The organism is Draconibacterium sp. IB214405, assembly GCF_033963885.1.
GTDB lineage: Bacteria > Bacteroidota > Bacteroidia > Bacteroidales > Prolixibacteraceae > Draconibacterium.
Genome location: NZ_JAXBMA010000001.1, coordinates 115,343 through 173,013, shown reverse-complemented (window position 1 = coordinate 173,013; position 57,671 = coordinate 115,343). Strand labels below are relative to the sequence as shown.

Below are 57,671 nucleotides of genomic sequence, written 5' to 3'. Positions count from 1 at the left end.
CAGGTTGTCGTTAAACGGATATTTTTTGTTTAGCGAATTGAGCATTGTAAGTTCTTTCTTGATTAAAAAACTGCCAGTAAAAGGTCGATATCTTTTGATGGAATGTTGAACATGCGGCCAACATCTGAGTTGGTAAGAATGCCATGGTAGATGTACACACCTTTTCTAAAACCTTTTGATGCCTTGATATAATTGTCAACACCACCGTTATCGCCAATAGCAAGTAAAATCGGAATTAATATGTTACTGAGCGAAATGGATGCTGTGCGCGCTACCATGGCCGGAGTGTTTGGCACACAATAGTGAACAACACCGTGTTTTGTGTAAGTTGGATTATTAAAATCTGTACATTTTGAAGTTTCGAAACAGCCTCCCTGGCTAACGTTCAAATCGATAATTACCGATCCTTCCTTCATCTGTTTTACCAGATTTTCGGAAACTTTAAACTTCGGCGGTGTATTAAACGAAGTTGCGCCAATAACGGCATCGGCCGAAATAAGTGCTTTGCGTAAAACTTTCGGATAAAAAACCGAGGTGAAAATACGACGGCCAAGTTTTTCTTCCAATTTGCTGAGTTCGTAAACCGAAGTGTCGAAAACCTTAACAAAAATGCCAAGACCAAGCGCTGCCCGGGCGGCATATTCTGCTGCAGTACTTGTGCCAATAATCACAAGTTCGGCGGGTGTTACACCCGTAACTTCGCCAAAAAGCACACCTTTCCCGTTGCGCGAGTTACTCAGGTATTCGCTGGCAATGGTAATGGAAGTTACTCCGGCAATCTGGCTCATCTGATGCACAAACGGAAGAAAACCATCTTCGTTTTCGAGGTATTCAAACGCAATGGTGGTTACCTTTTTTTGCATCATTTTCTGAATCGATTCGTTACAATGTGCCTGAATCTGCATGTTAGAAATGATCACCTGGTTGCCACGTAATGCATCAATTTCATCACAATCGAAAGGTGCAATACGCAAAATAATGTCGCACTGAAAAGTTTCATTCTTTGTTTCAACAATGGTGGCACCGGCCTTTTGGTAATCTTCGTTCGAGTAGCTCGCCGACTTTCCTGCGTCGCGCTCAATCAGAATTTCGTGGCCATACGAAACCAGTAAATCAACAGCTTGTGGAGATAATGGAACACGGTATTCCACTTTCGATAAATCAGAAGGAATTCCAATTTTTATCTTTTTTCCCTTCTTCTTTACCTCCAACATCTCTTCTTTGGGCAGAAGCATGGTTTTTGGTATCGATACCTTTTCTTTTGCTTTTTCCATTGCTGCAAATTATGAATTTTACCGGCCAATTCAACAGCACCAATTTACAAGCAAAAGGGGAGTTTTCAAAGAAAATTAATTCGGAAGTGGGAAGTTGTGGCGAAGCAAGGGCAGTGTTATAAGATTTCCTGCGCCGAAATAACCCGTGAATCGTCGTCCTGAACTTCGATTTTTACCTCTACCATTTTTGAGGGTAAAAGCGATTCAATCATCTCCGGCCACTCAATAAGGCAGTAATTTCCACTGTAAATGTAGTCTTCGTAGCCCAGATCGTAAGCTTCTTCAATATCTTTTATCCGATAAAAATCGAAATGAAATATGGAGTCAAGATCATCGGTATTGTATTCATTTATCAGCGCAAAAGTTGGGCTGGTAACATTATCCTCCGATCCCAGTTCCCTGCAAATTGCCTGAATAAAAGTGGTTTTGCCTGCTCCCATTTTGCCGTAAAAAGCAAAAACCCGGTCGTTTTTAAATTCAGCAATAAGCTCTTTTGCTGCAAACTCCAGATCGTCAAGTGAAATGATCTTTTTTGAATACATATGCTCCCAACAATTTTTACAATATTACAAAAAGCACTACATATTTTGGGCTATCCGTGGTAAAATGAGATAAAAATCAGGGAAATGCGTGGTCGTAACAGTTATGTAATTCAGCAAAATGTTTTAATTTTGGCAAAAATCAAAATAACGTTAAAGGACGAAACAGACTTTTAGGATGTATGGAACAAACAAATTTTAAAGTCGCGTTTTAGGATTGATCTTATAAAACATTAAAAACGAATAATATGAATATTCCAGCTGATTTGAAATATACGCAAGACCACGAGTGGGTTCGCGTTGACGGAGATGTTGCTATTGTAGGTGTTACCGATTTTGCACAAGGCGAATTGGGCGACGTTGTATTTGTTGAAATTGAAACTGAAGGTGAAACACTTGATAAAGGTGAAACTTTTGGTACAGTTGAAGCAGTAAAAACCGTTTCTGACCTGTTTATGCCTGTTGGTGGCGAAGTTGCTGAGTTTAACGAAGACCTGGCTGACGATCCGGAACTGGTAAACAAAGATCCTTATGGGAAAGGCTGGATGATTAAAATTAATATGAGCGATGCAGCAGAGTTGGAAGATCTGATGGATGCTGATGCTTATAAAGCTATGATTGAAGCTTAAGATTTTTACAGCAGATATAAAATGCCTCATCGTTTTTCGGTGGGGCATTTTTTATCGCACAAAAAAACCGGAATCTAAAAGATCCCGGTTTTTGTATGTTGATACTTATTGTTATCCACATTTTGAGCAGCCGCAAGAAAGGCAAGTCAAACATCCTTCCTGGTATACTACCTCGTCTGATCCACATTCGCCGCATTTTGCATCGTCAGCAATTGTTCCGTCCGGAATGTACTTTTTCAATGCACGTGCAACACCTGCTTTCCACGAGTTAATTGTTTCGTTATCCAACTGCAAGCTGGTTACCAGTTCAACAATTTTATGAATTGGCATACCGTGGCGCAATGTTCCCGAAATCAGTTTTGCGTAGTTCCAGTATACAGGATTGAATTTGTGCGAAAGACCTTCGATAGTGGTTTTGTAGCCACGTTTGTTCATGTATTGGAAATCGTAACGAGAATCTTCGTCTTCCCAGCTTTTAATAATGTAACCTTTGGTTACTGAGCGTGGCAACAGAATTCCGTCTTCATCGTCGTGTAAACCGGTGAAGATTTCGTAAGGTTTTCCATCCATTAAACCGATAAAGGCAATCCATTTTTCCTTGTTATTTTGGAAACGTACAACGTCGGCCTCCAATTTCTCAGGACGTTTTGTTGGGAAAGCTCCTTTGTTTTCTTTCTTTTTGTTATCGTCGTTAGAGATCAATACGCCTGAACGTGATCCGTCGCGATATACAGTAACACCTTTACAACCGCTTTTCCAAGCTTCGAAATACAGGTCGCCTACCAATTCTTCTTTTACATCGGCAGGAAGGTTAATGGTTACAGAGATTGAGTGGTCTACCCATTTCTGAATACGTCCCTGCATGCGCACTTTGTTCAGCCAGTCAACATCGTTTGATGTAGCTTTGTAGTATGGCGACTCAACTACCATTTTTTCCAGTTCTTCAGAGCTGTACTCACGGGTAGTGTCGTAACCATTGGCTTTCATCCATGTTTTAAAATGGTGGTGGAAAACGGTGTACTCTTCCCAGTGATCGCCCACCTCGTCGATAAAGTCAACACGAACGTTTTTATCGTTTGGATTTACTTTTCTACGACGTTTGTAAACCGGCATAAACACAGGCTCAATACCTGAAGTAGTTTGCGTCATCAAACTGGTAGTTCCGGTTGGAGCAATGGTTAACAAGGCAATATTTCTACGGCCATATTTTTCCATTTTTTCGTACAAAGCCGAATCGGTATCTTTTATACGGTTGATCAGCGGGTTGTTCTTTTCACGCGCAGCATCATAAATGGTAAATGCTCCACGATCTTTTGCCAGGTGTACTGATGAGCGGTAAGCTTCAACGGCAATTGTTTTGTGTATTTCTTCCGAAAAATCTGTAGCATTATCGCTTCCGTAGCGCAAGCCCAGTGCTGCAAGCATATCGCCTTCGGCAGTTATACCAATTCCGGTACGGCGGCCTTCTTTTGCTTTACGACGAATACTTTGCCATAGATTTTTCTCTGTGAATTTTATTTCTTCTCCTTCAGGGTCGGCATCAACTTTTTCTAAAATGGCATCAATTTTTTCCAGTTCAAGATCGATAATATCGTCCATGATTCGCTGTGCATAGTGGATGTGTTCTTTGAACAGCTCGAAGTTGAACTTGGCTTCTTTGGTGAATGGATTTTGTACGTACGAATAAAGATTAATGGCTAAAAGGCGGCAGCTATCGTACGGACACAATGGAATTTCACCACAAGGATTAGTTGACACAGTGCGGTAACCCAAATCTGCATAACAATCAGGCACCGATTCGTTAATGATGGTATCCCAGAAAAGGATTCCAGGTTCAGCCGATTGCCAGGCATTTTTTACAATCTTTTTCCAAAGGTTGGTTGCGTTGGTTTCTTTAGTGTACTGAGCTTCGCCGGTAACAGGATACTGTTGCTCGTAGCTGGTTCCGGCTTCAACAGCTTTCATAAAATCGTCCTGTATTTTTACTGATACGTTAGCACCGGTAACTTTTCCCTGCTCCATTTTTGCATCGATAAAACTTTCCGAATCCGGGTGTTTAATCGATACTGAAAGCATAAGTGCGCCACGGCGTCCATCCTGGGCAACTTCGCGTGTTGAGTTAGAATAACGTTCCATAAACGGAACAATACCTGTTGATGTTAGTGCCGAGTTTTTCACCGGAGAACCTTTTGGGCGAATATGCGAAAGGTCGTGTCCAACTCCGCCGCGGCGTTTCATCAATTGTACCTGTTCCTGGTCAATTTTCATAATTCCACCGTACGAATCAGAATCGCCGTCGTTTCCAACAACAAAACAATTCGATAACGATGCGATTTGGTAGTCGTTTCCAATACCGGTCATTGGTCCTCCCTGAGGAACAATGTATTTGAAATCTTTTAAAACGCTGTAGATTTCATCTTCGGTTAAAGGGTTTGCATAGCGTTCTTCAATACGTGCGATTTCTTTTGCAAGTCGTCGGTGCATGTCGTCCGGTGTCAATTCGAAAATATTTCCGAACGAATCTTTAAGGGCATACTTATTCACCCAAACTCTTGCTGCCAAATCGTCTCCTTTGAAGTACTCGAGCGAGGCGTTTACTGCTTCATCCTGAGAGTAAATCTTCTTGCCCGCAGGGGCTTTTACAGATACTTCGTTTACTGCCATTTTTTTCCTGTAAGTGTATTAAAAGTTATATGAATGTATATTTGATTTTCTTAGGTAACAAGCACAACCAAATTGTGTAACGCAAGATAAAACAGAAAACAAATATTTGGAATTATTTGATTGACAAATTAAATAAAAGTTATCAACTTTAATTTGTTATGTGATTGAGGTATAGTGAGATATATATTTAATAGTTAAGAAAAGTTTACCAAAACTGAAATTTTTTGTTACACGAGAAAGATTTTTGTTAACGGAATATTACGTGCAAAAATTCAATTTTTCGACAGATTTTTTGCTAACAAAAAGCGTGCAAATTATGCATGATTGTTAAAAACTTTATTTATGATAAGTTTTGTTGACCCCACGTTTTTTTCTATATATTTTTTACAAATTTCGGAGGCATTTTGAAGGCTCATTTCATCGTTCAGGAGCTTATTTAATGCAGCTTCCAGCTCATTGAAATTTTGGATGGGGAAGGCGCCTTTTTCGGCAACCAGGTCAACAGCTTCTTTAAATTTTAAATAATTGGGTCCGAACAAAACCGGCAGTTTAAAAGTGGCCGCTTCCAAAATATTATGAATGCCCACACCGAAGCCACCGCCTATGTACGCTATGTTTCCGTACTGATAGAGCGATGATAAGATACCGATGGAGTCAATTATTAACACATCGTAACTGTCGATGTTAGAAATTTCTGCTTTGCTGAAACAAATGGCCGGTTTTTTCAACAATTCCTGAATTCTGTTGATATTCGCCGGTGCAACCTCGTGCGGAGCGATTATGAACTTCACATTGTTAGAGTTGTTAATAAACGCTGCAAGCAGCTCCTCATCGGGCTTCCAGGTGCTACCTGCAATCAGGGTTACATTATTGCCTCTGAACTTTTCCACAATGTTGAACTTTTTTGCACCGCGTGCAATTTCAGCCACCCGATCGAAGCGCGTATCGCCCGAAACAGTGAAATGTGTGATGCCAGCCTTTTCGAGTAGTTGGGCCGAATTTTCGTTCTGAATAAAAATGTGCTCGAAACTGTGAAGCATTTTTCGGTACCACTTTCCCCAGGGAGTTGATTTAAAAAACTGCTGGTTTTCACGGAAAATTGCCGAGATGATATACAGCGGAATTTGTTGCCTTTTGAGTTCTGTAATGTAATTGTACCAGAATTCGTATTTCACAAAGAATACTTTTTCGGGCTGAACGAGCTTAATAAAGTCTTTCGCATTCTTTTTCGTGTCCATCGGTAAGTAGGCAACAATATCGGCTCCTTCGTAATTTTTCCGGATCTCGTAACCTGACGGCGAAAAGAATGTAAGGATGAGCTTGTATTTCGGGTGTCGCTTTTTTATTTCTTCCAGCACCGGACGTCCTTGCTCAAACTCGCCCAGCGATGCACAGTGAAGCCAAATGTACGAAGCATTTTTGTCAACAGCCGATTCCAGCTTTTGCTTCCAGTTTTTGCGCCCGGCAACAAACAGTTTTGCCTTCTCGTTAAACAAAGCCGCAACACGGATAAAAAGTCCGTAAAACAAAATGCCAAGGTTGTATAGTAAGCTCATCGTTTTCAGAATTAATAATGCCGGCGATTGTTTAAATACTCGTAAATCGTAATGTTTATGAGTAGCAATAAAAACAGGTAGCCAATTTTTTCAACAGGAACACCGGTGAGGGTAATTCCAATTACGTGTGTTGAATCGTAAATAATCGCAGGCAGCGAATTTAAAATTGCCGAGACAACCAAAAACGGTATCAGTGAAATTAATAGCGCTAGGTAAAACTTGGTGTAATATTTTTTGAAACGGTTACGAAAAACGGTGTAACCCAGGTAGATTGCCGACAGAAAGAAAGTAAAAAAGCTAAACATTCGTGCGCGGAAAACATAGGCTAAAACTCCTGTGGTAACCAGAAGTACCAAGCTGACAATTAGAAAAATGTTGGGCTTTTCGAAGTCTTCAAAACGCACTTTTAGCCATTCGTAAATGTAAATTGATGACAGTGGAATAATTAAAAATGACAGCCACTCTTCAACGGGTAAGCGAAGCAGCTCAATTCCGGAAAGATAATCGGGATTAAAACTCCAGATGCCCATTTGTAAGAACCGGATGTCCCACATCACAAAAATGGCCCCGGCAAAAATTACAGCCGGCAAAATGTACTTCAGCCTGAAAACAAACCGCACCTTTTTTTGAAAGCTGAGTACTACCGGAATTACCAGGTAGATCAGTAATAACAACAGGTACGACAGGTTTTGAATCTCCATTTTTTCGAATTTTGAGCAAAGGTATTGGATTTGTTGTAAAAATAAAGGCGCAACGACCATTTTGTCGCTGCGCCTTTTATCAGAACTTTTAGGTTCCTGTTTAGTATTTTGCTCTGGCCTTTTTAGCCGGATCTTCTTCAGGTGAAATAAAACTCATTTTAAATGCATAGCTGTATTCCTTTTTGGTAAGGCGATACTGGTCGTGTGTCCATGCGCCCCAGCTGTCGTCGCCACCAACACCCATTTGTTTGTAATCGATGTTAACCGAAGTCAGGTCGCGTGGTTTAACATCGTTAATGTGTCGGTTGATCACTTCAACACCCGGAACCTGTCGCCCATCGGTACGCTCAACACTTTCGAAGTCTTCCATAATGTTGTGGTGTGCGCTAACTTCCAACAATGGCATTCCCGAGAACAACAGACCGTTTCCGGCATTGTCGGTGATGGTTACCCAGCGAACATCGGTTTTGTTTCCGTTTTCCTGCGGACGAAGATATGCCCAGTACTGATCGGCAACACTACCATTGTATAAGCCTACAAATGCTCCGGTTTTTCTGTCCCAGTACGATTCCTGTGGACCGCGGCCGAACCAGCTCATTTGGTCGAAATTGCGTGGCATTACAAGGTTCATACCCATGCGCACAATTTCCGGCAGTTCGTCGGCAGTCATTTTAAAGTTGTTTTCAACCACAATATCTCCCGATCCGTAAACCGTGTAAATTGATTTGTAGGTTGCAATCTGCGCTTCTTCATCGTTTACAAGGTTAAAATCGAAAACTACTTCAACCGTATTTTTGCTTAAGGCTTTTACTGCAACATCTGCTACTTTGCGGTTTTCACCGGCTTTACGCCAAACACGGCTTCGGTTGTACAGGTCGTTGCCAAAGTCGTTGTCGATTGGTGCACGCCAGAAATTCGGAACCGGACCGCTGATCAACATTTCTGTATCTCCTTTTTTAAGGCTTGAAATGATACCGGCTTTCTTATCGAAAGTTACGGTGAATCCTTCTCCCGATACATTTGCTGTTTCTGCTGTTTCCTCCACTGTTACGTCAGGCATTTGAGGCATTTTGTATTCCAGAGTCATTGGAACTACAAATGGAATTTCAAATTGCTCTTCGGCTAAGATCCACCCGGCTTCAACAAGGCTCCAGTTTTCTTTTAGTTTCGCATGAACGTTCAGGAAATATTCAACACCGGCTTCCGGTTTTACATCAAAATCAATAGTAACTTTTTTGCTTTCGCCCGGAGCTAAATCGATGCTTCCGAGGTCGCCGCTGTCAACTACTTTTCCGTCGGCAGTAACTTTCCAAACAAAGTCGAAAGCCGACAGATTCATAAATACATATTTGTTCTCGATCGAGATAATTCCTTTTTTCAAATCAACCGCATCGAAACCAATGTGCTGGTAAACTTTCTTAACCTCAAGTAGGTGTGGTTTTACAGCACGGTCGGGATCAACCAAACCGTTGTTGCAGAAGTTTCCATCCGAAGGAACGGTATCGGGACCAAAGTCGCCGCCGTAAGCCCAGAATCCTTCTCCTGCATCGTTCGTGGTCCACAAGCCCTGGTCAACCCAGTCCCAGATAAATCCACCTTGCAGTACGTCGTATTTCTCAATCAAATCCCAGTAATCCTGCAGGTTTCCAACGCTGTTACCCATGGCATGCGCATATTCGCACTGGATAAGTGGTTTGTCGGCTTTTTCTTTCGCAAAACGTTCCATACCATCCATGCGCATGTACATCGGGCAGTTGATATCGGTGTTCTCGCCACCGTGTGCCTGCTCGTATTGTACCGGGCGTGTGTTGTCTACTCCCTTCAGGTATTCGTATGTTGCCATGAAGTTTACACCGTTTCCGGCTTCGTTACCCAAACTCCAGATTACCACACATGGTTGGTTTTTGTCGCGTTCGAACATATTTTTCGTGCGGTATAAATGAGCCGCTTTCCAATCTTCGTTTTTGGCCAACGATTCTGGTCCGTAACCCATTCCGTGCGATTCGATATTTGCTTCGTCAACAATGTACAATCCGTATTTATTACACAGCTCGTACCACAATTCAGGTTGTGGGTAGTGCGATGTACGAACAGCATTCAGGTTGTTTTCCTTCATGGTTTTTATATCGAGCAACATTGTTTCGCGGTCCTGAACGTGACCGTTTTTATCGTGGTGTTCGTGCAGGTTGGCACCTTTAATGTAAACGTATTTTCCGTTCACACGAAGCGTTGCATCTTTAATTTCAATACGGCGGAAACCAACATCCTGACGAATTACTTCAACAACATCATCCCCATTTTTTAGGGTGATTACCAACTCGTAAAGGTTTGGAATTTCAGCCGACCATTGTTTCACGTTTGGAATTTCAGCTTCAAAGTTTACTGAGGTTCCGTCGGTAGTTGCAGATAATTCTTTTACAACTTTTCCATTATTCGAAAGTACAGCATCAACAGTTAATTCGCCATTGTTGGTCAACTCAAGAGCCAATGTAAACAGACCATTTGTATATGAATCGTCAAGAGTAGAACCAACACGGAAATCTTTTAAAGATTGCTGGCCGCGAGAAATAAGGTAAACGTCGCGGGTGATACCACTTAAACGCCAGAAATCCTGGTCTTCCAAATAAGAAGCATCGCTCCAGCGGAAAATCTCAACGGCCATGGTATTTTCTCCGGGAACCAAATATTTGGTGATGTTGAACTCGGCAGGTGTTTTGCTGTCTTCGCTGTACCCCACGTATTGTTCGTTCACCCAAAGATTCATATTCGACGAAACCGCACCAAAGTGAGCGATGATTTCGCTACCGTCCCATTCTGCAGGAACTTCGAAAGTACGTTTGTACGATCCAACAGGATTGTAATCTTTTTGGATAAGTGGCGGCGTTTGAGCATGTGGATATTTTACGTTGGTGTAAATCGGGTAATCAAAACCAACTACTTCCCAGTTGGCAGGCACCTGAATTTCGTCCCATTGGCGGGTATCGAAATCATTTTTGAAAAACCAGAATGGGCGTTCCGACGGATTTTGCGCCAGGTGAAATTGCCATGTTCCGTTTAGTGATTTCAGAAGTGGCGATTGCCATTTATCTTCGGTACTTGTCTGTTCGGCCGATGCGAAAGGAATAAAATGAGCATGTGGCTCAGCTTTGTTTACCTGGTAAATTTCAGGGTCTTCCCATGGTTTTGGATTAGGCTCCTCGAATGGTACATTGGAGTAGTCGGTGTAATTGTTACACGAAACCAATGCAACCAGTACGATTGAAAAAAGTTTTAGTGTCAAATAAGATTTTTTTATCATGATATTGGAATTATATGTTTTCTATTTAAACAGACAGCAAATTTAAATTTTGTACCTACATTTTGCTGTAACAAAACGGGCAAAAATGTATAACAAAACAAGCAAAATAGGTGGTGAGTGTGGTTAAAGCGAAAATGTTCTAACATTTTAAGTGGTTGGAGGAGAGGAATAAAAAAAGCTGTCCGTTATTTTCGGACAGCTTTCTAACTTTACTTGATTATATATTTTATTCAACCGCTTCGATTACCATCAGTACATCTCCTTTGGCAACCGAATCACCCTGATCGAACTTCACTTCTTTTACAACACCGTTAACTGTTGAGTCGAGATTATTCATCATTTTCATCGCCTCAAGTACAACAACGGTTTCTCCCACGGTTACTTTGTCGCCGGGTTTCTTTTTGTATTCTACAATCATTCCCGGAATTGGAGCAGATAGACTTCCTTCCGCTTCCACTTCTTTAGAACCATTGTTTTTTACACGGCGCAATCGAGGTGCGGCAGCGGCAGCATTCGGATCATTGATTTCAACGGTAAATACCTCGCCATCAACTTTTACTTCCAATTCGCGTGTTGCACCATTTTTGCCTTTCGAAGTAAGTTCTCCTGCAAGAGCTTTGCGAACCAACTCCTGTTCTTTCTCCACCTGTTCCATCGTTTTAGCCTTGAACTCAGCAGGTACTTCTTCCTGACCGTATTTCCATTTCAGGAAACGTTTTCCGGTAACAGGATAAAGTGCACACAATACTTCGTCGTCAATATCTTTTGCCAGATCTGAGAATTGCGATTTTACTTCTTCCATCTCCGGTTGAAGGATCGAGCCCGGACGTTCTGTGATTGGCTCCTCACCTCGCGGATAATCTTTTAAGGCTTTTTTCTGAACTTCAGGATTGATTGGCTCGGTGGTTTTACCATATAAACCGAAGCATAGATCTTTTACCTCTTTGGTAATTTGGGCGTATTCGCCTTCGTATGAATCGAACAATACATTGTTCACGGTTTGTACACCAACGATTTGCGAAGTTGGTGTTACCAACGGAATATTTCCAAGGTCTTTACGAACTTTAGGCAACAAGCGGAAAACTTCAGGAAGTTTATCCAAAGCATCCATCGCTTTTAACTGGTTTACCAGGTTCGACAACATTCCGCCCGGAGTTTGGTGAAGTAATACATTTATATCGGTAGTAGCATATTTCGGATTATTATCCAGGTGCTTGTACTTCGGAATGTATTTTTCCATCTCTTCAGCAATAGCTGTAATCTGGTTGATATCCATTCCTGAGTCGCGGTTAGTGCCTAACAACGACATGATAATTGGCTCAACTGCAGCGTGAGAAGTACGGTATGCGTAAGGTCCGATACAGGTATCTACAATGTCAACACCTGCTTCAATTGCTTTGAATATGGACAAATCGCCCATGCCCGAAGTAAAGTGGGTGTGAAGATTGATTGGCGTATCGGTAATTTTTTTGATTTCGCGAACCAGGTTGTAAATATCGTAAGGCGCAATTAATCCGGCCATGTCTTTAATACAAATCGAATCAACACCAAATTGCTCCAATTCTTTTACCTTGTTCAGGTAGTAATCCATGTTGTATACATCGCCACCCAAACGAGGCTGGTTCAATGTGTAACATACCACACCCTGAAAGTGCTTGCCATTGTCTTTAATAACCTGTGCAGCAGTTTCGAAGTTGCGGTAGTCGTTCAATGCATCGAAACAACGGAAAATATCCATACCGTTGTCGATGGCACGCTGAACGAATGCTTTTACCACATCATCAGCATAGTTTCTGTAACCTACCACATTCTGGCCGCGAAGCAGCATTGAAAATGGCGTTTTTGGCATGTGTTTTTTTAGTGTTCGTAAACGCTCCCATGGGTCCTCGGCAAGGAAACGGTGCATAGTATCGAAAGTTGCACCACCCCAGGTTTCAACGGCATTGTAACCGGCATTGTCAATCATTTCTGCCACCGGCAACATATCTTCGGTACGACCGCGAGTTGCAAAAAGCGACTGGTGACCGTCGCGCAAACTTACGTCGTTAATTTTTATCGGATTGGATGCTTTTGTTCTGTCCGGCCCAAACTCGAGCTGCGACATTTCCAACACACCATGTTTATCGTAATTCATCTCTATGTTTCTTTTTTCTGTTATAAGTAGTAATCAAAAACTTAAGCACGTTTTCTGAGTCGGCCGCGTCGTTGAACCATTTCACGGTTGTCCATGATTAGCTCTTTTCCGGCTGATGCCCATGTTGTGTACTCTTTTTCTTCCTGGTTGTTTTTAGCTGCTTCCTGCTCAAGGTAATAGGCAACTGCAATCATAGCAGCTCTTCTCTTTTTTTCTCTGGCTGTCATAATCAATTGTTTTATAATGGTATGTTTCCGTGTTTTTTCGGTGGTAGAACTTCTGTTTTTGTCGACATAATTTCCATGGCATCAATTAAACGAAGCCTTGTTTCGCTTGGTAAAATTACATCGTCGATATATCCGCGTTTTGCGGCCAGGTAAGGCACGTTAAAGGCCTCTTCATATTCCTGAATCTTAGCTTCAGTCATTGCCTTTCTGTCTTCGGCTTCAGAAATCTGTTTGCGGTAGGTAGAAATTACCTCAACCGCGCCTTTGGCACCCATAACTGCAATTTCGGCCGATGGCCATGCAAATACCATGTCAGCGCCCAGTGGTTTCGAACACATGGCAAGGTAAGCACCGCCATAATCTTTACGTGTTACAACTGTAAATTTCGGAACAGTGGCTTCGGCATACGCCCAAAGTAATTTTGCACCGTGGCGAATAATTCCGTCCCATTCTTGCTGAACACCAGGCAAATAACCCGGAACATCAACAAAAGTGATCATTGGAATATTGAAAGCATCGCAGGTACGAACAAAGCGGCTGATTTTATCCGAAGCATCAATGTCGAGACATCCGGCCTGGATCATCGGCTGGTTGGCAATAATACCTACCGAACGGTTATTCAGGTGACCGAAACCAACAATGGCATTCTCGGCATAATGTTCGTGCACCTGCATAAACTCGCCGTTATCAAGAACCGATTCAATAATGTCGACCATGTTGTATGGTACTTTCGAATCGTCAGGAATAATCGTGTCCAGTTCTTCGCATAAACGTGCCGGATCGTCGCCCATCGGAATTTTAGGAGCTTCTTCCAGGTTATTGTTTGGTAAGAATTCCAATAATTCTTTGATGGCTTCAATGGTGTCTTCATCGCTTTCGCATGCAAAATGTGCATTACCACTTTTTGAGTTGTGAACCATTGCTCCGCCAAGCTCTTCGAACGTGGTTTCTTCTCCGGTAACGGTTTTAATTACATACGGACTGGTAATAAACATGTGACTTTGTTTTTTTACCATAAAAACGAAGTCGGTCATTGCAGGTGAATAAACAGCACCACCGGCACAAGGTCCCATAATTGCAGAGATCTGCGGCACAACACCCGACGCACGAGAGTTACGCATAAAAATCTCGCCATAGCCTTTTAATGCATCAACACCTTCTTCAACGCGGGCACCGCCTGAGTCGTTTAATCCAACAACCGGAGCTCCTGCTTTTACAGCCAGATCCATGATTTTACAGATTTTTGCCGCATGCATTTCGCCCAACGATCCTCCTCGCGAAGTAAAGTCTTGCGAATAGGCAAATACCGGTCGTCCGTTTACCAGACCATGTCCAACAACAACACCGTCTGATGGTACTTCAACCTTATCAAGTCCGAAGTTTACTGAACGGTGTTCAACAAACATATCTACTTCTCTGAAGCTGTTTTCATCAAAAAGTAGATCCAATCGCTCACGAGCGCTAAGTTTCCCTTTTTCGTGTTGTTTAGCAACGCGACTTTCTCCGCCCATTTTTTGGACTTCTTCGCGTTTTTTCTTTAACAACTCAATCTTTTCCGACACTTTCATGACACTGTTTTATGTATAAATTGCTTCTCAAATATTGTTTACATCGGCAAAATTAAATCCTTTCGGATGATATTTATATGACTTTCGTTAGAAGAGGCTTTAAATAGCGAAAAAATTCTTTATTCAAACATTTAACCCAAATATACTAATAGGTAAAAGGAATGTAAGTCTCATGAAAAGAGGGCTTAAGGTGATTTATTAAATATTCATTAAATGTATTAATAAAGAATTAAATCTTTAATATGATTTCGACGATACCCTTGCGAAGGTGGTATGGTGTTGATTATTAGTGTGTTATAATGGATTAAAGAAGGAGTATAAGGTCTTTAATTCGTATTGTTGCTTTTGGCTACAGGTGTAATCAGCTTATAAACAAAAGTTTATGCCGGTTTTTATTGCCTTGTCGTACCTTTCTTTGTCGAATCGATAAAGGAATGGTCTTTTATGTGAAACACCTTCTTTTCGTTCTCCCAATCTTTCGTAAATTCCCCAGTTCAGCATTTTCCGCTGAAAGTTGCTTCTGGTTAATGGTTTGTCGAGAATAATTTCGTAGATACGTTGCAGTTCGGGCATCGTAAATTTTTCGGGTAGAAGATTGTAGCCTATTGGTTCAAAAAAAAGCTCTTTTCGAAGAGAGCTCAAAGCTTCATCAATAATTAGGTTATGGTCGTACATTAATTCGGGAATAGTATCAATATCTACCCATTCACTCATGACGTTAATAATTCCGCCTGTTGGATGAACGGTGTCGAAGTTGACTAACGCAAAATAGCCGATCGTAAAAACTCTGTCAGGAATGTCGATATCTTCAGGTGGTTTGTAAGATTCTTCGTGGAGTTCGTTATATACAGTAGCATATGAAAACCGATCGGGTTCACTAAATACATGAAACTGTTTAAGAAAGATACTTTCAAGTCCGGTAGTTTCTTGTAGTACTCTGTTGGCTGCATCATCTGCATTTTCATTTTTGAGTATGGCTCCGCCAGGAAGCGATTTTTTCAGACGGGGATCGAAGGTGGCGAGAAGAACCTTAAGTTTATCTTCTGATACGGAGAAGATTACAGGATTAACGCCAACCGTTAAACTTGTGTTTTTTACGTAATTCCTAAAATTAAACTTCTGGTTAGTAGTCATATTTAATGTTAAATCTTTATTGTATCACATCGATACAATGAAGATTGTTTTTTACTTTGTAATACACAAATGAAAGCAATCTTTATTTAAAATTCGAAAGATTGACGTGTGATTTAAAGTATTCTATTGAGATATATTTTAATATATCCCATTTCCATACAAGAATAGAAAAACCCGTATACTGATCATATACGGGTTCGTTTTTATATGGTATTTATGTTTTTTGGATTATTACGAAAAAAGCTTTGCCACTTTTTCTTTTACCTCTTCTTCGTTCGGATTAATATCGAAAACGATTTCAGGTTTTAAATAGAAGAGTTCATTTTCGGCTTTGAATTTTTCCTCGCCACCCCCTGTAATATTCAGCATGATCAGGTCGTCTTTTTTAACCGTGCCATTTTTAACTGCATCGATAAGTGTTGCAGTTGCAATAGCTGAAGCCGGGTGAATATCGTTTCCTTCGGTTTTCAGGAATAACTCGCCTGCTTCTGCAGCATGATCATTAGTGGCAAGTAACACTTCGCCGCCTGCATCTTTCATGGCATCAAACAAACCGCCTGCAATTGGATACGGAGGTTTACGGTTCGACAGAACTTTAGCCACAATTTCTTCAACCTGCTCGCGGGCAAGATTATCATCTAAAGGCAACATCGCACGCGAATCAGCTTTCCACGCATCGTGAATGGGTGTAAACGGCATATTCTGTGAAACCATCAGTTTCATTTTTTTGTTGCCGAATCGTCCGTCTTCGATTAAACGCAGGTTGGCTTCCCAGGCTGCAATTGCCCCGGTTCCGCTACCAATGGCCTGAAAATAGTAATCAGGAATTTCGCCAATTGTTGTAGTTGCCGAAAGCATTGTAGTTGCCATTCCGTCGCGGCGGGCAACGTTTTTCGCACCTCCTTCAGCAACAAAACCTTCCATTCCTGCAACGATATTCGAAAGGTGAATGGCATCGAAATAGTCGCTACCCGATTTGCTGCAAATCAGTTTTACGCAATCGTTAATCGGAGCGTCGAACCAAAGTGCTCCGATGTTATCCTCCGGAACACAAATCAGCAAAGGGATATTATTTTCAGAGCAAACTCTTGCAAAAGCACGCGAAGTATTTCCGGCAGAAGCCACCACCAAAACCTGGTGCATATCTTCTGTCATTCGGCCGCAAACCGAGTAAGCTTCAGTTTCTTTAAACGAGGCGGTTTTCATGTTGGTGCCTTTTTCAGGCCAGTAACCGCTGAATGTGATCCAAAGATTTTCGAGTCCCAATTCTTTAGCCAGGCCCTCGCTTTTGTAAGTCACAGGTGCCGACGATCCTTCCAGCATTCTGCCAATTGGTAACCAGTCGGCAAACTTGTACAAGCCCCATGACTCGTCTTTAACATCAATTTGTTTTTTATCGTAAATAGCACGAATTAACGTTGGTTCGGCCTCGCCCGGAGCATCCAGCATCCAACCTTCATCTTTAAACTCCTTACCGGTTTTAAACGATTTCAGGATGTATTTTGTAGGCGAAAAATCTTTGCTCATTCTACGTCTGTTTTATTTTAAGAATGACAAATGTAGAAAATGCAGACATAAAACAAGCGAAAAATGTTAATTCTTAAAGTCTGAATAATAAACTTATTGGTAACTTTAAGCAATTCAACAAAACCTAAAACTGTGAAAAAACTATTCCTGTTTCTTTGCTTTTTAGCAATTGGCAGTCTTTTATCGAATGCTAAAATCAAACCGACACAACTTACTTGCGAATACCTCAAAAATCCTTCGGTTGTTGATGTGCTGCAGCCTCGGTTGGCCTGGATAAATGTGGCAGAAGAAGGAGAAAGAGGGCAGATTCAAACGGCTTTCCAAATCCGGGTAGCTACCACAAAAGATAAGCTTTTAACTCCCGATTTATGGGACAGTAAAAAGGTTGAAAGTAACGCTTCAACCCGTGTAGAGTACGATGGCAACGAACTTGTATCGCGTCAGGATTGCTGGTGGCAGGTTCGTGTTTGGGATAAAAACGGTGGGGTTTCGGAGTGGAGCGAGCCTGCATTCTGGCACATGGGGTTATTGAATGAAAACGACTGGCAGGCAAAATGGATTGGCGCTCCCTGGCAGGGCGAGGAATGTTTACCAAAACCTAATTCCCCGGCAGCAGCTTTGCCGGAACAGTTGCCACCTCCGGCACCTCTTTTTCGGAAAGAGTTTAACACCACAAAAAAGGTTGAAAAAGCTGTGGCTTATGTAACCGGATTGGGTTATTTCGAAATGTATCTGAACGGAACGAAAGTTGGCGATGATGTGTTGGTTCCCAATCAAACCAACTACGGGAAGCGTCCGGCGCTCACTCAACAATACATTCCGCTTGATGATAATTTCAGGGAATACAAAGTGATGTACCTGGCTTATGATATCACCGAGAAGATGGTTGAGGGAGCGAATACTTTCGGTGCCATTTTGGGGAATGGATTTTATAATCCCGCCAAACATTGGGCATTGGGATATGGTTCGCCTCGTTTGTTAATGCAGGTTCATGTAAGCTACACTGACGGTACCGAGGATGTAATAGTGAGCGATGAGAGCTGGAAGGTTTCAAAAAGTCCGATTGTGATGGATATGGTATATTATGGTGAACATTACGATGCGCGTTTGGAACAAGACGGCTGGTGTACCGCGGGTTTTGACGACTCAGCATGGGAAAATGCCGTTTTAAGAAAAGCACCTGAAGGAAAGTTGATGGCGCACACTGCTCATCCCGACAAGGTTTACGAAACGCTTGAGCCGGTGCGGATAGAGAAAATGTACAATGGCAATTATAAAGTTGATTTTGGAGTTGAAATTTCGGGTTGGGTGCGGCTGAAAAACGTGGAAGGCCTCGAAGGACACAAAGTGGAAATCAATTATATGTCGAATACCTTCTCGGGCGATAATTCGTACATTTTTAAAGGAGACGGAAAGGAAAATTATGCGGCTCGTTTTAACTGGTTTGTTTTCCGCGAAGTGGAAATCGTGAACTGGCCGGGCGTGCTGGAACCCGAAAATATTTGTGCCGAGGCGATAAATACTTACATCGAAGAATCGGCCAATTTCGAAACTTCAAATCCACTTTTTAACGAGGTGAACAAGATTTGGAAACGTAGCCAAACCGATAACATGCATGGCGGAATTGCCAGCGATTGCCCGCACCGCGAACGTTCGCCATACACCGGAGATGGTCAGGTGGCGTGTGTTACTGTAATGCACAATTTTGATGCACAAAACTTTTACTACAAGTGGATTCAGGATATTATCGGTGCACAAAATGTTGAAACCGGCTATGTGCCGAATGGTGCACCTTGGCAACCCGGTTGTGGCGGCGGTGTTGCCTGGGGAGCGGCGGTAAATATTATGCCATGGGAGTTTTATGTGCATAACGGTGCTGTGGATATGCTGGAAGAGGCTTACGAGCCGATGAAAGAATATATGCGTTACATGCAAACCTGGGTGGATGATGAGGGGATAATGTACTCGCAACGTGTTGGCCTAAACGGCGATGTTTTGCGATGGTTTAACCTTGGTGATTGGGTTACACCTGGCGATCTTCCACCTGATGAAATGGTGCATACTTTCTATTTCTGGCGCTGTGCCGATATTACAGCAAAAACTGCGGAGGTATTGGGAAAAGGCAAGGAAGCGAAAAAGTATGCCGAGCTGGCCGAGGCTACAAAAGAAGCATTCCACAAGCGCTTTTTCGATGTGGAAAAAGGAACTTACGGAAACTCGGGAGCCAATATTTTTGCTTTGAAAATGGGTGTTCCTGAAGTTGAATATCAACGTGTGATAAAAGCGTTGAAGGAAAATATTAAGAACAACAAAGGGCATTTGGATACCGGAATCTTTGGTACTCAGTTTTTCTTTGAAGTGCTAACGGAAAATGGAATGCACGATCAGGCATACGAAGCCATGAACAAAAAGGAGGAGCCCGGTTACGGCCGCTGGTTGACACTTGGTGCAACAACCAGCTGGGAACATTGGGATACCGGAGGTTCGCACAATCACCCGATGTTTGGTGGTGGTTTAGTGTGGTTGTATCGTCAGTTGGCAGGTATGCAGGCTGATGAGAAAGTACCGGGATACCGTCACATAATTTTTCATCCGCAACCGGTTGAAGAAATGGAATTTGCCAACTATTACAACAAAACACCGTATGGAAAAGCAGGAATAAAATGGGAGCAAAATGAGGGGAAATTGAATGTAGATATTACTGTTCCTGTTGGATGCACGGCAACAGTGGTTTTGCCCGGAGAGAATTTTAATGCCGACGGAAAAGCGTTAAGTGTCAACGACGAGGTAAAGGTTGTTTCGCAAGCCCAGAATGAAATGGTACTGGAAGTTGGTTCGGGAACTTATAACTTTAGCAATCAGTAAAACTAAATCGCTCTATGAATTGGAAAAAACTCATTATCACCATTTTTAGAACCGCCATTGGCTGGCACTTTTTATACGAAGGAGTTGCAAAACTGCTTGACCGTAACTGGAGTGCTGCCGGATATTTATCAAGTTCAACGGGACCGTTATCCGGATTGTATCAGTGGATGAGCGGTTCTGAAAGTATTATGAATGTGGTCGATCCGCTAAATATGGCTGCTTTAATTCTTGTCGGACTGGGGCTAACGCTTGGTCTGGCCATTCGTGTTTCTGCAGCTTCAGGAGTGGTTTTGCTATTGCTGTACTATTTTGCACATCCGCCATTTGGTGGTTCCTTGCTGGCCAATACCGAAGGTAGTCTGTATATCGTAAACAAAAATGTGATTGAAGCGCTGGCCTTGCTCGTTTTGTTGGTTCTAAAAGAAAAAGGCTGGGGATTGTATGCGCTTCCTATTTTCTCGAAGAGGAAAGAAGCGGCAGAGACTTCGACTTCTGTGGAATCTCGAAGAGAGGCTTTGAAAAACCTGGCAACGATTCCTGCATTGGGAGTGCTGGGATTGGGAGCTTTTAACGAAACACAAAAATTTGGTATCGATACACTTTCGGGAGCAACGATAAAAGTTGGCGGAGCTGATATAAAAGATTTGAAAGGTGAACTTCCTAAAGGAAAGATCGGGCCGCACGAAATCAGTCGTTTGGTGGCCGGAGGAAACCTCATTGGCGGCTGGGCGCACTCGCGCGATCTGCATTATGTGCCGTCGTTGTTTCGAGCTTACAACACTGAAAAGAAGATTTTTGAAACGCTGATGCTGGCCGAGGAAGCCGGAATTAATACGATCAATATCGGGTTTCCGACAAATGCCACCATGCAGAAGTATAAAAAGTTGACCGGAAGTAAAATTAAGGTGATCACGCAGGTGCACCCCGATGCTGAGAACAACGACTGGGTGGTAAATATTAATAAAGCCATCGATTTTGGTGTGGACATTATTCAGATTCAGGGAAACTGGTGCGACTGGCTGGTACGCGACAACAAACTGGATAAAATCGATTTAATGCTGAATCATATCCGTGAGCAGGGCTACACTGCGGGGCTGGCTTCGCATACGGTTGATTCGTTGATTGCGTGTGAGGAGCAGGGGATTATTCCGGATTATTACATGAAAACCATGCATCACGATAATTACTGGTCGGCACACCCGCGCGAAAATCGTTTCCCGTTTGAGGTGGATGGTAAAAAATATGCCGATCATAACCGCTTTCACGACAACTTGTTTTGTTTGTATCCTGATAAAACGGTTGAATTTGTTAATCGTGCCACCGTTCCGGTAATGGGATTTAAAGTGCTGGCTGCCGGTGCCATTCAGCCCGAAGATGGTTTTAACTGGGCCTTTAAAAATGGTGCCGATTTTATTTGTGTGGGTATGTTCGATTTTCAGGTGGTGAACGATGTAAACATCACCATCGATACGCTGAACAACCTGCAAGGGCGCACACGAAAATGGTATGGATAAACCTTAATAAGCGATATAAAATAAAAAGAGTGATTGTTTTCATTAACAATCACTCTTTTTTTATAATTCAAATTCAGATTTAATTTCTGAATCCGCTTTGCGGAACTTTATTAAAACGTCGGTTCATTTGGTGTTCGCCATCCACATAAATCTCCATTACATAACGTCCTTCTTCCAAATGGCGCAGATCCACACCGGTTTGTGCATCTTTAATGTTGGTGAACTCATGTGTTTCGATGTACTCGCCATCTTTTGTAATGCGCACTTTTAGCGTCGATGGTTTATTAGTCGTGGTATAAATCGTAGCGTAATCTTTCACCATACGTGGATAGATATTTACCGACAGATGCGAAATTGTAGTATCCACCTTAAAATCGTCGTCGGTTCTGAAAGCAAAAAACTGTCCGTTTCCGCAGTCGCTTTCAAACAGATGAATAAGGTTGCCTTCGGTGTCTTTTAAACGTAAACGTCCGTAGCCCGCATTGGCCATAAACCAAAACTCCAATCCTTCACCGGCGGTATCAACCAAATTTAGAAAATAGGCACCTTCTTCCAACTCAAGAGTGTCAATGTAGGTTGTTGCCGAGTCAAGCATTTCAGGTGTTTTTGAATAAACAGTGTCGTAGCTGCTGCTAACAACATGCACCCAGTTGTCTTTGGGTTTGTAGTTGGTCATAAATTCCACCACAAATTTCGACGGGATTGTCGGAATACTTTCAAATTCAACATCCATATTGTTGTCGCCGTCCCATTCGTCTTCTTTTCCATTGGGTTCTTCCAAAATCACAGAAAAAGTATTTATTCCGTCCTTCATTTCAATTTCTCCCGGAAGCGAAATAATAGCGGCTTCATAAAAACCAAGGTTGCCTTTCCATTGAAATGTTTTCTCTTCAAAACCTTTCGTTGAATAAACGATTTTCAGCTTTTTTAAATCGCTGCTTCCCAAGTTTCTGATTTTGATTAGCGGATTAAAACCGCGAGGATTAAACCGGTTGTAATTATCTTTTAGATTAGGTGCAATAACTTCTTCAATGGCCACATCGTATTTAGCATTTGGCGCTTTATACTGAAACAAATACGAAGTGATTTGCTCGCGCGGCTGATCTTTGTTGACAGCTGTAAACGGCTCCATGTCGAGGTCGAGTTCATGACTATCTTTTGTTAGCGGAATATCAACCACATCGGGTACCTGCAAATCGCCGGGGCACCAGTAGGCACGGTCGAAAATCCACGTTCCGCCCTGCGGATAAAGCGGATTGTTACCACAGTCTTTCCACATGTCGCGGTGATCAACAACTTCGCCGTCAAACTTTAACTCGCGCCAACGGCTGCAAAATTCGCTGCACCCGCTTGGTTCGTCCATTCCGTGTCCGGTATGCTGAATTCTGAAACGTGCAAAATCAGCATTTTCTGCCGTGGTAACCGTTTTTGGAGCAAGCTGTTCTTCGATAGGATCTTCCGGATCGCCGTAACGATAATTGCCGTCCCACATTTTTTCAACAGAAATAAAATCGGCCACTTGCGGGCCAAAAGTAATGTCGAAATCAAGGGTTAAATCCCAACCCAAATCAGGCGATTCGTACCCCGAGTGAATGTATTCAATTTCCACACTGTCGCGCAAGAATGTCTGAAAATCGGTAACATCGATGCTCCATGTGTAGCTCCAGCCTTCTTTAAAATTACTTCCGTAAGGCGTAAGCATACGACCAATTTCGTAGTTGATCATTTCGCCGTTTACTCCACCTTTTCGCAGAATTTTCACGCGATCCATATAATCCCAGTGGGCAATGGCCCGGTCTTGCGGATAGGCAAGTGTAAGGTTTAATACAATTCGTCTGATCACCTTATCACTTGAAGGGAAAACGCCCCACTTTACAAAGCTTTTAACACCCTGCGACGGATCAGTGTTGATCAGTAATTTGTCGTGTGTAACCACGTTTGTTGATTGAGCCAGCAGATGCTGAGCAGCAATTAGCAGTGCAAAAAATACAAGTAATTTCTTCATGGATTGTTCGCTGAACTAGTTAGTTAAAATAAGTTGAATATCTTGTGTAAGAGTGCTTTCAGTAGAAAGCTCAAACTCTTGATTAATCTGTTTTTCAGGATTCGAGACCACAAAGCGGTAGTTTGATTCCTTCTTCAGCTTTAACTGAAGAAACTGGTTCATGTCGTCGGTTTTACGTGGTGAATAACCAAAGTTGATCGTTTTATCGCCTTCAAAAACATCAACCCGGCAACTTAAACGAGACTCACTTACGGAAGTGTCTTCATTGGCAAAAACAACGATGTTGGCCATCAATTCATCTTCGTTCAGTTTACTGTTTTTAATTGATTCCTGATAAATATCGATGTAGCGCTCGGTTACATTATGTCCCCAGATGTATGGTTCAAGTTTTTCCTCATCTTTCATCCGTTCAACTCGTGAACGCATTTGCTCGGGAAGTTTATTGGGGTCAACCGCCTGCATGATGTATGGCGCGTCAACTGCAGCATAGTACGGCATTCCGGTTGGTTTGTACGAAGCAGCGTAAATCCAGTGCAGCATGTTATCGGGATCGGCTTTTCCGGCGTCGGCCACAAACCACGATTGATTTAAAGTATCGGGATAATATTCAATAAACTGCCACTCGCCATCAATCCAAACTTCGCTCCAGGTGTGATTGCCTTTGTAGTTGGTCCACATTGCAGTACCGGCAAGGCGCGAAGGAATTCCAACGGCGCGGTATGCATCGGTCAATAAAATCGACAAACCTGTGCATGTGGCCATGTGTTCTTTCATCGCCTGTAACGGACTGATGTCAACCCGCGAACGTTTGGTGTTGTATTCTACATCCACCTCGTCTTTAATATTGTGGGCAATCGACATAATGGCTTCAACCATGTTGTCCGAGTTTTCGGCGTACGAGGCAAAACGTTCGTAAAAATCTTTCCGCCATTCGTCGCGGTTTTCTGAAACGTTTGCATATGGAAGCACTTCATTTAAGAAGATTGAATCCGGCAGGGCGGCGCACCAGCTGTATTTCGCACGCGCCTGGTAGGCATAATCAACATTCTCAAGCAGAAAGTCGGCTGATAGTGTGGTGAGGTCACGTTTAGGCATATAACTGATCAGAAATGCCATGCCTTCTTTTTGTTCTTTTGTCGACTCAGCCAATGCTCTTTCAAGTTCCGGAGCATTGTCTCCGGCTTTAACCAGCGCAGAGTTTAGAAGGGTATGATACTGGTGTGGAATGTCCGGGTAATTTGTTTTACATGCCCAGGCAAAAAGCAGTAAAAATACGAAAAGGTAAGATTTGTTCATTTTACAGTTATTAAAAAAATTTAATAATGTGGCAAATCTAATAAAAAAATTTATTTATCGATTACGAATGAGACTGTCTACTCATACTTTTCAGCTAAAAAAGAACAACCTAAAATCAGGGATTTTTCTGGATTTTATTTCTCAGCCAGTTGAATAATGTCCTTTGGTTTAATAATTACTGAATTGTAGCCAAACAAAACCGCTTTGATCATCGCTTTTCCAACCTGCGTGGTGTTTACCACAGCGTTTGGCGCCAGCGCTTTAACCAGACGTACCAGCCACATAAAATAATCGTAGATAAACTGGTAAGCTTTGGTTCTTGATTTTATGCCGCGCAATGGAATGATCAACCCCGGCCGAAACATAAAAGCCTGTTTAAAACCAAGCTTGATCAGGTCGTTTTCGGTTTTTCCTTTTACACGCGCCCACATCACTTTACCTTTCTCTGACGAATCTGTTCCTTCGCCCGAAACGTAAGTGATTGTCATTTCGGGATTTAAAGGAAATAGCTCGCGGGCAAGCGAAAGCGTAAAATCATAGGTTATCTTTTTAAAATCGTCTTCCTTCATTCCAACCGAACTGATTCCCATGCACAAAAAACAAGCGTCGTAACCTGCGAGTTGCCCTTTAACTGTTGAGAAATCGGAAAAATCGTTGTGAATGAGTTCTTCCAGTTTCGGGTGGGTAATATCAACCGGATTTCTTCCGATCACTAAAACCTTTTCAACCGATTCGTGATCGAGACATTCCAGTAAAACACCTTTTCCCACCATTCCGGTGGCGCCTGTAACTATAACCTTCATATTACAATGGTTTCAGTTTTAGAATCACAATTTCGCTTTTTGTGCCAACCCGCATTGGTGGCCCATAAGTGCCTGATCCCTGCGAAGTGTAGATACGTGTTCCTTTGTAATCGCCCAATCCTTTGTTGTATTTGTAAACCATGCTCACCACAAAATTGAAAGGAAATAACTGGCCGTTGTGTGTGTGTCCGGCCAGGTAAAGATCAACTCCATGCTGGTTAGCAAATTCAATACCATCAGGACTGTGATGCAATAAAACCGTGGGTTTTCCGGGGAAAAGGTTCAGCTCATCCAAAACGGAACGGATGCTTGGTCGGTTCCTTCTTTCATGATTTTCCTGAGTACTGTTATCGGCCCGCATATGATCAAGACCAATAATTTGGATCTGGTTAAAATGAGTCACCTCATTTTCAAGAACCGTTACACCAATTTCGCGCAGGTTTTCTTTCACTTCTTTGGCACCAGAATAGCCATCGTGGTTTCCTTCCACAAAATAAATGGGGGCATTCATGTGTTTCAGTGGCTCCAGACTTTCGCTGTTTAAGCGGATTTTGCCATCAAAAAGATCACCGGTAATAAATACCACATCCGGGTTTTGAGCATTGGTTTTGTCCACTATTTTCTGGAGCGTTTTTGGTCCCCAGAAATGTCCGATGTGAATATCAGAAAGGTGGGCCGCCGTAATTTCGCTGGTCAGCCCTTTCATCGGAATTTCAACTTCGCTAATTCTTCGAAACTGTGCATTTATTATTCCGGCACCGGTAACAAAAACTGCCAGCGAAAGTGCCGATATTCCCAGCAAACGGGGAACTGACTTGGCAAAAAGACTTACCAGATCGACCACCGCAACCGAAAGCAAAAGGTAGAGCAAAAAGCCCATCACGATTGAGGCGGCAATATAAATCATGTTGGCAAAAGTTGCCTGCGCGTTCGTGGTTGTAGCAATGCCTGCAATCATAAAAACAGTCAGTGCGCCAAAAGTTATATACAGGTAGCGGGCTTTCCGAATATCGAAATAAAACGAGAATCGTCTGGCGAGATAAATATTAGCACCCACCAAAAATGCCAGAAATACAATCAAAAATAACCAAGGTATTAATTGTCTCATGGCCTATTTGGTTTGCTGCATACTTTTTACGGTTTTCAACATCAGCTTTTTGGGCATAAATGGAATTCCCGAGATCATAATTTTTTGAGCAGTTGTTAATCCTGAAACAACATCAATTTTACCTTTTAACATGGCATTGTAACCGGCTTCGGCAACTTTGCGCGCGCTTGCGGTCTTTTTAAACATTGATGTTTTATCCATTCCCGATGAGGCGCCAAATTCGGTTTCGGTGGCTCCGGGCATCAGGTTGGTAACGGTAATATTGGTTTCGGCAAGCTCTGCCGAAAGTGCGTTGCTGAAAGAAGTTACGTACGCTTTTGTTGCAAAATAAACGGCTTGTAAGGGGCCTGGCATTAAACTGGCAGTTGACGAGGTGTTTAGTATTTTTCCGGAATTGCGTTCAACAAAATCGGGCAAAAATAAACGAGTCATGGCGGTTAGCGATGTTACATTCAGGTTGATCATTGCCATGTGTTGTTCGTAATCCAGTTCATGAAATACGCCAACGCCTCCAAAACCGGCGTTGTTAATCAGCATATCAATTTCGATACCTGCCTTTTTAACTTCAGCGTATATTTCTTTTGGCGATTCAGGCAATCCCAGATCCTTCGCAATTACAAACACCTTTATACCGTGTTTCTTTTCCAATTCCGCTTTTAGCGATTCCAGTTTGTCTTTACTTCGTGCAACAATTACAAGGTCGCCGCCTTTGTCAGCATGAATGTGTGCCAGCTCCCGGCCAATTCCGGTAGATGCTCCGGTTATTAATGCAATATTCTTCATTCTTTTTTAAATCTGTTTTTGTTTAATGAACGTTTAAAGTTTGTTTCTGTTTAACAACGCTAAAGGTCTAAAAAAACCTTGTCATATTAAGAAATATCTTAATAAATGTTAAATCAATTTGCTGATAATGAATGAACAAAAGCCGTCGATTTTTCTTAACTTATTATGTTCTTAAAAAAACTAAATCAACAGAAATGAAAACAACGTTCGTATTTTTTACAGGTTTACTTCTTTTTATTTCGATAACCATAAACGCACAGGATGGTGCAAAGTTGTATGGACAGAATTGTGCTTCGTGCCACGGAGCAAATTTGGGCGGAGGAAATGCTGCAAGCCTGGTTGACGGAATTTGGCAGTTTGGTGCCGAAGACGGTTACGTTTTCCGGAATATAAAATTTGGAATTGCTCATTTGGGAATGCCTTCGTATTCAGCAACCCTAGATGATGGAGAGATTAACGCAATTATGTCGTACATCCGGGAATCGGAAAAGAAAGTGGGTGCCGAAAAACCACCCATTGCGAAAGAAATTGAAACGCTGGATTATAATCTTGATGTTGAAATATTTGCCGAAGGATTGGAGGTTCCGTGGGCAATCGATTTTATTGATGAGAATACCGCTTTAATTACCGAACGTCCGGGCAGGTTGCGAATTGTAAAGAATGGGAAACTGCTGGACGAGCCGGTAAAAAACACGCCCGAAGTTTTAAACGAAGGGCAGGGTGGATTGTTGGATGTTGCTGTTGATCCGGATTTTAATGAGAATGGCTGGATTTATCTGGCCTACAGTCATGTGTTAAAAAGTGGCTACGAAGGAAACCGGCCACCTGCAATGACACGCATCGTGCGCGGAAAAATTGAAAATAATAGCTGGACCAACGAAGAAGTGTTGTTTGAAGCTGCACACGATTCGTACCGAACCACACGTCACCATTATGGTTGCCGCATTGTTTTCGATCCTTGGGGACATTTGTATTTTGCCATTGGCGACCGCGGGGCAGGCTACCAGGCGCAGGATTTTACGCTACCAAACGGGAAAGTACATCGTATTAATAAAGACGGAAGTATTCCTGAAGATAATCCGTTTGTTGATGAAGAAGGAGCAGTTAAATCGCTGTTTTCGCTGGGTAACAGAAATATTCAGGGAATGGCTATTCATCCAACAACCGGAGAACTGTGGGTAACCGAGCATGGTCCGATGGGTGGCGACGAACTGAACCTGATCGAGTGGGGTAAAAACTACGGCTGGGAAACCATAACTTACGGAAAGAATTACAACGGAACAGTAATAACAGAAGTAACACATAAACCCGGAATGGAGCAGCCAAACTTATACTGGCGGCCATCGATTGCAGTCTGCGGCCTCGATTTTTACCACGGAGATCTTTTCAGCAAGTGGAAAAATAAACTGCTGGTTGGTGCTTTAAAATACGAAGAGGTTCGTCTGCTTCAAATTGAAGGAGATAAGGTTGTTCACCAGGAAGTAATCGTAAAAAATCAGGGTCGGGTACGTGATGTGTCCACCGGGCCGGAGGGAGCAATTTATATAGTGTTGAATAATCCTGGAACGGTAATAAAATTAACCCCAAAGGAATAAAAGGCTAACAAGAAGTTTAATTTACAATATCGTCGAGTTTTGCCTGGTCGTTCATCAGGTCGGCAATTGTTGTCGATTTCAGGTAAGTAATAATCTGGTTATTCAGTTCGCCCCAAAAGCCATGCGATGCACAAATGCCTTCGCGTTTGCACGTAAAGTTGTGCGACACACAGTCGACTACACAAATTCCGGGTTCGAAAGCGTTGTGAATGTCGTAAACGGTAATTTCATCGGGTTCGCGGGTAAGAACATAACCACTTCGTCTTCCACCGGCTTTGGTAACCAGATTGGCAACTTTTAGCGAATTTATAATGTGATCGAGGTATTTGTACGAGATATTCTGATGGGCAGAAATATCTTTCTGGTAGATCCCGGTTTCAGAATCACTTAGCGCTATTTCAAGAATAGCTCGAACACCATATCTCGTTTTTGTGCTAAATTTCAAGGTCTTTGGCTTTTATCTTACGAACTCATGTTTAAATGCAAAAGTAATAAAAACTTCATCATTCACTTTTATCGCGCCCAGTACTTTTTGGGGAGGTTTAATATTAAAGTCGGTTAAATTGACTTTTAACGACCCTTTTATAATGATTTCAGAAGTTTCACATGACGATACTTCGCACGGAACAAGATATTCGTGTGTGTTTCCGGCCAGTGTGATGGTGGCATTTACAGCCTGATTATCAGCGGTGGCAGAATTTCCCTGATTGGTTTCTGGTTCAATTTCGATTTGTATAACAGGATATTCAGAGGCATTTAATAAATCCAGAAAATCTTTTCGCATCAATTGGTTGCTGCCGGTAAATTCATCTACCGGAACAATAACTTTTTGTTTCCAGATCAGTCTGTTCTTTTTATTTTCATCGCTCACCAGTTGCGGAGCTTCATGAATAAATTCGAAACGATTAACGTTCGACGATCCCTGAATGAGAACAAAATTTGAGCAATTCTCAGGTATCCTGGTCTTTGAGAATTTCGAAGCTGAAGTTCCCAGGCATAAGAAACACGAGAAAAGCAATAAAAAGTAATATTTCAGCGTCGTTTTTTTCATGAGCAGAAATAAGGTTTGCCCGTTTTACCGGGCAAACCATTTTGTGTTCTAACTGTCCAATTTAAAATGAAATGGCTGCTTCCAGCACTACTCCATTAAATTTGCCCCCATCAATTTCTCCGTGAGCAGGTCCATCATATTTTTGATTCACGTAGTCAAGTTTTACAACTACGTTGTTGGTCATAAACCATCCGCCACCAATGTTTGTGCGGTTAACTTCCGAGTCGATACCATCTGAAACATGGTTGTAACGTGTTCCAACGTAAAAGCTTCCGATACGGTATAAAGCCTGAACAGCTGCCTGAGTGAAGTCCTGGTCAGCACCGCCTTTTACACCACTCATAGTTTCGTAAATTCCGAATACTTCAAGTCCTTTGTACTGGAAAAATACGTTAGCCATGTAGGTGTTCAATTTTGATTGTCCGGCACCCGGGCTCCATCTTCCTGAACGGAAATTGTCGCTGGTTGCTTCAGCAGTTTGCATTACACTGTAGTAACGGGCACCTGCACGGTCGCCATCCCACAAGTAAGCACCACTGTGTCCTTCGGGAGCGTGGAATCCTGAAAGTGAAGCACGTACGCGCAAGTCGTCGTTGATGTTTTTGTCGTACGCCAATTTCCAGTTAAACGTAAGATCCTCGCCAATGTCGTTGCCACGTCCGTAATTTACACGACCGTTACCAACTCCGGCTACAGCAATAAAACCTTTGTCGCGGAACATAAATTCAAGACCAGGGTTGGTTGTAAAAGCATCCATTATCCAGTTACCAACAAACGGGTTGCTCAAAACATCACCATTGTTACTGCGGAAATAGTGTGCATCGCCGTAATCCGGCATCATTACACCTGCTTTAATGGTCAGGTACTGCATCAATTTTTCACTACCTTTCAAAAACGGCATGTAATCAATAGTAAGGTAACCACCCTGAACCCATGCCTCGTTGTGGTGACGCGAAGACATGTAGTTGTTAATGTACATCTCAATACCAGGAGCCAGTGTGGCAGTAATGTTTAAGTTTGCTGTTGGTAAATTGAAGTTATTTTTCAGGTCAATCAATTCAACATCTGCTTCATGATCGAGTGCCTGTAACTGAATAGCAAAATCGCCTCCAACTTTAACTTTCACATTTTCGAAAGTTGTAGGATCAAGTTTGGCTTTTTCAAATTGTCCGTAAGCCACTGATCCAATCAAGAAGACTGTTAATAATAATGCTAACTTTTTCATTCTAATAAAAATTTAAATGTTTATATATCAATAAAAAATGTGATCTTATTTGCCGAGTTGGCTGGTTTGCTTGTTTTGGAAAACAATGTCGAAGTGAATAACTACTTCGTCACCGGTTTTTAAGGTTCCCATCATTGCAGTAGGCGGATCAATTCCAAAATCGCTCATTTTTAAAGGAATTTTACCGGCAACCTTAAATTGATCGGCTTCTGTTTCGTTCACCGAAAACTCTAGCTCAACCTCTTTTTCTTTACCTGCGATCTGAAGTTTTCCTTTTGTTTTGTTTACTGAACTTGCACTTGCAGAAACTTTTCCGCCGGCAGTAAAACTGATTTTCGGATGGTCATCAGAATCGAGTGCTTTGTGAGCTTTACCATCCATAATTTTATTATGGCTTGTAATGCTCTCAGTGGTACACGAAAAGTCGATAGATTCGATCGAAATTTGCTGATTTTCGTCTGCCGAAGCCGACACCAAACAGTTGTAATCTTCAACCGCCATTTCCCAGTCGTGAATCGAAGATGTTCCTGTGATCATCAGTTTACTATTACTTGAATTTTGTTCGTAGCTCACTTGAGCTACAGATAAGTTACTTGCCAAAAGGATGGCAAATAGGCTTATAATCAATTTGTTGTACAATTTTACTTTTTTCATAACTACTAAAACTATATGTCCTATCGAATAAGTAGGGCAAATATAAATAAAGAAAAATGTCACGATTCATGATCTATGTCAGATTTGTTAATTTTTGTGAAAAAATCAGCTTCTTTTTAATGTTTAGTTTACACTTCGAAAAATGCCTGAATGTTCGTTCTGAAGTAACCAAAATAATACCCCGTTCGTTAATAAATTGAGGCTGTGGTAAATAGATAAAACGATGAGATTTTTGCTCTTAATTTTTGCAATGATAACTGTGGTGGAATGTAGTTCACAAAAAGATGCATTTTTTTACGATCGGGAGAAAATGGTGGAGTTGCAGCTTAAAAACAGAGGAATAAATAATGAATCGGTTTTGGCTGCTTTTCGGCAAGTTCCGCGTCACGAATTTGTTTTGCCCGACTACCTGAAATATGCTTATACCGACAATCCACTGCCAATAAATGAAGGGCAAACCATTTCGCAACCTTACATTGTGGCATTTATGACCCAGGTACTGGACCTTAGAAAAAGTGACCGTGTTTTAGAAATTGGAACCGGCTCGGGTTATCAGGCCGCTATATTATCACAGTTATGCGATTCGGTTTTTACCATCGAGCTGTTTGAATCGTTAAATACGTCGGCTACAGCGATTTTTAGGAAGCTGAATTACAATAATATATACACTAAGGTTGGTGACGGATATTTGGGCTGGCCCGAAAAAGCACCTTTCGATGCGATAATTGTAACTTGTTCGCCATCGCATGTGCCCGAAGTTTTAACCACGCAACTTGCTGAAGGTGGCAAAATGGTTATTCCGGTGGGAGGGGGAGGTATTCAGGAACTGGTGCTGTTGCAAAAGAAAAACGGAAAGATTCGCAAAAAAGATATCCTGCCAGTTCGCTTTGTTCCGATGTTAAACGATAGCGGAAAGAAATATTGAGCCTATAAAGCAGCGAATTTCATAATCCAGCCATCGCTTCTGCTGTTCGATTCCTCTTGTATTCCTGGGCCGATTACAATAATGCTGCCATCGGAGCTGTTTATTATCCGCGATGCATGATCGTTATTAAAATGCAGCGACAGTAACTTTTCGCCAATTTCATTACCTTCCTGATCGACAGCCAGTAGCCACGGGCCGATTTTACCTAAAAACGACGTTTCCTTAATTCCGGCCACAATGAATGTTCCGTCCGGTAGTTTGGCCAATGCATTTCCTCCTTCCGATCCTTCGCGATCGATACTTTTGGTCCACAGGATTTCGCCATTCGAATTAATCTTGTTTAGAACGAGGTCGTAATCGAAAATCGGGTCGGGCACATTTATATCGCCCAAACACTTGCCATTCCAGCCAACAATCATCAAAGCACTGTCGGACGTGCAGCAAATACATTCGGGCCATACTTTTTGATCCGGCGTTTTTATATGCGAAAACCACTTGGCTTTTCCTTCATTATTCATGCGTATGGCAACAATGTCGCAATTGTTTTTTGCCGGTTCGCCAACTTGTGCAGCCAGTGCAAAATCACCATCCGGAAGTTTTTTTATCGATCGGGCGCATCCGCTCAAATCTGTCAGGAAAGTGTTTTCCAATGTTATTTCGCCATTTTCATTCAGAATGGCCATCAATATTTTTGGGTCGTCCGTACTTTCGCCTTTCGATCCTGCAAGTGCAAAACTATTATCCTGCAGCGCAATAATATCTTCCACGCTGAGGTATTCTTTTTCCAGTGTTTTGCTCCACAGCTCGTTGCCGTCAGCATCTAAATGCAACAAAAGGCAGCTTTGTGTTTCGCCTTCTTCAGAGGTTCCAATTATAATATAGCTTTTGTCGCTCAGTTGGGCTATTCTTTTTGGAATTTCTTTGGCTGCTGTGCCAACGGTTTTTTCCCAAAGCACTTCGCCGTTTTCATTAAAGTGAAGCACCTCGCAATCGAAAGAGTTTGCTTCTTGTTTTACCGCACCAATCACTGTATAACCGTTGTTGGCATCTTCAATAACATCGGTGTAGAAATCGCAACCTCTCAGCCCCGATTGTTTTGCCCACACTGATTCCGGAATCTGAGCTTGTGCGTTTATTCCGAGCATAATCAGAAAAATAGAAACGAAAAATTGAATCTTTTTCATGGTTTAATCTATTGGTTGAAATAATTGAGTTTCGTTTTTCGGCTTTTACGCGATTAATCATAATTTCGTTTCAAATGATGCTGACTTTAGTTTTGAAAGAAGCAGCTGAGGGAAACATTGAAGCGGCGAGAATTGGTCTGCTCGTCCAAAAATCAGTATTTATAATTGTACGAATCCGGCGATGACGCTAATTTTTAGTAATTTGCAACGAATCAATATTTCTACTATGCTCAACAAAATTTCGATACTCACCGTTTTTATTTTTTTGATTGTTTCGACAAAAGCACAAGAAATTGATCCGGAAAAGCAATGGTCAATGTTTCGTGGAAACCTGGCATCCGGAGTAATGGATAATGCCAATCTTCCTGTTAACTGGTCAACATCTACCGGGAAAAACATTTCCTGGAAAACTGCTATTCCGGGTATTGGACATTCCAGTCCGGTTGTTTGGGGGAACCAGATTTTCGTTACTACAGCAAAAAGTGAGCTGGAGGATGGCGATGTTGTAACCGGTATCTACGGATCTATTGGTTCTGTCCCCGATTCGTCGGTTTACGAATGGAAAGTTTATTGTTTGAATCTAAAATCGGGAGAAATAGAGTGGGAGGCCACCGCACACAAAGGTTTACCCGAACAAAAACGTCATCCAATGTCTTCGCATGCCAACTGCACACCGGCAACCAACGGAAAGTTTGTGGTGGCATTATTTGGCTCCGAAGGTTTGTATTGTTACGATATGGAAGGCAATCTTCAATGGGAGAAAGATTTTGGCGTATTAAAATCAAATTTCTTTTTGGCCGAAGATGCTGAATGGGAGTTTGCAAGTTCTCCGCTAATTTTCAACAACCTCGTTATTATACAGTGCGATGTGGCAACAAATTCGTTTGTGGCAGCTTACAATCTGGAAACAGGAGCAGAAGTCTGGAAAAAGGAAAGAGATGACTACCCGGGATGGAGCACCCCGAATGTATATTCCGATGGTGGAAAATCCATTGTAACAGTTAACGGCTACAAACATCGTGGAGGCTACGATTTGCAAACCGGCGAAGAAATCTGGCGCATGTCGGGAGGTGGCGATATCCCGGTTCCTACACCAATAATTGGAGACGACTACATTTATTTTAACAGTGCACACGGAAAGGTGGCGCCTGTTTATGCCATAAGTAAAAAAGCAAAAGGCGATATTACTTTGGGTGAAGGCGAAACAAGCAATGCGTATGTGAAATGGGCAAAACTTAGGGGCGGATCTTACATGGGAACCATGTTATTGTATGGCGACTATCTGTACAATGCCGGGTGGAACGGACGTTTAACATGTTTTAATGCGCTTACGGGTGAAGAAATGTATTCTGAAAAAGCAGGGAAGGGAAATAGTTACACTTCTTCTCCGGTTGCTGCCGATGGAATTATTTATATCGCCGATAACGACGGGCGTGTTTATTCGGTAAAAGCAGGGCCTGATTATGAACTTTTGACAACCAATCATTTAAATGAAGTTCTAATGTCTACACCGGCAATTGCAGGTAAATATTTTTTGTTTCGTACAGCGCAACATGTTGTAGCTGTTTCTGCAAAGGATAAACCTACCTTTGTTTATTAAGTCTTAAATTCCCTTAACGTACGATGAAGGCATTTTTCTAAACTCAGGAATTTGTACTACTTTCGTCCAGTTATTTTAGAAAAAAAAGCATGTGGATTAGACTATCCAGAGTAATCCTAAGAAATAGAATCCTCCTTCTTTCAGTTCTCGGTGCCATTACGGTGTTTCTCGGGTATCATGCCCGAAAAGTGGAAATGTCGTATGAGTATGCATCGTTGTTGCCAAAGAAAGATCAGGCCTATAAAGATTACCAACATTTTGTCGAGATTTTTGGTCAGGAAGGAAACCTGATTATTGTTGGTGTGCAGGATTCCAATTTCTTCCGACTCGATCATTTCAACGCATGGAAATCGTTGTGTAACGATTTGAAAAAAGTTGATGGCGTTGAAAATTTACTTTCCGTTTCGAACACCTACAACCTTGAAAAGAATAAGGAAGAAAAGAAATTTGAAGTTATAAATACCTTTCCTGATACCATTTCCACTCAAGCGGAACTGGATGAGTATGTGGCAGAATTTAAGCGCTTGCCTTTTTATCGGAAACTGGTTTATAACGACGAAACAAATACTTATTTGCTGGCCATAACCGTGAATAAGGATAAAATGGCGAGCAAAGAACGCGAAGACCTGGTTGAAGGTATTCAGGAGGTTTGCCATCAGTTTGAACAGAAAGAAGATGTACAACTGCATTACTCCGGCGTACCCTACATTAGGGTAGTAAATTCCATAAAAATAAAACGCGAATTGTACATGTTCAGTGTTTTGGCACTGGTAATTTGTATTGTAGTACTGTTCCTGTTTTTCCGTTCATTCAAGGCCGTTTTTGTTCCGGTATTAATTGTTATTGTGGGAGTTATCTGGGCCATGGGAATGTTGTCGTTGTTTGGCTACAAGATTACTCTGCTTTCCGGAATGATTCCGCCTTTGCTGATTGTAATTGGAATTCCCAACAGTATTTACATGCTCAATAAGTTTCATCACGAATACGTGAGCCACGGGAATAAAATTAAAGCTTTACAGCGGGTAATTATAAAAATTGGTAATGCCACTTTTCTTACCAACCTTACAACAGCATCGGGTTTTGCCACATTTATTATTGTAAAAAGCGATATTTTAAGGCAGTTCGGAATCATTGCCTCACTAAATATTCTGGGGCTGTTTGTACTGTCGTTGCTGCTTATTCCGATCATTTTTAGTTTTATTGGTGCACCATCATCACGACACGTTGGTCACCTCGACAATAAAATGGTTTCAGGCATTATCCGGCAGTTAATTCATATTACCCAAAACTACCGTCAGTTGGTATATTTTACCACGATTGGTGTGATTGCCCTGAGTATTTACGGTATCTCGCTTATGAAAAGTTCGGGATACATGCTCGATGATATTCCGGAAGATGATCCGGTTTATGTCGATCTTAAATTCTTCGAAAGTAATTTTAACGGATTGATGCCGCTGGAAATAATGGTCGATACCAAAAAACCACAGGGTGTTATGCAGTTAACGACTTTCCGTAAAATTGAGCAGTTGGAAGACCGACTGGCTGAATATCCTGAACTGTCGACGTCAACCTCGTTATTGAATTTATTGAAATTTGCCAAACAAGCTTTCTACAACGGGCACGAACGTTACTACAGTTTACCCAACAACCGCGAAAAGAATTTTATTCTTCAATATGCGTCAACAGGCGAAGAAAATGTGGATTTACTGCATTCGTTTATGGATAGCACCCGGCAAACTACCCGAATAAGTATTCGGGTGAAAGATGTTGGTACTAAAAAAATGGAGGAACTTTACACCCAATTTAATGCCGATATCGACTCGATTTTTACCTCCGATAAATACGACGTAACTGTTACGGGATCGAGCATTGTTTCGTTTAAAGGAAATCAATACCTGCTCCGTAATTTATTCTCCAGTTTAGGATTGGCAATTTTGCTGATTTCTACATTTATGGCTATAATGTTTTCGTCGTGGCGAATGGTTGTTCTCTCGCTTACGCCTAATATTATTCCGCTGCTTTTTACTGCCGCCGTTATGGGTTTTACCGGCATTCCGATAAAAGCTTCCACCATTTTGGTGTTTAGTATTGCGTTTGGTATTTCGGTTGACAATACCATCCATTTTCTGGCTAAGTACAGGCAGGAACTGAGTCTTACCAACTGGGATATCCGGAAATCGGTGGTGATGGCATTAAAAGAAACCGGTGTGAGTATGTTGTACACCTCGGTAGTGCTGTTTTTTGGTTTTGGCATTTTTACCATTTCAAATTTTGGCGGAACACAGGCAATGGGAATACTTGTTTCTCTTACGCTGTTAGTGGCTGTTACATCAAACCTGGTACTGCTGCCTTCGTTGCTTACAGGACTTGAGCGGATTACGACAAACGAAGCCTTTAAAGAACCGTTACTCCATATTTACGACGAGGAAGAAGATATTGAACTTGATGACCTGGAGATTGTTCCTGATGACGAGTTAAACCTGGGAAAGTGATGTATACCATAGAAGAATTGCAGAAAATTGTAAGCACCGAAGTTGATTTACGCTCGAAAGAGCTCCTAAAAAATCAGCCGGTAGAGTTGTATGATCCAATCTCGTATTCATTAGATATGGGAGGTAAACGATTAAGGCCGGTGCTGGTTTTGCTTGCTTACAATATGTTTGCTGAGGCTATTGAACGTGCACTTCCCGCTGCAATTGGTATCGAAGTCTTTCATAATTTCACTTTGTTGCACGACGATATTATGGACAAAGCCGATGTGCGCAGAAACCGGCCAACCGTGCATAAAAAGTTCAGCGAAAATGCTGCTATTTTGTCCGGCGATGCCATGGCTTTTCAATCGTACCGTTATTTTCTTGAAGAAAGATCCGAAGCTTTACCCGAAGTACTCGAAGTATTCAGTAAAACCGCGCTGGAAGTGTGCGAGGGGCAGCAATACGACATGGATTTTGAACAGCGAATGGATGTTACCGAAGCAGAATATCTGGAAATGATTCGTTTAAAAACGGCTGTTCTTCTGGCTTGCAGTTTAAAGGTGGGTGCTCTTATTGCAAATGCACCTGCAACAATTGCAAATCAACTCTACGATTTTGGAATTAACCTGGGATTGGCTTTCCAGCTGCAGGACGACCTGTTGGATACTTTTGGCGACCAGGCTGTTTTTGGAAAACAAATTGGTGGCGATATTCTGGCCAATAAAAAAACCTTTTTGCTCATTAATACGCTTGAAAAAGCATCGGAAAAGGATAAAGCCTTATTGGTAGACTGGATTGAGAAAACTGATTTTGATCCAAAGGAAAAAATTTCAGCTGTTACCGAATTGTATCAATCGGTCGGAGTAAAAAATATGGCTGAAGAAAAGGTAAATGACTTTTTTAACCGGGCAATCTTAATTTTAGATGAATTAAAAGTGCAGGATGTTGTAAAACAGCCACTTCGCGACCTTGCGCACAAAATGCTAACTCGCAAGCATTAGAGCGCATTATCCAGATTAAATAATCCCATAAAACCCAAATGCAATCTTGCATAAAAACAAAACAATGCTAAATTTGTTGAGTCTATAAATTTTTAACGATAAACGGGTTAAACCGGACTTAAATCTAATCCAATTATGGCTCAAAGCATAGGTAAAATATTGCAGGTTATCGGACCTGTAGTTGACGTTAGTTTTGATAGCGAAGGCAGTGAACTTCCTTCAATTTATGACGCACTCGAAATTCCTCGCGAAGGCAAACAAAGTTTGATAATAGAATGCCAGCAGCACATTGGCGAAAATACAATCCGTTGTGTAGCGATGGATTCTACCGATGGATTGCAGCGAGGCTCGGCGGTAAATGCTTTGGGTAGTCCGATTACAATGCCAAAAGGCGAGATTGCACTTGGTCGTTTGCTCAACGTAGTTGGCGATTCGGTTGACGGATTGGAACAATTGCCAAAAGAAGGTTTAAACATTCACAACGAACCTCCGAAATACGAAGATTTAACAACAGAAACCGAAGTTTTATACACCGGAATTAAGGTAATTGACCTGATTGAACCTTATGCGAAAGGTGGTAAAATTGGTTTGTTTGGTGGTGCCGGTGTGGGTAAAACTGTATTGATTCAGGAATTGATCAATAACATCGCACTGGCGCACTCAGGTTTATCGGTATTTGCGGGTGTTGGAGAACGTACCCGTGAAGGAAACGACTTGCTTCGTGAGATGATTGAAGCTAACATTGTTGACTACGGTGAAGACTTCAAAAAATCGATGGAAGAGGGAAGTTGGGATCTTTCGAAAGTAGACCCTGAAAAATTGAAAAAATCGAAGTTGGCCATGGTATTTGGTCAGATGAATGAGCCTCCGGGTGCACGTGCCCGTGTTGCACTTTCGGGATTAACAATTGCTGAAAGTTTACGCGATGGCGACGGTACTGCCGGAAGTGGTCGTGACATTCTTTTCTTCGTTGACAATATTTTCCGTTTTACACAAGCGGGTGCTGAAACTTCGGCGCTGCTGGGGCGTATGCCATCGGCAGTAGGTTACCAGCCAACGCTGGCTACCGAAATGGGTGTGATGCAGGAACGGATTACTTCAACTAAAAATGGATCGATTACATCGGTACAGGCAGTATATGTGCCTGCTGATGACTTGACCGACCCTGCGCCGGCAACAACATTTGCCCACCTCGATGCAACAACTGTATTAAGCCGTAAAATTGCCGAGTTGGGTATTTATCCTGCGGTTGACCCGCTCGATTCTTCTTCACGGATTCTTACTCCAGAAATTGTGGGTGATGAGCATTACAGCTGCGCACAGGATGTAATTATGTTGTTACAGCGATACACCGAATTACAAGATATCATCGCAATTTTGGGTATGGACGAACTTTCAGAGGAAGATAAACTGGTAGTTCACCGTGCACGTCGTGTTCAGCGTTTCCTCTCGCAGCCATTCTTTGTAGCTTCGGCATTTACAGGGCTTGAAGGAAAACTGGTTTCGATTGAAGATACCATCAAAGGTTTCAGAATGATTATGAACGGCGAAGTGGATAAATATCCTGAAGCAGCTTTTAACCTTGTTGGTACAATTGAAGAGGCCATCGAAAAAGGTGAAAAATTGTTAGCTGACAACTAAAACCGGAAAGGAAAAACATGCATTTAGAAATAATTACACCGGATAAAAAAGTATTCGAAGGCGATGTAAGTCTGATTCAACTGCCCGGAAGTAAAGGTGGTTTTGAGATACTTAAAAACCACGCTCCGATAATTTCAACGATTGAAAAAGGTGTTTTAAGAATTAAGGAAGCCAATGGCAACGAACAACAATTTGAGGTTGACGGTGGTGTAATTGAAAATAAAGCAAATAAAATAATTGTACTTGTTGAATCCGTATAGTACAACGCGATAAAAAATTTGAAAAGTCCCTGTGGAAGATTTCTGCGGGGATTTTTTGTTTTTGAAAAGGGAGTTCAATAAAAAATCGATATCTTCGAATCTTCCGAAATGAAAGTCAAATTTCTGGTAATACGATTTAGTTCCATTGGCGATATTGTTCTGACCTCGCCGGTGGTTCGCGGATTGAAACAGCAAGTAGAAAATGCTGAAGTTCATTTCGTCACGAAAACAAAATTCGCCTGTCTTGTCGAATCCAATCCTCATATCGATAAAGTTCATTTGCTCGATCAAAATATCGGCACGCTGATTCACGACCTTGCAAAGGAGAATTTCGATTACATCATCGACCTGCATAATAATTTCAGAAGCAACAAAATTAAGCGCCGTTTAAAAATAGAGGCGTTTGCAGTTAATAAGATTAACTGGGAAAAGTTTCTGATGATTCGCCTAAAAGTAAATCGTTTGCCCGATGTACACATCGTTGACCGTTATGTCGATACGGCTTCGATTTTTGATGTAAAGAATGACAACCTGGGGCTCGATTATTTTGTGGATGATCTGACTTCCTTTAAACAGCAGGATCTTCCTGCTCCATTTCAGAATGGTTATGTGGCTTTTGTAATTGCCGGAACCTATTTTACCAAAAAACTGCCGATTCACAAGGTCAGCGAAATCTGTCAGAAAATACCTTATCCGGTTATTTTGCTGGGCGGCAAAAACGAGTACGACGAGGGTGAGCAGGTACTTTCACAATCAAAAGGAAATGTGCTGAATTTTGCCGGAAAAATAACACTGAATCAATCGGCTTCGTTGGTGCGCGAAGCTCGGGTAGTATTAGCTAACGACACCGGATTGATGCACATTGCAGCAGCTTTTAAAAAGAAAATTCTTTCTTTTTGGGGAAATACAATTCCTGAGTTTGGAATGACTCCATACTGCCCCGGAGAGTCGTCTGAAATAATGCAGGTAAACGATTTGAAATGCCGTCCGTGCTCAAAACTTGGCCACCAGAAATGCCCTAAAAAACACTTTAAGTGTATGGAAGATATTTCTGTAGAAAAGGCTGTGGCTTGGATCGAAAAGAATTACTAGTCGTTCATTTCCTCTAATTTTTTACCGAACAGAAAATAATTTGTACTTTCAGTTCCATTCTGTGTTGTACAATCAAAAACTTATCATAAATGAAACGTCGTTCCTTTTTCAAAACAACTGCTCTTGGTGGTTCTGTTGTGGCTTTAAGTGGAGTAACTGCCTGTGTTCAGGAATCGAATGTGCAGGAAGAAGTTGATCTTGCTGCCTTTGATTTAAACGAGACTTCTGCTCAAGAACTTCAGCAAAAGATGGAGTCGGGGGAGCTTACTGCAGAAAGTATTTGCCAAAAATATCTGGATCGAGTTGCGCTGGTCGATCCGCATTTAAAGTCGGTAATTGAATTAAATCCGGATGCATTGGATATTGCTAAAAAGCTGGATGAGGAACGACAAAACGGATCGGTCCGTGGTCCTTTGCACGGAATTCCGGTGATGATTAAAGACAATATCGACACCGGCGATAAAATGCAAACCACTGCCGGATCCTTGGGTTTGGAAGGAAATGTTGTTGATAAAGATGCATTTATTGTAAAAAAACTACGCGACGCAGGGGCAGTTTTGCTCGGGAAAACCAACCTAAGTGAGTGGGCAAATTTTCGTTCTTCAAACTCATCAAGTGGATGGAGTGGTCGTGGAGGTCAGGTGCGAAATCCATTCTGTCTCGATCGCAGTCCATGTGGTTCAAGTTCAGGAACCGGTGCAGCTGTTTCAGGCAACCTTTGTACTATTGGTATTGGTACTGAAACCAATGGATCGATTGTTTGTCCTTCCGGAATAAACGGTTTAGTGGGTATTAAACCGACGTTGGGAACCTGGAGTCGCCAGGGAATTATCCCGATTGCGCACAGCCAGGACACTGCCGGACCAATGGCCCGCAATGTTACCGATGCAGCTATTTTGTTCGGAGCTTTGGCCGAATTTGACGACAGCGATGCAGAAACTCATTTGGAACAGGGTAAAATTTACGATGATTATACGCCATTTTTGAAAGTGGACGGATTAAAAGGAAAACGAATTGGGATTGCCGCTCAAATGATTCCGTCGCACGAAAAGGTAAAGACATTAATGAAAGAGGCCGCCCAGGCGATGCAGAAAAACGGGGCGGATGTACTGGAAGATATTAAGATTGAAACAAGCAGAAAATGGGGAAATCCATCCTATCAGGTGTTACTTTACGAATTTAAGGCCGACCTGAATAAATATCTGGAAGAACATCCCTCTGCACCGAGAAAATCACTGGCAGAACTGATTGAATTTAATAACTCGAATGTCGATTTGGAAATGCCATGGTTTGCGCAAGAGATTTTTGAAGAGGCGCAGGAAAAGGGTGATTTGAGTTCGGAAGAATACTTGCAAGCGCTGGCAGATTCAAAACGTTATGCCGGAAAAGAAGGAATTGATGCTTTGATGGATGCCAATAATCTGGATGCTATAATTGCACCAACAAACGGCCCTTCCTGGAACATCGACTGGGTAAACGGCGACAGTTTTACCGGTGGAAGTTCATCGCCGGCAGCAATCTCCGGTTATCCGAACATTACTGTGCCCATGGGATTCGTTGAAGGATTGCCGATTGGCCTTTCAATTTTCGGACGGGCATGGAGCGAACCTGTTTTGCTTGAAATTGCCTACGCTTTCGAGCAGGCAACCAAACACCGGAAAGCTCCCGGTTTTAAAAAATCATTGATGGAATAAAACTCTTCTTCAAATTTGTTGTTAAAGAAACCTGCATTGGATAGTAGCAGTCAATTTGAGCGAATAGTATTCTTTGCACCGTCTTTTAAGGCGGTGATAGTTGGCTAGTTGGATCAAAATAGATTTTTACAGATTTTTGTATTTTATAAATTACAAAAATCCGTAAAAATCATAGTGCTGGTTCTGTTTTGCCACCGCTCTAAAGAACGGTGCAAAAACTTTCTAGAGCATGTAGCGAAATATCGATGAAGAAATCTTCAAAAATTTTTTGCGTTATCTTTGCAGCAAATTTACAGGTATGAAAGAGCGATTATTTGGGAAAACATTAGGGGAACTGCAGGATTTGGTAGTAGAGTTGGGATTGCCAAAGTTTACAGCTAAACAAATCACAGATTGGTTGTATAAAAAGCAGATCACTTCGATTGAGGAGATGACTAATCTCTCGAAAAAAGCCCGTGAATTGCTGAACGAACGCTTCGAATTTGGTTTAACACCATATACAAAAGTCAGCGCCAGTATTGATGGTACACGAAAATACCTGTTCCCGACAATACAGAATAAATTTATCGAAACGGCAATGATTCCTGAGCGCGACCGAAAAACAGTTTGTGTGAGTTCGCAGGTGGGATGTAAAATGGGTTGCCTGTTTTGCTTTACGGCTAAACAAGGTTTTCAGGGGCAACTTTCTGCCGGAGAAATCATCAATCAGATAAGGAGTATCGACGAAGTAGAAGATGTAAGTAACATCGTTTACATGGGTATGGGCGAACCATTCGACAATCTCGATGAAGTGCTGAAAAGTCTGGAAATCCTGACTTCAGAATGGGGATTTGCGATGAGTCCGCGACGGATAACCGTTTCAACAATCGGTATTATTCCCGGAATGCTCACTTTCCTGGAAAAAAGCGAGGCGCACCTGGCTGTGAGTCTGCACACGCCTTTCCACGAAGAGCGCCAGAAAATTATGCCGGTTCAGGTGGCTTATCCGATTGAAGAGGTGGTTGAAGAAATTAAAAGTTGGGACTTTGGTCGTCAGCGTCGTGTGTCGTTCGAGTACATTTTGTTTGAAGACCTGAATGATTCAAACGAACATGTTCATGAGCTGGCCCGATTATTAAGTGGGTTGAAGTGTCGTATAAACCTGATCCGTTTTCACCCGGTACCGGGAACGCCGTTGAAAAGTCCGGGAGAAGAAACCATTCAGCGTTTTAAAGATGCCTTGAACAACAAAGGAATTCTTACTACCATTCGTGCATCGCGCGGTCAGGATATTTATGCAGCCTGTGGTTTGCTTTCTACCAAAGAATTGGTGAAGTAGTTTTCGGATTTCTCCAACAAGAAAGATTTTTACAAACAAGCAACTTTTAGAGAGAATCTATCATCATAAAAGAAACATACGCTGCGATGAAACATACACTTTTGATAGGCATGTCTGTCTTACTATCTCTAACTTTTAGTTCTTGTAAAGATGATGCGTGTGATTGTAACGGTCAACTAATTGGGATGTGGGAAGCTGATGTTTTTATGTCGCTTGAATCAGTTGGATACCCAAAAGATGATAATTACAGTCCGCTTATAGAATTTAAAAGTGACGGAAGCTACGATCTGCTTTTGGATGTAAATGCTTGCGGCGGTGAATATTCTCTGAGTGTAAACGACAGCATTTCTATTTCCTCTCCCGGTTGTACCAAGATTTGTTGCGACAGTGAATTCTCCGTAAAACTTTCGACAATGTTGCCACAGGTTTCAACTTATACAATCACAGGAGATGAACTTCAGTTATCAGTTAGTGGCTGGGGATGGATTGCGCTTAATCGGATTTCAGAGTAATTCTGCCAGACTCAATTTTTCTTTCAATTGCACTCCTTTTTCCGTTTCCTGAACAGTAGCACATTCCGTATAATAATCGTGTTCAAAAAATAAAACGTAATTCTTTTTAGCAGCCTCTTTCAGAAATTTTTCCTTCTCTTCCATCACCTGTGCCGGATCGAGATCGTATGCTGAAATCCACAGCATCGGAATGTTTGCAGCCGTTGGAACAAGGTCGGAAGTGTAAATAAACGAATGCTTTTTTGTATGAAGGATGGGCAGCATTTGACCTGGAGTGTGCCCGTTAAACATTCGAATTTCAAAACCCGGAAAAAGTTCTCCTTCTTTTTCAATCAGTTGTAATTTACCCGATTCCATCAAAAAATCAAGAATGGGACGATGATAGGCAGCCCGCTCTCTTGGATTAGATATTTTAGCATGTTCCCACTGTGTTTTACTGCTCCACATAGTAGCATTCGGAAACACAAGTTCCAACTTCCCGTCAACGGTTTTAACTGCTCCGGTACAATGATCCCAATGCAGATGGGTAAAGAATACATCCGTAATGTCTTCGGTACTGTAGCCTTTTTCTTTCAACGAACTTACCATTTCAGTTACAGAAGTTACCCCCATATTTTTAAAATGTTTTTCGGGGTAATGGTTTCCAATGCCGGTTTCGATAAGAATCTTGCGATCGCCCGTTTCTACCAACAGACAAAGCAAGTTGAGTTTGGTAAAATTATTCTCGTCGCAAGGGTAAACCTTGTTCCACAATACTTTTGGGATAGCGCCGAAAAGTGCGCCACCATCACAATGAAAATTACCGGCAGATACTGGAATAAGCTTCATAAAAAAGAGTTTGAAGTGGGAAACGGGGAGCACGAAGTAACTTGCAACCCTTTCCAACTTTGTTAAGGCTGCAAAAATAGTTGATTTTAAAAGGGTGCAAGACCATAGCGCTGCTGAAAAGCCGAATCTAACGAAAAGTTCATAACATGGTCGACCACGCCGGTGTAATCTTTTATGCCGGATTTAATGTTGTTGTGTTTCAGATAGGCATCGTTCAGTTTCGAAGCCGTTTTGTCCATTGTTGCATTACGCAATTTATTCCAATGATCGCGTACGGTTTTGATATCAGCTTTTACTTCAGGGGATATTTGTTCAGCCAGCGATTTGTATTCTTCTAATCCGTATGCTTGTCGCATAAAATGAAGTAAAATGAACAAGTTGCCGGAGTACCTTACCTGTTGCGACGAGCTGTTCGAACAGACCAACCACGAGTAAAAATTGGCTTCAGCTTCACTCGTAACTCCAAGCTGGTGGGCTTTTTCGTGTGCCAGGACATAAGGGTATTCAATGGGCAAAACCAATTTATTTACGTGTACTTCGTTAAAAAAGGGTCCAAAATAACCGGAGATACCTGTTTTAGCATAAAAGCCGCTGATGGTGATTTTCTTGTCCTTGCGTTTTCCCATCGGGTAGTCGAAATTCAGGGCCGGTGCAAGGTTTTTATAGCATGTTTCAATTAGTGAGTCAGTAAGGTTTTTGTCGAGGATGTCGAAGGAACAATGCAGGGCATTAACATTCTGAATGTATTGTCGTAGAAATTGCACAAACTCTTCCGTGTTGGGATTTCGATCCTTTATTCCAAGTCTCTCTTGCAATGGCGATCGATAATAATTGAAGCCCCAAAGCAGATAAAACAGAATATATACAGTGGCAAGAATATTCAATAAAATCTTTCCGGCGACTATTAACCTGAGCTTTTTAAACAGTATAAAAACAAGCAGAAAAAGAGGGGTTACTATCAATATAAAATAGAATAAGTCGTCGAGTGAAAATCTAAAAACAGATGTGATTGTTGAAAGCACGGACGCTATTACCGGGTAAATTCTGTTGGAATAAACTGTCTCAGCAAGCGTTGGAAATTGTTTCAAAAAAAGTGTAATCAAAAAAATGATTACGGCTGTGGCAGGTATATACAGCCATTTGTATTTTCTTTTTGCTCTCAACTTTTTGCAGTAAAGATACAGTATCGTTTTGTAACGACTAAAACTTATTTTTTCGCTTAATATTAAATCTTTTTGATCGTAATATCTCAATTATGAAATACATTTGTTATAATTGTTTTCAATTTAAAATCAAAAATATTTATGATGATTAAGGCACGCACTTTTATGCTAATGGTTGGGGGACTGTTGGCAGTTTTAACCGGATGTTCAGAAGGAAAAGATGAAAGTCCTATGGCAGTACATAAACGCATAATAACCATTGATACGCACTGCGATACGCCAATGGCGCTACTCGAGGGCGGTTTGGATGTTGGTAAAAGAAATGAAGCACCGGGAAGTCTGGTAGATTTTCCGCGTATGGAAGAAGGTGGTTTGGATGCCATATTTTTTGCAGCTTTTACCGGCCAAAAACCACGAACTGAGGAAAATACGCAGAATGCCTATGAAATGGCAAATAAAATGATTGAGAAAACATACGAGGTATGTGAAACTTACAGCGAGATGGCCGAAGTGGCAACAACACCTGAAGATGTTGTTCGACTTGAGAAAGAAGGGAAACGAGCTATTTATATTGGAATGGAAAATGGATTTCCGTTGGGTCAGGAACTCGGACGTGTTGGGGAGTTCTATACTAAAGGTGTTCGTTATATCACGTTGTGTCACTCGTCGAATAACGATGTTTGCGACTCGTCAACCGACAAAAACGGACCGGAGCACGATGGTTTAAGTCCTTTTGGAAAAGAGGTTGTGAAAGAAATGAATCGTTTGGGTATGCTGATTGATGTTTCGCATATTTCCGACAAATCGTTTTACGACGTGGTAGAATTAAGCAAGGTTCCAGTTTTCGCTTCACACTCGAGTGTGCGTGCTATTGCGCATCATAACCGAAACATGAACGACGATATGATTAAAGCATTAGCCAAAAACGGTGGTGTTATTCAAATTTGTCTGCTCGATAGTTACATTAAAGATCCTGATACAACCACTATTCGTTACCAAAAAGAACAGGAGCTTCGTAAAACTTATATGGCTCGTTACGAAATGATGACAGATCAGGAGAAAGACGAATTCAGACAAGAAAGGAAACTTCTAAACGAAAAATATCCAAAACAATTACCAACAGTTGCTGATTGTGTAGATCATATAGACCACATTAAAAATTTGGTTGGTATTGATTATGTAGGTATTGGTTCGGACTTTGACGGTGGCGGCGGATTAGCTGATTGTGCCGACGTTAGCCAGATGCCAAATATTACTGCAGAAATGCTGAAACGCGGTTATACAGAAGAAGAGATCGCTAAAGTGTGGGGCGGAAACTTCCTTCGTGTTTTTGCCGAAGTAGTGAAAAATTCATCTTCAAGTTAATATGCTGAAGTAAGTTTTATATCAATAAATATTTAACCTCCTTGTTTAAAGTGTTGTAAATCACAAGTTAAAGTGATTTGCAACACTTTTTTTATATGACTGCACATATTTTATTGTTTTATAAGAGGTAACCCTGGACAATCAGTAAAATTATTATTGTGTCCCTTTGAGTTATTAACAATTCCCACAATGGGACTATTAACATATCGTGTTCCTGAAATGCCTGAATTCTTTGGGTATTTGTGAATATCTTTTTCAGTGGCATTTGGTTGTATTTGTTAATAAAATGTCGTAGTTTGCCATAGTTGTAAAGAGAAAATTTGTATCGTCATTAAAAGAATTGTTGTATTAGGGATATTTGTCTTGCTAATATCACTGCGGTGTGGTGCACAACAAGATCCTATTTTTACCTCTTATATGTATAATGGTCAGATTATTAATCCGGCTTATGCGGGTATTTGGGAGAAGATAGGTTTCACCACATTAGTAAGAAAACAGTGGGCCGGAATTAACCGTTCGCCCCTTACTGAATACATTTCATTTCACTCACCTTTAAAAAACGAAGCTGTTGGTGTTGGTCTCAACATCATGAACGACAATTTTGGTCTCGAACAGCGTTTAACCATACTCGGAGATTATGCCTATGAGGTTTATCTATCGCGAAGAACACGTATGCGAATGGGTGTAAAATTTGGGTTTACCAATTATAAGAATCCGCTTACCGAATATGAATTATATCCCGACGATAAGTACGACAGGGCTTTTGAGGAAGATGTCGATTTAAAATTTTTACCGAATTTTGGTTTCGGAATATTTATTTACCAGGATTATTTTTATGCCGGATTTTCTATACCAAAGATCGTTGAGAACGATCTGAAGGAGAATTTCCACAACTACTCTACCAGTGCCGAGGTTCGCACCATTTACCTGAATGGTGGTTACGTACTTCCGGTCGATCCTTTCAATTATATTGTTTTCAAACCCACTATTCTGGTAAAGGCAACCTGGGGAACTCCCTTGCAGGTTGATCTTGCTGCAAACTTTATGATTCGCGAAAAGCTGTGGCTTGGCATTTTGGGGCGAACCGGTGGTGCTATCTGTTTTACAGGCAACTGGATGTTCAGTAATAAGTTCAGAGTAGGATTTGCAATGGATATTACAACAAACGATATATACCCGTATCAGAACGGAACTTACGAGTTTACTTTCGGTTTTGATATGGACTTTTTTGGACGTAGCTATTTAAGGTCCAGATACTTTTAATGACGATGGACACAATTACAAACCCGAAAAATTGATTGTGTAACGAAAAATGAGATTTATGTAGCAGAAATACAAAAAGACAAGACCTGAAAAAACAAAGAATTGTTAAGTGACCAAATCGAAACATAACCAGAATTTTAAAACAGTACTATTATTGTTAGCTGTTTTATTATGTTTTACAGAAGTCGACGCTGTAAGAGGTGAGGAATACGCCTCATTAACTCCGGCGAAGAATTCTGTATGGGGTAATGTTTCAACCCAAACTTCTAATCATTTACTTTCATCTATCTCGGACAAAAATGTTATTCAAGACGATACAACAGGCATAAGCTGTCTGGAAGATATTACCACATATACCGATTTAAATTCGTGTGTTGCAGTTATCAGCACGGGATTAGATCTGGACGATCCGAAAAAACTAATTTCCTCCCTTTCGTGGGAAATGACTGGTGCGACTGAAGCATCTGCAAACGGCTCCGGCATTAATCAGATTGGCAGTTATTCTTTTAACGAGGGTACAACAGTAATTACCTATAGCGGTGCAACTCTTTACAACAACTCAATTTTCTGCACTTTTACGGTTACTGTTTCCGATAACCAGGTACCACGCCTCGAAAATCCTCAGGAAGATATAATTGTCAGATCTGATGCCGGAGACTGTTATGCATTTGTTAGCTGGGCGAAACCGATAGTTAGCGATAACTGTGCCAGCCCAAGCCAGATTCTTGTGACAGGCAGTCACGAACCGGGCACGTCATTCCCGGTGGGAACAACAGTGGTGAGCTACTCCATTAACGATGGTATTGAATACAACGATGTAGAGCACAGCTTTACCGTAACCGTTGTTGATGAAGAGTTGCCTGAAATTTTTGCCCCGCAAGCTGTAACAGTTAATTGTGGAGAAACCATACCCGATGCTTTTACAACCTGGCAACAATTTACCGATGCCGGAGGAATGGCTTTCGACAATTGCAATATCGATTTTAGCAGTTTTAAGTACGAGGGACAGAAAAGTTCCGGCATACGTTGTCCGTACACCATTACCCGAACCTACAGTGTTGCCGATGGTGAAGGAAATATTGCTGAGGTTGCGCATTCTATTTATGTAGGTGAGGAAGTGGGAGAAGAAGAGCAGGAAACACCGGTTGTATTGAAATCTGCAATGACTGTTTGTACTGCTATTACAGGTAATTGGAATGATGCATCAACCTGGAGTTGTGGAGTTATTCCGAGTTCGACAGATAGTGTAGTAATTCCAAACGGCGTGACCGTTACCATTGATGCCGCAGCCGAGTGTAGTAATATTTTGATTGAAACAGGAGGCGAATTAAATCATGGCTCCGATCTCGCTACAACGCTGCAGGTGTATGGAGATTGGACTAATAACGGTACTTATGATAGTGGAAATAACGGAGTAATTGAATTTACGGGAAGTTCTAATACTACAGTAGGCGGAAGTTCAATCACCGTATTTAAAGAATTCACTTTAAACAAAACCACTTCGTCAAATACGCTAACGCTAACTGGAGATATTCAAATATACCAAACTACTAGTTCGGATGTACAGTTGACTTCAGGAACCTTGGTGATAGGAACAGGAACCAGTGTTGATTTTACCGGAAATGCCGGATTTACAATTGGAACAAACGCCGAAATTTTTGTGAATGGAGGAGCGTTCAAAACCGGTAATTACACTGTTGCCAACAATGGTACCTTTAGGATTGACGATGGTACTGCCAATTTTGGAACAAATACTGGAAATAGTTTTGATGTTAACAGCACAGGTACTTTTGAAATGAATGGAGGTACGGTGGATGTGGCAGGAAGATTGGTAGTTTCGGGAGGAACATTCAATATAACCGACGGTACGTTAAACTTAAATACGGTTGGACACAACAGTGGGAGCGAAGCAGTTTTGGATTTAAGTCCGGAAGCCGATTTTAACATGACCGGAGGTGTAATTAACTTCTTAAATCCAAGTACCGCAGGTTTTTATGACGTGAATATTGAAGATGGAAGCGGGACTAAAACGATATCTGGTGGGAGTTTTAATTTTGGTGATGGATCTTCTTCAGATGCATTTCGAATGGCGAGTGAGATTGGATTCCCAGATTATACCATTGCCAATAATGCCAGTCTTAGCTTAATTGTTCCTATAAGCGCTAATGGCACTTATACATTTCCTTTGGATGATGGCTCGGGTGGCACAATATTGGTAACCATTGTCCTTACTTCTTATTCACCTTCTACATACCCGTTTATTGAGGTTAAAACATTTGATGAAATACATCCGCAAAATGCGAACACTTCAAATTATTTAGATCGATACTGGACGGTTGTATTTAATGATATCTCAGGTCCGTCCTATAGTATTAGTGCTGAGTACCTGTCAGGAGACATTGCAAATTCCGCGACCGATCTAATTGTCGGAAATTACAACTCAAGTTGGAGCGAAATAAGCGGAGCTACGGTCTCAGGGAATACCGTTTCATTCACTTCTTCATTAACGGATTTGTCTTTCACAGTGTTGGAAGAACCAACGGTTACAATTAGCAATACTGATCCCGAAGTTATTTGTGATGGCGGTTCTGTAACGTTAAATACAACTGCAAATGGTGCTTCAACGTTGACATATTCCTGGAGTCCGGCAACCTACCTAAATAATGCCAGTAGTTCGACCCCGGTAGCAACTCCGCCTGCCAGCCCATCAGATCAAATAACTTATTATACTTATGAAGTTACCGTTACAGATGCTAATAACATATCAGTAAGTGATACGATTGATATAACAGTTAACCCATTACCAACAGTAACTGCTCCTTCTGATGTTTGTGTAAACGAAAACGAAACATTAAGCCCAACAACAGGAGGAACTTGGGTAAGTAGCAATGATGCGATAGCAACAGTAACCAATGGCGGAATCATTACAGGTGTTTCATCTGGTTCGGTAACATTTACTTTCACAGAAACTGCAACCGGATGTTCAAAGACGACTTCCACAGTAACCGTAAATCCGCAGCCGGCTGCAACAATAACTGGTAATAATAGCGATATCTGTTTTGGAGACGATGCAGAGTTTTATTTAAGTGGAACAGCAGATGCGAGAGTTTATTATAAGATCAACAGCGGATCAAGTCAATATGCTGATCTCGACGGATCAGGCTTGGCAACTGTATCGGTTAGCGGAGTAACTACTAATCAAACAATCAGTCTCGATAGTGTTGTAAACAGTATAACCGGTTGTAGTAAGACCATAAGTGAAACTTCTACTGTTACGGTCAATTCAAAACCGTCAATGACCAGTTCAAACACTGTTACCATTTGCAGCGAAGAAGCTGTTAACTTAACTTTAAACAGCGATCTTTCTTCCACCTACACCTGGATTGCAGCATCGGACAATCCTGATGTTTTTGGGGAAAGCCTCAATGAACAAACGGGGTCAACCATTACAGATAATCTGACAATAAGTACAACCTCATATGATGTACAAACCATTACTTATTATGTAATTCCAACTTCTGATGTTGGCAGTTGTGCAGGCGATACCCAAACAGTAATTGTTACAGTTAATCCGATTATCAGCCCATACGTTCAGATTACAATTGATGGTAGTGCGAGCATTTGTGAGGGAGAACTTGCAACGTTTACATCGGTTGTTGATGATACCAGTACATACAATGCCTCTTACCAGTGGAAAATTAACGGAACGGCGGTGTCGGGAGCAACCGGATCAACTTTTAGTTCCACTAGCTTGCAGAATGGTGATGAGGTAACACTTGATGTATGGACATCAACAGCACCCTGTTACGAAACGTCTACTGCTTATGGTTATACCATGACGGTTAATCCAACAGTAGTACCATATATCAACATTCTGGAATCAGATAATGAAATCTGTGCAGGGACTGAGGTTAGTTTTATTTCTGAACCTCATGAGGAAGGATCAAATCCGTCTTATCAGTGGCAGATCAGTAACGATAATTCAAACTGGACGGATTATTCGGGTGCAAACAGCTCAACTTTTGCTATTGATACCTTGACTTCAGGGCCAAGGTATTTCCGTATACTGTTAACTTCAAGTGCCCAGTGTGCCAGCCCGGTTGATACGGTTAGTCCATCCGTAGAAATCAATGTTAATCCGGTTCTCGACCCATCAGTAACCATAACATCAAATCCTGATACGGCAGTTTGCCCGGGAACAATTATTCAGTTTACTGCAACAGCAACCAACCAGGGTAATAACCCTTCTTATCAGTGGAAACTTAATGGTAGTAATGTTGGTAGTAACCTTCCGACTTATTCAAGTGCAACGCTGGTTGATGGTGATGAGGTTTGGGTAGTACTAACTTCTAATATTGATTGTCCGGTTAACAACCCGGTAAACAGCGATACCATTAATGTTCTTGTTAAACCGGGAACACCTTCTATCCCGGGAACTATCGACGGCGATATACAGGTTTGTGCCGATGATACTTTGATGTACACCATTGCTCCGGTTACCGATGCAACTAGCTACAATTGGTCGGTTAGCGGAACAAACTGGAATATTATTTCCGGCGATGGAAGCGATACGGTTTATATTGCAACAGGTGATCCTGAAACCAATGCAGTAATTTCGGTAACAGCAGAAAACGATTGTGGAGTAAGTGCTGCACAAAGTCTGGCCGTTGCTGTTTACTCCATTTCTGAGCCGGCAACAGGCATCAATGTAACGAATAATAACACTTGTTTCGGTACGGCAAAAATATTAGCAGTAAGTGGTGGTGCCTTAGGAAAAAATGCAAGCTGGAACTGGTACACTGATGACTGTGGTACATCACCGGCAGGAACCGGAACAACGATTACGGTAGATCCGCCGGCCGGAGATACAGTTACCTATTATGTTCGTGCCGAAGGACTTTGTAATACTACAGAATGTGTATCGGTTGACGTAATTGTTAATCCTGCGACACCGCCAGTTCCGGGAGCAATTACAGGGAATACAACTGTTTGTCCCGGAGAAACCGAAACTTATTATATTAATTCGGTTGAGGATGCAAATTCATATGCCTGGAGTATCCCTGGTGGTTGGGCGATCGTTTCCGGACAGGGCGATACCTTGATAACAGTAATAACAGGAGAGGCAGGTCAAAACGGAAATGTTTCAGTTACTGCTAAAAACGATTGTGGAACAAGTGTCGCTTCAACGCTTGCTGTTACTGTTGATCCGGGGCAACCAGCCGATCCGGGGCCGATATCAGGAACAGAAGTGCTTTGTTCCGGAAGCAGCGATACTTATTCCATCGATGCGATTACCGATGCCACCAAATACAATTGGGGTGTTCCGTCAGACTGGAGCATTGCAGGAATTGATACAACAAATTCAGTAACTGTAGTTGCCGGAACAGGTGATGGGTATATTTATGTAACAGCCGAAAACAGTTGCGGCGAAACTGATACCAGCTGGTTATGGGTTTCTGCAGAGAATGCTCTGACGCTTAGTGCTCCGGATACCATTGTTGGAGAATATACAGCGATTTGCCCGCCTCAAAGCTCCTATTATTTTACAAATACGGTTTCGGGTGCTGATGGTTATATCTGGACAGTGCCGGATGGGTGGAACATTCGCAGTGGACAAGGCTCTGAGATGATTGATGTAGATGTTGAAGGTGGTGCTTCAAGCGGATATGTTACAGTAAGTGCTTATAACGTATGCGATACCAGTGTCGCCTATTCACTTCATGTTTCTGTGGATAGTACTGGAATTATTGAGGCCGGACCAGACCAATATGTATGCGAAGACATTGTGCAGGTTTACATGCAGGGAAGTATTGGTGGAGCGATTGATTCGAAACAGGATTGGGACTGGGAGTCGGTGAATTATCCGGAAACAAATAAAATACACTATTTCGATGATCCGGACTCTCCAACTTCGTTGTTTGATTTCCCCGAAGGGCTGGTAGCTGGTGATTCGATTGTTATCAGAATGTATTCTGCAAATACAGTTGGAGGTTGTGGAGTACTTTCAGATACGATGAAGATTTTTATTATCGCTTATCCGGATGCGACCATTGCACCAGACACGGTCTGTGAAGGCGAATCAGCAACACTTACCATTACAGCTACTCCAAATACAAGGGTAACTTATGTAGTTGGTTTTGATGATCAGGGGACGGTCGATGTGGGGGAAGACGGAACTGCAACCATCGTAACCGGGCCAATAACAGAGAATACAACCTACGAGCTGATGCGTATTGGGTATATTCCTGGAACTTATGGTACAGAAACCTGTATTTACTCTATTTTCGAAGCAGCCGAAATTGTTGTAAACTATCTTCCAACTGTGGAGGCCGGAGACGATCGGATCATTTGCTCTAATAATTCAGAAATACAACTTGATGGATCAGTTACCGGATCAGTTACTACCGGTTATTGGAGTGGTGGAGCGGGTACCTACTCAACCGACAGCACAGATTTGACCGCAATATATACACCAACCCAGGAAGAAATTGATGCCGGATTCTTATCACTTATTCTTACCAGCACAGAAACCGGCGGACCTTGTGAAAAAGTTTCCGACCAGGTTGATTTTACGTTCGATCAGGCACCGATTGTAAATGCAGGATTGGATGATACCATCTGTTCAAATAACATCGCATTACTGGCCGGTTCGTTTGGTGGTTCTGCAACTTCTGCAAGCTGGAGTTCTTCCGGTGATGGTACATTTGATGACAATACAAAAACTACAGCAGTGTATACACCCGGCGTGGCCGACAGCACAGCAGGATGGGTTTATCTGATTTACACAACCAACAATCCGGGGACATCGTGCGGTGCTATAGCTGATACTTTAACATTAACTATTGAACCCGCAGCATATGTGGATGCCGGAGAGGAGCAAACGATTTGTGCCAGTTCAACCGTAATACTCAGCGGATCGATTGGCGGATCGACAACTTCTGCAACCTGGAGTGGTGGTACCGGAACATTTAGCGATGTTACTGATTTACTAGCAGAATACACACCTAGTGCTGCCGATACTGCTGCCGGTTCGGTTACGCTTACTTTAAATTCTGACGATCCTGCCGGAATATGTGGAACTGTTTCTGATCAGGTAATCATTACCATCAATCCTGAGGTTGTGGTAGAAGCAGGAATTCCACAGCAGATATGTTATGGTTCTTCAATTGTTTTGGAAGGAACTATTAGCGGCGCCGTTTCT

41 protein-coding genes (2 of these 41 running past the window's edge) are annotated in these 57,671 nt (G+C 41.8%); 17 read left to right on the top strand and 24 right to left on the bottom strand.

The window, feature by feature from the left end; all coding sequences use genetic code 11:
* The 3 genes from SLH46_RS00525 to tsaE all read right to left on the bottom strand — a co-directional run.
* Positions 1-45 carry the start of a LytTR family DNA-binding domain-containing protein gene (locus tag SLH46_RS00525; protein WP_320279176.1) on the bottom strand. The gene continues 804 nt to the left of window position 1, outside the view, so only the first 45 of its 849 coding nucleotides appear in the window; its start codon is at positions 43-45; its stop codon lies off the left edge, out of view.
* A 17-nt stretch (positions 46-62) separates the two neighbouring features.
* Positions 63-1,274, bottom strand: a complete 1,212-nt coding sequence (locus tag SLH46_RS00520) for an alanine dehydrogenase (RefSeq protein WP_320279175.1) — start codon at positions 1,272-1,274, stop codon at positions 63-65.
* A gap of 116 nt (positions 1,275-1,390) precedes the next feature.
* Entirely contained in the window at positions 1,391-1,816 is a 426-nt protein-coding gene (tsaE, locus tag SLH46_RS00515; protein ID WP_320279174.1) for a tRNA (adenosine(37)-N6)-threonylcarbamoyltransferase complex ATPase subunit type 1 TsaE, read from the bottom strand.
* A gap of 245 nt (positions 1,817-2,061) precedes the next feature.
* On the opposite strand from tsaE, the gene gcvH reads away from it, so the two are divergent.
* The gene (gene gcvH, locus SLH46_RS00510) at positions 2,062-2,442 is read left to right on the top strand and encodes a glycine cleavage system protein GcvH (RefSeq protein ID WP_320279173.1); all 381 of its coding nucleotides are present in this window, start codon (positions 2,062-2,064) and stop codon (positions 2,440-2,442) included.
* Between the two features lie 111 nt (positions 2,443-2,553).
* On the opposite strand, the gene SLH46_RS00505 is transcribed toward gcvH, so the two are convergent.
* The 9 genes from SLH46_RS00505 to SLH46_RS00465 form a co-directional block, all read right to left on the bottom strand.
* Positions 2,554-5,106: an adenosylcobalamin-dependent ribonucleoside-diphosphate reductase gene (locus tag SLH46_RS00505; RefSeq protein WP_320279172.1), complete on the bottom strand. Its 2,553-nt coding sequence runs from the start codon at positions 5,104-5,106 to the stop codon at positions 2,554-2,556.
* A gap of 314 nt (positions 5,107-5,420) precedes the next feature.
* Positions 5,421-6,662, bottom strand: a complete 1,242-nt coding sequence (locus SLH46_RS00500) for a 3-deoxy-D-manno-octulosonic acid transferase (protein WP_320279171.1) — start codon at positions 6,660-6,662, stop codon at positions 5,421-5,423.
* 11 nt (positions 6,663-6,673) lie between these two features.
* Entirely contained in the window at positions 6,674-7,363 is a 690-nt protein-coding gene (locus tag SLH46_RS00495; RefSeq protein ID WP_320279170.1) for a lycopene cyclase domain-containing protein, read from the bottom strand.
* A gap of 100 nt (positions 7,364-7,463) precedes the next feature.
* Positions 7,464-10,643 (bottom strand): glycoside hydrolase family 2 TIM barrel-domain containing protein, encoded by a 3,180-nt coding sequence (locus SLH46_RS00490; protein WP_320279169.1) that lies wholly within the window; start codon positions 10,641-10,643, stop codon positions 7,464-7,466.
* Between the two features lie 244 nt (positions 10,644-10,887).
* Positions 10,888-12,795, bottom strand: coding sequence for a pyruvate carboxylase subunit B (locus SLH46_RS00485; RefSeq protein ID WP_320279168.1), 1,908 nt, complete (start codon positions 12,793-12,795; stop codon positions 10,888-10,890).
* A gap of 41 nt (positions 12,796-12,836) precedes the next feature.
* Positions 12,837-13,022 carry a hypothetical protein gene (locus SLH46_RS00480; protein WP_320279167.1) on the bottom strand — a complete coding sequence of 62 codons (186 nt, stop codon included), beginning with the start codon at positions 13,020-13,022 and terminating at the stop codon, positions 12,837-12,839.
* 11 nt (positions 13,023-13,033) lie between these two features.
* Positions 13,034-14,590 (bottom strand): acyl-CoA carboxylase subunit beta, encoded by a 1,557-nt coding sequence (locus tag SLH46_RS00475; protein ID WP_320279166.1) that lies wholly within the window; start codon positions 14,588-14,590, stop codon positions 13,034-13,036.
* Positions 14,591-14,956: 366 nt separating this feature from the next.
* The gene (locus SLH46_RS00470; RefSeq protein ID WP_320279165.1) at positions 14,957-15,724 is read right to left on the bottom strand and encodes an NUDIX hydrolase; all 768 of its coding nucleotides are present in this window, start codon (positions 15,722-15,724) and stop codon (positions 14,957-14,959) included.
* A gap of 231 nt (positions 15,725-15,955) precedes the next feature.
* The gene (locus SLH46_RS00465; RefSeq protein ID WP_320279164.1) at positions 15,956-17,251 is read right to left on the bottom strand and encodes a cysteate synthase; all 1,296 of its coding nucleotides are present in this window, start codon (positions 17,249-17,251) and stop codon (positions 15,956-15,958) included.
* A gap of 132 nt (positions 17,252-17,383) precedes the next feature.
* Between SLH46_RS00465 and SLH46_RS00460 the strand changes: the two genes are divergently transcribed.
* Both SLH46_RS00460 and SLH46_RS00455 read left to right on the top strand, forming a co-directional pair.
* Positions 17,384-20,116: a family 78 glycoside hydrolase catalytic domain gene (locus SLH46_RS00460; RefSeq protein ID WP_320279163.1), complete on the top strand. Its 2,733-nt coding sequence runs from the start codon at positions 17,384-17,386 to the stop codon at positions 20,114-20,116.
* 14 nt (positions 20,117-20,130) lie between these two features.
* Positions 20,131-21,630, top strand: a complete 1,500-nt coding sequence (locus SLH46_RS00455) for a DoxX family membrane protein (protein WP_320279162.1) — start codon at positions 20,131-20,133, stop codon at positions 21,628-21,630.
* A gap of 79 nt (positions 21,631-21,709) precedes the next feature.
* Here the strand turns inward: SLH46_RS00455 and SLH46_RS00450 are convergent, their stop codons facing one another.
* The 5 genes from SLH46_RS00450 to SLH46_RS00430 all read right to left on the bottom strand — a co-directional run bounded on the left by SLH46_RS00450 (position 21,710) and on the right by SLH46_RS00430 (position 27,625).
* Positions 21,710-23,635 carry a peptide-N-glycosidase F-related protein gene (locus SLH46_RS00450; protein WP_320279161.1) on the bottom strand — a complete coding sequence of 642 codons (1,926 nt, stop codon included), beginning with the start codon at positions 23,633-23,635 and terminating at the stop codon, positions 21,710-21,712.
* A gap of 15 nt (positions 23,636-23,650) precedes the next feature.
* Positions 23,651-24,931, bottom strand: a complete 1,281-nt coding sequence (locus tag SLH46_RS00445) for a transglutaminase-like domain-containing protein (protein WP_320279160.1) — start codon at positions 24,929-24,931, stop codon at positions 23,651-23,653.
* Between the two features lie 134 nt (positions 24,932-25,065).
* Positions 25,066-25,734 (bottom strand): NAD-dependent epimerase/dehydratase family protein, encoded by a 669-nt coding sequence (locus tag SLH46_RS00440; protein WP_320279159.1) that lies wholly within the window; start codon positions 25,732-25,734, stop codon positions 25,066-25,068.
* 1 nt (position 25,735) lies between these two features.
* On the bottom strand, positions 25,736-26,842 hold the full coding sequence (locus SLH46_RS00435) for a metallophosphoesterase (RefSeq protein ID WP_320279158.1): 1,107 nt from the start codon (positions 26,840-26,842) through the stop codon (positions 25,736-25,738).
* Positions 26,843-26,845: 3 nt separating this feature from the next.
* Complete coding sequence (locus SLH46_RS00430) at positions 26,846-27,625, bottom strand: SDR family NAD(P)-dependent oxidoreductase (protein WP_320279157.1); 780 nt, start codon at positions 27,623-27,625, stop codon at positions 26,846-26,848.
* A 194-nt stretch (positions 27,626-27,819) separates the two neighbouring features.
* Here SLH46_RS00430 and SLH46_RS00425 point away from each other — a divergent pair, with 194 nt between their 5' ends.
* Positions 27,820-29,220 carry a PQQ-dependent sugar dehydrogenase gene (locus SLH46_RS00425; protein ID WP_320279156.1) on the top strand — a complete coding sequence of 467 codons (1,401 nt, stop codon included), beginning with the start codon at positions 27,820-27,822 and terminating at the stop codon, positions 29,218-29,220.
* Positions 29,221-29,236: 16 nt separating this feature from the next.
* Here the strand turns inward: SLH46_RS00425 and SLH46_RS00420 are convergent, their stop codons facing one another.
* The 4 genes from SLH46_RS00420 to SLH46_RS00405 all read right to left on the bottom strand — a co-directional run bounded on the left by SLH46_RS00420 (position 29,237) and on the right by SLH46_RS00405 (position 32,150).
* The gene (locus tag SLH46_RS00420; protein WP_320279155.1) at positions 29,237-29,665 is read right to left on the bottom strand and encodes an RrF2 family transcriptional regulator; all 429 of its coding nucleotides are present in this window, start codon (positions 29,663-29,665) and stop codon (positions 29,237-29,239) included.
* Between the two features lie 12 nt (positions 29,666-29,677).
* Positions 29,678-30,271: a YceI family protein gene (locus tag SLH46_RS00415; RefSeq protein WP_320279154.1), complete on the bottom strand. Its 594-nt coding sequence runs from the start codon at positions 30,269-30,271 to the stop codon at positions 29,678-29,680.
* Positions 30,272-30,332: 61 nt separating this feature from the next.
* A complete protein-coding gene (locus SLH46_RS00410) occupies positions 30,333-31,496 on the bottom strand; it encodes a hypothetical protein (RefSeq protein ID WP_320279153.1) in 1,164 nt (387 codons plus the stop codon).
* 45 nt (positions 31,497-31,541) lie between these two features.
* A complete protein-coding gene (locus tag SLH46_RS00405) occupies positions 31,542-32,150 on the bottom strand; it encodes a YceI family protein (RefSeq protein ID WP_320279152.1) in 609 nt (202 codons plus the stop codon).
* A 232-nt stretch (positions 32,151-32,382) separates the two neighbouring features.
* Between SLH46_RS00405 and SLH46_RS00400 the strand changes: the two genes are divergently transcribed.
* Positions 32,383-33,075 (top strand): protein-L-isoaspartate(D-aspartate) O-methyltransferase, encoded by a 693-nt coding sequence (locus SLH46_RS00400; RefSeq protein WP_320279151.1) that lies wholly within the window; start codon positions 32,383-32,385, stop codon positions 33,073-33,075.
* 2 nt (positions 33,076-33,077) lie between these two features.
* On the opposite strand, the gene SLH46_RS00395 is transcribed toward SLH46_RS00400, so the two are convergent.
* Positions 33,078-34,259, bottom strand: coding sequence for a hypothetical protein (locus SLH46_RS00395; protein ID WP_320279150.1), 1,182 nt, complete (start codon positions 34,257-34,259; stop codon positions 33,078-33,080).
* Positions 34,260-34,485: 226 nt separating this feature from the next.
* On the opposite strand from SLH46_RS00395, the gene SLH46_RS00390 reads away from it, so the two are divergent.
* From SLH46_RS00390 to SLH46_RS00350, 9 genes are all read left to right on the top strand, one after another.
* Complete coding sequence (locus SLH46_RS00390; protein WP_320279149.1) at positions 34,486-35,859, top strand: outer membrane protein assembly factor BamB family protein; 1,374 nt, start codon at positions 34,486-34,488, stop codon at positions 35,857-35,859.
* Between the two features lie 89 nt (positions 35,860-35,948).
* Positions 35,949-38,351 (top strand): efflux RND transporter permease subunit, encoded by a 2,403-nt coding sequence (locus SLH46_RS00385; protein WP_320279148.1) that lies wholly within the window; start codon positions 35,949-35,951, stop codon positions 38,349-38,351.
* Positions 38,351-39,334 (top strand): polyprenyl synthetase family protein, encoded by a 984-nt coding sequence (locus SLH46_RS00380; protein ID WP_320279147.1) that lies wholly within the window; start codon positions 38,351-38,353, stop codon positions 39,332-39,334. Before SLH46_RS00385 ends, SLH46_RS00380 begins: the two co-directional genes overlap by 1 nt.
* Positions 39,335-39,469: 135 nt before the next feature.
* Positions 39,470-40,975, top strand: coding sequence for a F0F1 ATP synthase subunit beta (atpD, locus tag SLH46_RS00375; protein WP_320279146.1), 1,506 nt, complete (start codon positions 39,470-39,472; stop codon positions 40,973-40,975).
* Between the two features lie 17 nt (positions 40,976-40,992).
* Entirely contained in the window at positions 40,993-41,235 is a 243-nt protein-coding gene (atpC, locus tag SLH46_RS00370; protein ID WP_320279145.1) for an ATP synthase F1 subunit epsilon, read from the top strand.
* Between the two features lie 108 nt (positions 41,236-41,343).
* Positions 41,344-42,327 carry a glycosyltransferase family 9 protein gene (locus SLH46_RS00365; RefSeq protein WP_320279144.1) on the top strand — a complete coding sequence of 328 codons (984 nt, stop codon included), beginning with the start codon at positions 41,344-41,346 and terminating at the stop codon, positions 42,325-42,327.
* Between the two features lie 89 nt (positions 42,328-42,416).
* On the top strand, positions 42,417-44,021 hold the full coding sequence (locus SLH46_RS00360) for an amidase (protein WP_320279143.1): 1,605 nt from the start codon (positions 42,417-42,419) through the stop codon (positions 44,019-44,021).
* A 298-nt stretch (positions 44,022-44,319) separates the two neighbouring features.
* A complete protein-coding gene (gene rlmN, locus SLH46_RS00355; RefSeq protein WP_320279142.1) occupies positions 44,320-45,339 on the top strand; it encodes a 23S rRNA (adenine(2503)-C(2))-methyltransferase RlmN in 1,020 nt (339 codons plus the stop codon).
* 86 nt (positions 45,340-45,425) lie between these two features.
* Positions 45,426-45,851, top strand: a complete 426-nt coding sequence (locus SLH46_RS00350; protein ID WP_320279141.1) for an META domain-containing protein — start codon at positions 45,426-45,428, stop codon at positions 45,849-45,851.
* Here SLH46_RS00350 and SLH46_RS00345 read toward each other — a convergent pair.
* Positions 45,843-46,679 (bottom strand): MBL fold metallo-hydrolase, encoded by an 837-nt coding sequence (locus SLH46_RS00345; RefSeq protein WP_320279140.1) that lies wholly within the window; start codon positions 46,677-46,679, stop codon positions 45,843-45,845. The genes SLH46_RS00350 and SLH46_RS00345 overlap by 9 nt on opposite strands.
* An 86-nt stretch (positions 46,680-46,765) precedes the next feature.
* Positions 46,766-47,767, bottom strand: coding sequence for a DUF3810 domain-containing protein (locus tag SLH46_RS00340; protein WP_320279139.1), 1,002 nt, complete (start codon positions 47,765-47,767; stop codon positions 46,766-46,768).
* Positions 47,768-47,983: 216 nt separating this feature from the next.
* Here SLH46_RS00340 and SLH46_RS00335 point away from each other — a divergent pair, with 216 nt between their 5' ends.
* The 3 genes from SLH46_RS00335 to SLH46_RS00325 all read left to right on the top strand — a co-directional run.
* Positions 47,984-49,207 carry a dipeptidase gene (locus tag SLH46_RS00335; protein ID WP_320279138.1) on the top strand — a complete coding sequence of 408 codons (1,224 nt, stop codon included), beginning with the start codon at positions 47,984-47,986 and terminating at the stop codon, positions 49,205-49,207.
* 318 nt (positions 49,208-49,525) lie between these two features.
* Positions 49,526-50,470 (top strand): PorP/SprF family type IX secretion system membrane protein, encoded by a 945-nt coding sequence (locus SLH46_RS00330; RefSeq protein WP_320280362.1) that lies wholly within the window; start codon positions 49,526-49,528, stop codon positions 50,468-50,470.
* Positions 50,471-50,579: 109 nt separating this feature from the next.
* Positions 50,580-57,671, top strand: the 5' end (the start) of a protein-coding gene (locus tag SLH46_RS00325; protein WP_320279137.1) for an HYR domain-containing protein. Its footprint extends 7,113 nt past the window's final position; the window shows 7,092 of its 14,205 coding nt (coding positions 1-7,092); it begins with the start codon at positions 50,580-50,582; its stop codon lies beyond the right edge, outside the window.

Coding starts and splice junctions, on each gene's coding strand:
- atpD (WP_320279146.1), top strand. CDS start 39,470: ATGGCTCAAAGCATAGGTAAAATATTGCAGGTTATCGGACCTGTAGTT.
- SLH46_RS00405 (WP_320279152.1), bottom strand. CDS start 32,150: ATGAAAAAAGTAAAATTGTACAACAAATTGATTATAAGCCTATTTGCC.
- SLH46_RS00500 (WP_320279171.1), bottom strand. CDS start 6,662: ATGAGCTTACTATACAACCTTGGCATTTTGTTTTACGGACTTTTTATC.
- SLH46_RS00425 (WP_320279156.1), top strand. CDS start 27,820: ATGAAAACAACGTTCGTATTTTTTACAGGTTTACTTCTTTTTATTTCG.
- atpC (WP_320279145.1), top strand. CDS start 40,993: ATGCATTTAGAAATAATTACACCGGATAAAAAAGTATTCGAAGGCGAT.
- SLH46_RS00380 (WP_320279147.1), top strand. CDS start 38,351: ATGTATACCATAGAAGAATTGCAGAAAATTGTAAGCACCGAAGTTGAT.
- SLH46_RS00520 (WP_320279175.1), bottom strand. CDS start 1,274: ATGGAAAAAGCAAAAGAAAAGGTATCGATACCAAAAACCATGCTTCTG.
- SLH46_RS00350 (WP_320279141.1), top strand. CDS start 45,426: ATGAAACATACACTTTTGATAGGCATGTCTGTCTTACTATCTCTAACT.
- SLH46_RS00485 (WP_320279168.1), bottom strand. CDS start 12,795: ATGAATTACGATAAACATGGTGTGTTGGAAATGTCGCAGCTCGAGTTT.
- SLH46_RS00445 (WP_320279160.1), bottom strand. CDS start 24,931: ATGAACAAATCTTACCTTTTCGTATTTTTACTGCTTTTTGCCTGGGCA.
- SLH46_RS00505 (WP_320279172.1), bottom strand. CDS start 5,106: ATGGCAGTAAACGAAGTATCTGTAAAAGCCCCTGCGGGCAAGAAGATT.
- SLH46_RS00415 (WP_320279154.1), bottom strand. CDS start 30,271: ATGAAAAAAACGACGCTGAAATATTACTTTTTATTGCTTTTCTCGTGT.
- SLH46_RS00430 (WP_320279157.1), bottom strand. CDS start 27,625: ATGAAGAATATTGCATTAATAACCGGAGCATCTACCGGAATTGGCCGG.
- SLH46_RS00385 (WP_320279148.1), top strand. CDS start 35,949: ATGTGGATTAGACTATCCAGAGTAATCCTAAGAAATAGAATCCTCCTT.
- SLH46_RS00345 (WP_320279140.1), bottom strand. CDS start 46,679: ATGAAGCTTATTCCAGTATCTGCCGGTAATTTTCATTGTGATGGTGGC.
- SLH46_RS00480 (WP_320279167.1), bottom strand. CDS start 13,022: ATGACAGCCAGAGAAAAAAAGAGAAGAGCTGCTATGATTGCAGTTGCC.
- SLH46_RS00365 (WP_320279144.1), top strand. CDS start 41,344: ATGAAAGTCAAATTTCTGGTAATACGATTTAGTTCCATTGGCGATATT.
- tsaE (WP_320279174.1), bottom strand. CDS start 1,816: ATGTATTCAAAAAAGATCATTTCACTTGACGATCTGGAGTTTGCAGCA.
- SLH46_RS00395 (WP_320279150.1), bottom strand. CDS start 34,259: ATGAAAAAGATTCAATTTTTCGTTTCTATTTTTCTGATTATGCTCGGA.
- rlmN (WP_320279142.1), top strand. CDS start 44,320: ATGAAAGAGCGATTATTTGGGAAAACATTAGGGGAACTGCAGGATTTG.
- SLH46_RS00470 (WP_320279165.1), bottom strand. CDS start 15,724: ATGACTACTAACCAGAAGTTTAATTTTAGGAATTACGTAAAAAACACA.
- SLH46_RS00335 (WP_320279138.1), top strand. CDS start 47,984: ATGATGATTAAGGCACGCACTTTTATGCTAATGGTTGGGGGACTGTTG.
- SLH46_RS00410 (WP_320279153.1), bottom strand. CDS start 31,496: ATGAAAAAGTTAGCATTATTATTAACAGTCTTCTTGATTGGATCAGTG.
- SLH46_RS00455 (WP_320279162.1), top strand. CDS start 20,131: ATGAATTGGAAAAAACTCATTATCACCATTTTTAGAACCGCCATTGGC.
- SLH46_RS00440 (WP_320279159.1), bottom strand. CDS start 25,734: ATGAAGGTTATAGTTACAGGCGCCACCGGAATGGTGGGAAAAGGTGTT.
- gcvH (WP_320279173.1), top strand. CDS start 2,062: ATGAATATTCCAGCTGATTTGAAATATACGCAAGACCACGAGTGGGTT.
- SLH46_RS00435 (WP_320279158.1), bottom strand. CDS start 26,842: ATGAGACAATTAATACCTTGGTTATTTTTGATTGTATTTCTGGCATTT.
- SLH46_RS00465 (WP_320279164.1), bottom strand. CDS start 17,251: ATGAGCAAAGATTTTTCGCCTACAAAATACATCCTGAAATCGTTTAAA.
- SLH46_RS00475 (WP_320279166.1), bottom strand. CDS start 14,590: ATGAAAGTGTCGGAAAAGATTGAGTTGTTAAAGAAAAAACGCGAAGAA.
- SLH46_RS00390 (WP_320279149.1), top strand. CDS start 34,486: ATGCTCAACAAAATTTCGATACTCACCGTTTTTATTTTTTTGATTGTT.
- SLH46_RS00360 (WP_320279143.1), top strand. CDS start 42,417: ATGAAACGTCGTTCCTTTTTCAAAACAACTGCTCTTGGTGGTTCTGTT.
- SLH46_RS00450 (WP_320279161.1), bottom strand. CDS start 23,635: ATGAAGAAATTACTTGTATTTTTTGCACTGCTAATTGCTGCTCAGCAT.
- SLH46_RS00495 (WP_320279170.1), bottom strand. CDS start 7,363: ATGGAGATTCAAAACCTGTCGTACCTGTTGTTATTACTGATCTACCTG.